Genomic DNA, 57,308 nt, shown 5'->3' on the forward strand with positions numbered 1-57,308 from the left:
CGATCACTTCAAGGTTGGGCAATTGCGCGGCGCGGATGTACACGTCTTCGGCATCCGCAATGGCGATACCGAATTTGTTTTCTTTGAGGCCGGTGGAAATGTACGGGTGAGTGCCTGCATCGACATCCGGGTTAACGCGCAGCGAGATCGGCGCACGCACGCCCATTTCGGCAGCAACAATTTGCAAACGTTCAAGCTCGTCGGTGGACTCGACATTGAAGCAGTGCACGCCCACTTCGAGCGCGCGGCGCATGTCATCGCGGGTCTTGCCGACACCCGAAAACACGATTTTGTCGGCCGAACCGCCCGCCGCCAGCACACGCTCCAGTTCGCCGCGGGACACGATGTCAAAACCGGCGCCCACACGCGCCAGGACATTGAGTACACCCAGGTTGGAGTTGGCTTTTACTGCAAAACACACCAAGTGCGGCATGCCCTGCAAAGCGTCGGCGAAAGCGTTGTATTGCGCCTCGATGTGCGCCCGGGAATAGACGTAAGTCGGTGTACCAAAACGCTCGGCAATGGCCGTCAGCGCGACACCTTCGGCGAATAACTCGCCGTCCCGGTAGTTAAAAGCGTCCATGGTGTTCCCTTATTGGTGCTTGTGCGCTTGCGATTGCGACGACTTCGCTTGGTCATCAGGGGACTGGCTGTCGTCTGGCAGATACAGCGGGCCTTTTTGACCACAGGCAGAAACAAGGCAAGCAACCGCAACCAGTGCAGCAATAGAAGAGATCAGGCGCTTCATGGCGAAATCCTTTGAAAAGCATTAATTGCGCCCGAGTATACCGAGCACCTACCAGCTTGCCTATGCGCCAGAGCGGTCGGGCAAAACAGCCTGTGTGGATAATCAGTGGTGCTGTGACCAGCGCTCAGTTGGGGTTTGCAATCGGTCTGGAGCGCCCGTATCTTGCGAGCTCCGAGCATGACTAGACATTACGAGGTTCCACCATGAGTTTGACTGAAGCCCGTTTCCACGATCTGGTCGATGCAACCCAGCAAAACCTGGAAGACGTTTTTGATGAGAGCGGTCTGGACGTGGACCTTGAGAACTCGGCCGGTGTACTGACGGTCGAGTTTGAGGGCGGCGCGCAACTGATTTTCAGCCGCCAGGAACCGCTAAGACAGCTCTGGCTGGCTGCACGCGCAGGTGGCTTTCACTTCGAGTACGACGAAGAATACTCACGCTGGAAATGCCACAGTTCTGATGAACTATTGAGTGAGGTGGTTCAGCGCCTGACCAGGGAACACACCGGCGTCGAGCTGGATTTTGACGAGATCTAAACGTGACTGCTCCTGCTAAACCCGCAAAACCCGCAAAACCGCTCTACAGCAACGTCAGTCCGGCAGTGCCGTCGCCTTGCATCAGCACCTGCCGGCTGGATGAACAAAAAGTCTGTCTGGGCTGCTTTCGCCATGTCGAAGACATCCGTGAGTGGCGCTCGGCTGACGACCAGCGGCGCCGGGTCATCTGTGAACAGGCCCGGCAACGCCAAGACCACATTCAGCTATAGGTGCGAGCGAGTCTCAGCGACCCCCTCTGGCTTGTGTATTTATTTTGCTGTGGTAGTGTCCGGGTTCGCCTCGCACTAACGAGGTTGGTCAAAACCCCGCCATTTTCTGGCGGGGTTTTGCTTTTTCGTGCAGAAAAAAGGAGTCTGCCAGGTCATGACCACTTCACCCGCCATCACGCTCACTCGCCTGGACGTGCAACGTCTTGAGCAACTGATCGACAAACTGGATGACACGTTGCCGGGCGTTGTTGCCCTGCAAGCCGAACTTGATCGCGCCGAAACCCTCGTGGGCCACGATGAAGTGCCCGCCGATGTCGTCACCATGAACTCGCGCGTGCACTGCCGCGAACAGAGCAGCGGCAAGGATTACCACCTGACGCTGGTTTACCCCAAGGACGCCAACGCGGACGAAGGCAAAATTTCGATCCTCGCGCCGGTGGGCAGCGCCTTGCTGGGCTTGCAAGTCGGTCAGCACATCGATTGGCCAGCACCGGGCGGTAAAACCCTGAAGATGGAACTGCTGGCTGTTGAAGACCAGCCCAAAGACGGCGGCCCTTTCCCGGCCTAAGCCTCAGACCTGCGCCAGCGCCTCGTTGAGCGCCTGCTCCAGATCCGCCTTGTAGCGCAGGTATAGATGGCTCGGGCTGTGGCTTTCGCCCAACAGCCCCGACAAATCCAGATCAGTGATGTAACAGCGGTAGCGCTCGGTTTCGCGGCGCTGCCCAATAATCTCCCGGGCCACCGCGCCATACAGCTGATCGCCATGGTCCATTTGGCTGAACTCACGCTGATTGCAATACAACGTGACCCATTGCCCACCATGAGCGCCCTTGCCGATGATCGCCTGCACCTCGTAATAGGCGCTGTTCGCCGGGCTGACCGGTGCGCGCCGGGCTTCGATGCTACGCGCACGGCCAGTGCCTGAAGGCAATATCTGGTAATACAACACCTCAAGTGCAGCAGTTGGGTTGTCCTCCTCAAGCGGTTGGCAGGCTTCACGGCGAAACAACAACGCTTGCACGAACCGTTGCAGCGGCACCAACAAGCTCAATTCGTCATGGAAAGGGACTGTTTGCTGCCACACCACATTGCACTCATCGAGCACGGTCAACTCGGCACGCCCGTCATTGAGCCGGTAAAACACCTGAATCGCGCCAGGTTTTGCTTTGGGCAGCATCAACCCAAGGTCATGCTCGCCCAACGCCATCGCATCCAGATGCACAGCCCGATAAGCCGGCACGCTCTGGCTCAAATACCCCACCAGCGCGGCGCTGTCGGCCAGCGCCACATGGCGCACTTCGCCTCTCATCAGCTCCATGACGTGAAAACGCTGCTCCACTTGCACCACATAACTCACGGCGCGCCCGCTCAAACGCAAGGCTTGCGCCGTGTTGAAGACCCCCTCCACCCGATGCGCGATAAATTGCGCACGGTTATGGCACACACAACGCACCCGCAACTCAGGCGTTTCACGGCCGTGCGGCTGGGCGTTGAGGTAATCGCTCAGGCAGTCGAACAATGCGTGCTCGCCGTCGAAGCGGCTGACGATCACTTCATTCCAGCTGTTGAGCGTGACTTGATCCAGCGTCAGCACCAGGTTTTCGCGCACCCCGGCGTAGCTCAGCGAGTCGGTACGCTCGGTGGTCATCACGATGTTCATTTCCCGGTGGTGCTTGAGCGGGTCAATCCCGACGTTAACCACGATCAGCACCTGCGCCGGGATGCTGGGCCGCAGCAATTGCGTTTCATCGACCGCTGCCAGTGGTAAGACGATCAGCTGCTGCAAGCAGCCCAACAGATTAAACAGCTCATATTCAGTAACATCCGTACTGCCCGGGTTCAACGCCAAGCGGGTGCTGCTGTCGATCACCCCATTGCGATGGCACCAGGCAAGCAATTCCAGCAGCGCAGGGCTGCGCCGGATGGCGGGCGTATGTTCCCACTCATGCACCGCCAGATTGCCGCGATACACCCCCCAATGGTGCTCACCGGGTTCTTTTTTATTGGGGGAGTGCACCAGCGTCAGCAGGTCTTGCGCCAGGTTGGGCGCGATACCCGGATTGATGTGATCAACCTTGCCCGCCTTACGCTCAAACGCGGCATACAACCGGCGGCCCAACACATTCAAGTCACGCTTATTGGTCAAGCCTGCCGCCTGTTCATCACGGGCAAACTGGCTTAAAAACCGATAGCTGTAATTCAACTCATGCACCAACGCCCGGCGCTCGTGAATGGCCTGCTCGGCCTTCCACAGGGGACGACTGTCGAGCCACGCCAATTGGCGCTGATCCCAGCCCCATTCTTTGGTCAATCGCGCCAGTAACTGGCGCTGCCACTGTGTGCCGCGCTGGGCGATGCTGGCGGTCAGCTTACGGTTCACTTTCAAGTACAGGCTGCGGCGCACCAGCTCCAGCCGATCCACATCGCCACGCGCCTTGAGGTACTGCTCAATGCGCCGGTACACCACCACGTAGGGGTCCAGCTCATCGAGGTCTAACTGATTGGCGTACACCGATTGTTTGAAACGCAGGCTCAGGCACTCAACCTTCGGGTGTTCGCTGGCATACACCTCAATCAGCAGCAGCTTGAGCACCGACTTGTAGGGTGACTCAATGCCTTTGAACAACTGCCACAAGCCAGCACCGACGAATTCCCCCGGCGGAATGCGCGCCAAATGCCCAAGATCGACGGCCTCATCGGCTCGAATAAAGCGCTTGGAGAGCAGCGTGTGAGTGAATTGCGCGTAGTGTGATTCTTCACACGCGGGCACCCACCACCACATTGGCGTACGGCCCGCGAGCCAGATGGCGGTGCGATAAAACTCATCCAGCAGCAAGTAATGCTGCGTCGTACCGCAGTCATCCGTGCTTAAGCGGGCATCACGCTCACCGAGCGCAAAGCGTTGCCCGTCAATCAAAAAGAAATGGGCATCCGCCCCCAGCCCCGCCGCCCATGCCTCCAGCAATTGGCATTTTTTACGCAACTCATCGAGCGCCGACTCGCCAAGGTCCGGCCCATGACAGACCCACACATCCATATCACTCTGATCGGTCTGGGCCAGCGTGCCGAGGCTGCCCATCAAAAACAGGCCATGAATCGGCAACGCCGTCGTGGGCGTGCGCGCTTTATATGAAAAGGAGCGGGTCAGGCGCTGGGCTTCGGCGAGGCTGAGTGTGTCTGGCTCATAACCGGCCACCCCGGCAGGGGTGCTACCGGATACATAACCGGGCAATAAGGGATGGTTCACATGGAAAAAAAGAGGCAGCAGGCTTAAAACCGTTTGCTGACGCGGGGTCAAACCTTCCAGTGCGCGCAGCAGTCGACCCTGATTGACGCGCAGAAACCTCTCGCGCAAATGAGTGAGTGTCTGCCGATCTATACCTTCATTCAGATTGATCTGAATTTCCTGGGTGCGCGTCATATCGAACTCAAACCGGCTCGCCAGGCGAGAAAGAGGAGGGAGGCAACGTAGGAAGGAGTCTACAGCGAGAGGGCGAAAAACCTTAGGAGGAAAGCTCTTTTGGCGTCAGATTTTTTGCTTACTCAGAAGGTATGCCCGCGGAATCATTCATGAGCAGAGCGATTCCGTGGGCGATCAGTGGCGTCAGGCAAGCTCTGCCAGTCGAACGGCAACAAAAGGCTTGGAGGTCAGAATGGACAACAGCGTTTGTACATGCTCGACAGCATCACGCCCCAGACTGGTGAGGTAACCGCCGTCAGCTTGAGTGATGAGGTCTTTTTCGTGGAGGCGTTTGGCGGCTGCAATCAGGTTCTTGTCAGCATCTTGATGGACTTTCAGACCCTCTTGAGTGCTGTTCAGATCAAACAGTGCAAGGACTTCCAGTTCGGCAACCAATTCAGGGGTAAACGACATAAGGACTCCAGACTATGCAGGAAGAGACGACAACGGCTCTAAGGTGAGCTTAGTTGGGCGGTCTGTCCAGTGGCAGTTCTCGCCATGATGGACCCGCGGGGGCAGTGAGAGCCTAGACGTAACCTGTAGTCGTTGCACGGACACGCCGGCTGCGATAGCGCGCCCAAGCCGCACTTGAGCCTGCTCTGTGAACCGCTCTGCCACTTCCAACGGTTTGATTTACAACCGCTTTGCCGCCGATTGCAGCCTGCGTGCCCGTGCAGCAACGAGCGAGCCAGATGAAAAATGACATTTCAGTTATATAAACATTCTTAAATAGTATTTTTAAGAATAATCGCGCCTCACTACTATTGCCTTCACGCCAGCACCCCCTCGGCACCCCCTATTTTCAGGAGCACCACCATGAGCGCATCTCTGCGTAGCGTTGACGGCCAGGACGAAGCCACCATTCTGCGGGAAATCCAGAGCGCGCTACGAGACCTGCGCTTCGGTGCCGTTGAAATCACAGTGCACAACGCACAAGTGGTTCAGATCGAACGTAAAGAAAAATTCCGCCTGCAAAACCCCGGTCAAAAAAATAGCTGAACCCCGTAGCGCTCATTTGAGCCACCCATAACAACTAAAAACACACGCAGTTTTGGAGCCTCACCTATGTCCCTACGCCGTTACGCTTTGGCCGCGCTGGCCAGTGCCATTTTTGCTGGCTCCGCTGTGGCCAAAGACTACGAGTTGTTGAACGTCTCCTACGATCCAACCCGTGAGCTGTATCAGGATTACAACGCCGAATTCTCCAACTTCTGGAAGCAAAGTCATCCGGGCGACACCGTCAAAATTCAGCAATCACACGGTGGTTCGGGCAAGCAAGCGCGTGGCGTGATTGATGGCCTGCGTGCTGATGTTGTGACCCTGGCGCTGGCCGGTGACATCGACGAAATCGCCAAACTGAACAAAGGCTCGCTCCCGGAAAACTGGCAAACCCGCCTGCCGGATGCCAGCACCCCGTACACCTCAACCATCGTGTTCCTGGTGCGCAAGGGCAACCCCAAAGGCATCAAGGACTGGGGCGACCTGACCAAAGACGGCGTATCGGTGATTACCCCGAACCCCAAAACCAGCGGCGGCGCGCGCTGGAACTTCCTCGCAGCCTACGCTTATGGCCTCAAGGCTAACGGTGGCGACGAAGCCAAGGCCAAAGCCTACGTACAAACCCTGTTCAAACACGTCCCGGTGCTGGACACCGGCGCACGCGGCTCGACCATTACCTTCGTCAACAACGGTCAGGGTGACGTGCTGCTCGCATGGGAAAACGAAGCGTTCCTGGCCCTGAAAGAAGACGGCGGCGCTGACAAGTTCGACATTGTCGTGCCTTCACTGTCGATTCTGGCGGAGCCTCCTGTGGCCGTGGTCGACAAAAACGCCGACAAGAAGGGCAATGCCGAGATCGCTAAAGCGTACCTCGAACACCTGTACAGCCCGGCCGGACAAGAAATTGCTGCCAAAAATTTCTACCGCCCGCGTGATGAAAAGGTCGCGGCCAAATACGCACAACAGTTTCCCAAGCTGGAGCTTGTCACTATCGACAAAGACTTCGGCGGCTGGAAGACTGCTCAACCGAAATTCTTCAATGACGGTGGCGTGTTCGACCAGATCTACCAGGCGCAATAACCTGTGGGGCGGGGCCATTTGGCATCGCTGAAAGCTAGAACATTAAGCCCGCAATTGGTTTGCGGGCTTCGTGCGTTAAACAAGGACTTTTATGTCGCGTCGTATCTCCCCCGTCATACCCGGCTTCGGGCTGACACTGGGCTACACCTTGGTGTACCTCAGCCTGATTGTGCTGATCCCGCTGGCCGCCATGTTCGTACATGCCGCGCAACTGACCTGGGACCAGTTTTGGGCCATCATCAGCGCACCTCGCGTGCTGGCCGCGCTCAAATTGAGCTTCGGCACCGCCTTTGTCGCGGCGCTGATCAACGGCATCATCGGCACCGTGCTGGCCTGGGTCCTGGTGCGTTACACCTTCCCCGGGCGCAAAGTGATCGACGCGATGATCGACCTTCCTTTCGCCTTGCCGACCGCCGTGGCCGGGATTGCTTTGACGGCGCTCTACGCCCCCAATGGCTGGATCGGCCAGTTTGCTGCCGACCTGGGCTTTAAAATCGCCTACACCCCGATGGGTATCACCCTGGCGCTGACCTTCGTCACGCTGCCGTTTGTGGTGCGCACCGTGCAACCGGTACTGGCCGACATCCCGCGTGAAATCGAAGAAGCCGCCGCCTGCCTCGGCGCCAAGCCGCTGCAAGTGTTCCGCTACATTCTGGTGCCCGCCCTGCTACCTGCCTGGTTGACCGGTTTTGCGCTGGCCTTTGCCCGTGGCGTCGGCGAGTACGGCTCGGTGATTTTCATTGCGGGCAACATGCCGATGAAAACAGAAATCCTGCCGTTGCTGATCATGGTCAAACTCGACCAATACGACTACACCGGCGCCACCGCCATTGGCGTGATGATGCTGGTGGTTTCCTTCATTTTGCTGCTGCTGATCAACCTGATTCAGCGCCGCATCGAAAAACCGTGAAGGAGGCCTGACCATGTCCAACTCCATTTCGAGCACGTCCTCGGTCGCCAACGCGGCGCGCCGTGGCAGCCCGCGCTCACGCCGCCTGTTGATCGGCTTCGGCTGGTTGTTTTTCACCGTGTTCCTGCTGCTGCCATTGCTGATCGTGGTGTCCCAGGGCCTGAAACTGGGCTTCGGGGCGTTCTTCGACGCGATCCTTGAACCCGATGCCCTGTCGGCCTTGAAGCTGACCATCATCGCCGTGGTCATCTCGGTGCCGCTCAACGTGGTGTTCGGCGTCAGCGCGGCCTGGTGCGTGAGCAAATACAGCTTTCGCGGCAAAAGCATCCTCGTGACCCTGATCGACCTGCCATTTTCGGTGTCACCGGTGATTGCAGGTCTGGTCTACGTGTTGATGTTTGGCGCGCAGGGTTTTATCGGCCCGTGGCTGCAAGACCACGACATTCAGATCGTATTTGCGTTACCGGGCATCGTACTCGCCACCATCTTCGTCACCGTGCCTTTCGTGGCCCGTGAACTGATCCCGCTGATGCAAGAGCAGGGCACCCAGGAAGAAGAGGCCGCACGCCTGCTGGGCGCCAACGGCTGGCAGATGTTCTGGCACGTCACCGTGCCCAACATCAAATGGGGCCTGATCTACGGCGTAGTGCTGTGTACGGCGCGGGCGATGGGTGAATTCGGTGCAGTTTCGGTGGTGTCCGGGCACATTCGCGGGGTGACCAACACCCTGCCGCTGCACGTCGAGATCCTCTACAACGAATACAACCACGTCGCCGCCTTTGCTGTGGCCACCCTGTTGCTGATCCTGGCGCTCTTCATCCTGCTGCTCAAGCAGTGGAGCGAATCCCGTATTAACCGCCTGCGCGCCAGCGCCGCGGAGGAATAAACCATGTCGATCGAAGTCCGTAACGTCAGCAAGAACTTCAATGCCTTCAAGGCGCTGAACAGCATCAACCTGGACATCCAGAGCGGCGAGCTGGTGGCCCTGCTTGGCCCTTCGGGCTGTGGCAAAACCACCTTGCTGCGCATCATCGCCGGCCTCGAAACCCCGGACGAAGGCAACATCGTGTTCCACGGCGAAGACGTCTCCGGGCATGACGTGCGCGATCGCAACGTCGGTTTTGTGTTCCAGCATTACGCGCTGTTTCGCCACATGACGGTGTTTGACAACGTTGCGTTCGGCCTGCGCATGAAGCCGAAAAAAGAACGTCCAAGCGAAACCCGCATCGCCGAAAAAGTCCACGAACTGCTGAACATGGTGCAACTGGACTGGCTGTCGGATCGCTACCCCGAGCAGCTTTCGGGCGGGCAGCGCCAGCGTATTGCCCTGGCTCGCGCCTTGGCCGTAGAGCCTAAAGTGCTGCTGCTGGACGAACCGTTCGGCGCCCTCGATGCCAAGGTCCGTAAAGAGCTGCGCCGCTGGTTGGCGCGCCTGCACGAAGACATCAACCTGACCTCTGTGTTCGTGACCCACGACCAGGAAGAGGCGATGGAAGTGGCCGACCGCATCGTGGTGATGAACAAGGGCGTGATCGAGCAAATCGGCTCACCGGGGGAGGTGTACGAAAACCCGGCCAGCGATTTTGTGTACCACTTCCTGGGCGACTCTAATCGCCTGCACATTGGTGAAGACCAACATGTGCTGTTCCGTCCGCATGAGGTGTCGTTGTCGCGTCATGAGATAGAGGACCATCACGCCGCGCAGGTACGCGACATTCGCCCATTGGGCGCGACCACCCGGGTGACATTGAAAGTTGAGGGTCAGAGCGAGCTGATCGAAGTGGAGGTGGTTAAAGACCACGACAGCCTCACCGACCTGGCACGGGGCGAGACGTTGTTCTTCAAGCCCAAGGTGTGGCAAAAACACGCCAGCGTGTAATCGTCGACAGTGACAAACAGGCCTGACGTCTTACGACGCTCAGGCCTTTTTATTGAACAACTCGCCGGTGAACAGACTTAAGTCACTGTTTAAACCTGCGCACTTATAACCCTTTGCGATTACGCCTGCCCCCCCTGTCAATGTTGACAGTAGGCAACGCGACGCTCCGTTAATACGCTGTGGGCATGGCGCTGTTTGAAGTGCACCGATTCATTGACTGTCGCAAAGGCACACACCTGATGAACACTGATCGAGATGATGATTCAACTGTTCTTCTACCGGCTACCGGCAACGTACAGGCCGAGATAAGCCTGGACGGCACCACTTACGCCTTTACTTCGGATTCAGTCACGCACTTCTATAACCCCAGCACCTCGCACTTCGGTATGTCTGGGGTATGTAACGAGTCCGATAGCGCCATTTTGCTGTGGATAAAAAAGGGCATACCGAATGGCGCTTATGCCTTGGGCCAAGCGAATCAGGATGTCTACATGAGCATTCGTTATCCGCTGGCACAAACAAGAGCCACCGAGGGTCAAGTCGATATCACGGTGGATGTCACGCCTGAACGGCACCATTTCCAGGCGACCTTCGATTTTGTTGCGGGCCAACAAGATCAATTCAGAGTGACGAAAGGGACGCTTGATATTTCAAGGGACTTCGAGCCGGCCACATGATTGATCGTGCCCGCGCAGAGGAAATAAACCATGTCCGAGCACATCGTTTTAATTCCAAAAACACCTGCCACTCACGCCCATGAGGGGGACTTTGAATGGGCGTTCGATGAGGAGAACATTCGCGCAACAGCCAACACTTTCTATTTGAGTGACTGGGGCACGGGAGAAGAACCGCTGTGGGTATTCTCCGGTTCAATAGGCGAAGTCGTTACCGATAACTATGTCGGCTTCTTATTTATGATCCCGTTTCTAAACGAAGATCCTCTAGAGCGTATGTACCTATTGGAAGATGGGTTGCAAGCGCAATACGCATACTCAATCCCGCCGCCGCCGCAATACCACACCATTCGCCGCCACGAGGCAGATGAAGCCACATTGAGCGTAAAACTTGACCCTGGCGCAGGTACGGCACAAGCCACCTTCGACGCAACGTTCACGATCGACGGCATTCAGCAAAGCGCAACAGGTCGGTTTAGTCTCTTGCGCAACTATTTGGCATCAGAGCCAGGCCGCCACACTCACGCCTCATGAGGGTGATGCGGTGTCTTTGCAACACCGCATCACTGTGCTCAATGGGCGCAGGAACTAAGGCTTTTTCAGCTTCGGGTTCGGGTAAAACTGCACCGCCTGCACTTTAGGGTCCGGGGCTTTTTTCAGCGCTGAAACATTCACCCGCGTGCCCAGTTCTTTGGGTATCGACAACCCTTGCTCATTCAACGTGTCCGAGTAGCCACACGCCACGCACTCGCGGTGCGGCACCTCGTCTTCATTCCACATCATCAGCTTGTCAGGCTCGCTGCACGCCGGGCAGACAGCCCCGGCGATAAAGCGTTTTTTGGTCACGTTCACCGGTGCATCACTCATGCTGCCGCGCCTTCGGTCAGGCCGCTGTGACGCAGCAATGCGTCAATCGACGGCTCACGGCCACGGAAGTCCTTGAACAGCTCCATGGGTGCCTTTGAGCCACCACGGGCCAGAATCGCCTGACGGAATGCCTTGCCGGTGTGCGGGTTGAACACGCCTTCTTCTTCAAAACGCGAGAACGCGTCAGCCGACAGCACCTCGGCCCACTTGTAGCTGTAGTAACCGGCCGCGTAACCCCCGGCAAAGATGTGCGCGAAGCTGTTAGGGAAGCGGTTGTAGGCCGGCGGACGCATCACCGACACTTCGTCGCGAATGCCTTCAAGCACCTGCGCCACAGTGCGGCCGTCTCCGTGGGTGGCGTGCAGTTCGAAGTCGAACAGCGAAAACTCCAGTTGGCGAACCATCATCAGCCCGGACTGGAAGTTTTTGGCGGCGAGCATTTTTTGCAGCAGGTCTTGTGGCAACGCTTTGCCGGTTTCGTAATGACCGGAAATCAGCGCCAGGCCTTCAGGCTCCCAGCACCAGTTTTCCATGAACTGGCTCGGCAACTCGACCGCGTCCCACGCCACGCCATTGATGCCCGACACGCCCGCGTGTTCGATTTCGGTGAGCATATGGTGCAAGCCGTGCCCGAATTCGTGGAACAGGGTGGTCACTTCGTCGTGCGTCAGCAGTGCAGGTTTACCGGAGACTGCAGGCGTGAAGTTGCACACCAGGTTGGCCACCGGGCTTTGCAGCACACCCGCCGCCGTGCGACGACGGTCGCGGGCGCCGTCCATCCACGCACCGCCACGCTTGTTGGCGCGGGCGTACAAGTCAAAGAAGAAGCGCCCGATGTGCTGGCCGTTTTCTTTGATTTCGAACAGCCGTACATCCGGGTGCCAGGTATCGAAACCCTTGGTTTCAACAATGTCGATGCCGTACAACGTATGCACGATGTCGAACAGGCCTTTGAGCACGGTGTCGATGGGGAAGTAAGCGCGCAGGGCCTCTTGCGACACGCTGTAACGCTGCTCGCGCAGTTTCTCGCCATAAAAGCCGCTGTCCCAGCTTTTAAGCTGCGGGCAGCCTTGTTCGGCGGCATAGGCTTGCAACTGCTCAAGGTCGCGCTCGGCGAAGGGCTTGCTGCGCTTGGCCAGATCGCGCAGGAAGGTCAGGACCTGATCCGGCGTCTCGGCCATTTTGGTGGCCAGGCTCAGTTCGGCAAAGCTGCCGAAGCCCAGCAATTGAGCCAGTTCCTGACGCAGGTCGAGGATTTGTTCCATCACCGGGCCGTTATCGAACTGACCGGCATTCGGGCCTTGGTCCGACGCACGGGTGCAATACGCCGCGTAGACTTCTTCGCGCAGGGCGCGGTCCTCGGCGTAGGTCATCACCGGGTAGTAGCTAGGGAATTCGAGGGTAATCAGCCAGCCGTCGAGGCCTTTGGCCTGGGCTGCTGCGGCCATTTGCGCCTTGGCCGACTCTGTCAGGCCAGCCAGTGCGGCTTCGTCCGTAATGTGCTTGGTCCATGCTTGGGTGGCGTCGAGCAATTGGTTGGAGAACGTACTGCCTAGCTCGGAAAGTTTGCTCTGCACCTCGGCGTAGCGTTTTTGCTTCTCGGCGGGCAGGTCGATGCCCGACAGACGGAAGTCGCGCAGCGAGTGCTCAAGAATGGTTTTTTGCGCTTGATCAAACTCGGCCACCTGCGGGCTGTGCGCCAACGCGTCGAAAGCCTGGAACAGCGCACGGTTCTGGCCCATTTCTGTGGAATAGGCGCTCAATGCAGGCAAACACGCCTCGTAGGCGGCACGCAGTTCAGCGTTGTTACACACTGCGTTGAGGTGGCTGACCGGGCTCCAGGCGGCGCCCAGGCGGTCGTTCAGCTCATCCATCGCCAACACCAGGCCTTCCCAGGTCGGGTTGTGGCCTTGTTGTTTAAGAATTGCTTCAATGCCGGCGCGGTTGTCGGCGAGGATCTGCTCGATGGCCGGCTGTACGTGCTCAGGACGGATCGCCGAGAACGGCGGCAGGTCGTAGGGCTGCAATAGAGGGTTGTTCTCGCTCACGTTTGGCACCTTGGCTGGAAGAAACATTGGGCCATCTTAATTACAATCGACGCTCTGCGCAGCACTCTGCCCCGCTATTACTGCTAAAGAAGGAAGCTATTTGTGTCCATCCGTCCGTTCCAGCAGCACACACCTTCATTGGGCGAGCGCGCCTTCGTCGACCGTTCGGCCGTGGTCATCGGCGATGTCGAGATCGGTGCCGACAGCTCCGTCTGGCCGTTGACCGTAATCCGTGGCGACATGCACCGCATCCGCATCGGGGCGCGCACCAGCGTGCAGGACGGCTGCGTGTTGCACATTACCCACGCCGGGCCGTTCAACCCCCAGGGTTTCCCCTTGCTGATTGGTGACGATGTGACCATCGCGCACAAAGTCATGCTGCATGGCTGTACCGTGGGCAGCCGCATTTTGATCGGCATGGGCAGCATCGTGATGGACGGCGCCGTGATTGAAGACAACGTGATTGTCGGCGCGGGCAGCCTGGTACCACCGGGCAAGCGTCTGGCCAGTGGCTTTCTGTATGTCGGCAGCCCGGTCAGGCAGGTGCGCGAACTGAGCGAAAAAGAGCAAGCCTTCTTCATCTACAGCGCGGGTAACTACGTAAAACTCAAAGACCAGCACTTGGCCGAAGGCTACCACCTGGCGCTTTAAGCCCACTTTTTAGGAGCCTTGCATGCATTATCAAAACGTATTGTTCGACCTCGACGGCACCCTGACTGACCCGCGCGAAGGCATCACCCGCTCGATCCAGTATGGCCTGAGCAAAATGGGGATCGACGAACCTGACCTGACCCAACTCGAACACTTCATCGGCCCGCCATTGCTGCAACAGTTCATGGCCACCTATGGTTTTAGCGAGGCACAAGCGTGGGAAGCGATGGGGTTCTACCGCGAGCGTTTCGCGGTGACCGGGCTGTATGAAAACGAAGTGTTCGAGGGCGTCACGCCGTTGCTGCAAGAGCTGGTGGCGCAGGGTCGGCAGCTCTTTATCGCGACCTCGAAGCCGCACGTCTATGCCCGTGAAATCGCCCGTCACTTTGACTTCGCACGGCACTTCAAGGTGATTTACGGCAGCGAGCTGGACGGCACCCGCACCAACAAGGTCGAGCTGATTGCTCACCTGATGCACGAACAGGGGCTGGATCCGACGCAAACCTTGATGATCGGCGACCGCAAACACGACCTGATCGGTGCGCGGGACAACGGCCTGGATGCCGCCGCCGTGGGCTATGGGTTTGGCAGCTTTGAAGAGCTGAACGTGTTCGCCCCCAAATACCACTTCGAGACGCTGGCGCAGTTGCACCAAGCCTTCAAGTGACACAACACCCCGCAGGCTGCGATCTTTTGATCTTTAACAATCGCAGCCTGCGGGGGGTTAGCCCATCCGTGCTTCAATTTCGCGCTGTAAATCCTCGCGCCAGCCCAGCAAAAAACCCAACTCCACCACAACAAACAGCGGCCCGATGATCAGTCCGGTGACATCATCGATAAACGCCGGTTTGCGCCCTTCGTAGTAGTGCCCGACAAACTGAATCACCCACCCCAGCACAAACAGACCCATCCCCCAGCCCAACCAGACGCCGGTGCTCAACGCCGCCAGTGTGTGCCCCAGCCATACCGACAATCCCAACAGCAGCGTCATCAATACCCCCAGACAAAGCTCAAGGCGCAGGTAAAACACCGCACTGGCGACCATCAGCAACACCGCAGGCGAAATACCCGCCCACTGCGGGCGCGACAACAGCACTGCCACAGCCATCACTATTAGCGGGATACCCACAAAGTGGCTGGCAATATTGCGTTTATCGCGGTGGTAAGCCGCGTATTGGCTCAGGTGCTCGACCAGACTTTTCATGGAGAAAACTCTTTGGGGGAATGAGCGCAGTGTAATACGCCCGCGCAGAAGCTGGCGCAGGCTGCGACCTGTTGATCGTGAAAGATCGCAGCCTGCGAAACAGGTCTATCAGCACGCAATAAACGCCAGCGGCAAATTCTGGATCTGCTCACGCACCGGCCGCTGATAAGGCCCTTCGCAGGTCAATTCATGCAGCAGCTCTTCGCGCAGTTGATGAAACTCAAAACTGCTGCGTTGACGCGGATGTGGCAACGCAATGTTCACGACCTGCTTGATCCGCCCCGGACGCGGCTCCAGCACACGGCCCGCCAAAAAAATCGCCTCTTCCACGTCGTGAGTCACCAGCACCGTGGTGATGTTGGCCCGCGCACGGATCGCCAGCAGTTCGTCCTGCATGTGTTGGCGGGTCAGGGCGTCCAGCGCGCCAAAGGGCTCGTCCAACAGCAACATACGCGGGCTGGCCACCAAGCCGCGAGCAATCGCCACCCGTTGCGCCATGCCGCCCGACAACTGATACACAAAGGCACGTTCGTGGACGCCTACCCAAAAGCCTCGGTGCTGCGTTCGGTGCTGGCGCCAGCGTCAGGCGGCGACACCGTGTGGGCCAACACCGCCACGGCGTACGCCAAGTTACCCACAGACCTGCAACAACTGGCTGACAAGCTGTGGGAGGTGCACAGCAACGAATACGACTACGCCAGCGCCAAACCCGATGTCTCGGCCGAAAAGCTTGAACGTTACCGTAAGGTCTTTACCTCAACCGTGTATGAAACCGAGCACCCAGTGGTGCGCGTTCACCCGGTCAGTGGTGAAAAGAGCTTGGTGCTGGGGCATTTTGTGAAGCGCATCAAAGGCTATTCGCCAGCCGATTCGGCGCACCTGTTCAACCTGCTGCAAAGCCACGTCACCCGCCTGGAAAACACCGTGCGCTGGCGCTGGATACAGGAGACGTTGCGATCTGGGACAACCGCTCGACGCAGCATTACGCCCTTGACGACTACGGCGTTCAAGACCGCATCGTGCGCCGCGTAACATTGCAAGGCGATGTACCGGTGAGCGTGCAGGGCCAGCGTAGCCAGACCACCAAAGGCGCGTAACACCTGGCCCGCGCAATCATCTTGCGCGCACGGCACAGAGGGTCGGTGAGGGGGATGAATGCGATTGTTTGCAGGTCAGTCACTGCGCGTACCGCCAACCGCTGACAAGGCATAACACCTGCGAAAACAAGCCCGCCCATTGCGGGCGGGCTTGTTTCAATCAGCGCACCAAGTGCAGGAACTGCATGTGGCGCTCGTACTGGTCGAGGATGTCGTTGATGATTTGCTCTTTGGTGTAGCCGGTCAGGTCGTAGTCCTGGCTACCTTCACTCAAGTGCACTTCAGCGCGGTAGTAACGGCGATTACGCAGTTGCTCTTTTTTGCCAAACCCGCCACGGGCGAAGGACGGCGTGAAATAGCCACGCATCTGCACCTGATAGATGAACGGGTGCTCTTCACCGTGACCGATCTCCAGGCTCACGTTGTCATTGGCCGGGTCCGGCTGGGTGACAACGTTAAGGCCTTTTTCACGGAACACCGCGCTCACTTCTTCAATCGCCGGGCGCACGGTGGTGTCCATGAAGCGGTACACCTCATCACGCGACGGGAAGTGCACGGCCTGGCTGAGGCGTTGTCGCCAACCGCCACGCCCACGACGCGAGTGCGAGACCGGCGCCAGGGAATGCATTTGCGCGATTTGCTTCTGCGATTCCAGATAGAACGCTTTGTGCAGGCCCCACATCATCAGCAACAAAATCAGCGAGAACGGCAACGATGTCAGCACCACCGCCGACTTGAGCGCATCAATGCTGCCCGAAAATAACAGCGCACTGGTGATCAGCGCCGTCATTGCACCCCAGAACACCCGCAGCCATTTCGGGCCGTCTTCGTCAGCGTTATTGCCTCGCGCCGAGAGGGTAGACAGCACCACGGTGCCGGAGTCGGCCGAGGTGACGAAGAACACAAAACTGATGAACACCGTCACGGCGATCACGGTTTTGCTCCACGGGTAGGTTTCCAACAGCAGGTACAAGGTGCGCGATGGGTCGTCGATGGCCGACTGACCGAGGGCAACCATGCCGTGGTTGAGCACTTGGTCGATGGCGCTGTTACCGAAAATCGACATCCACGCCAGGGTAAAGCCCAGCGGGATCAGCAGCACGCCGAACACGAACTCACGGATGGTGCGGCCCCGGGAAATACGCGCAATGAACAAACCTACAAACGGCGACCATGCGATCCACCAGGCCCAGTAAAACACGGTCCAGCCACCCAGCCAGTCGCTCGGTTTGTCGTAGGCGTACACATCGAAACTCTTGGTCGGCAATGCGCCCAGGTAGTCACCGATGTTTTGCACCAGGGTGTTGAGCAAATGTTGGGTCGGCCCTGCGAACAATACAAACAGCAGCAGCGCACAGGCCAGCAGCATGTTGATGTCCGACATCACCCGCACGCCTTTGTCGACCCCGGCGATGGCCACCAGAATGGCCGCGCCCATCATCAACGTGATCAGACCCACCTGCACCCATTGGGTATGCGGCATGCCGAACAGATAGTCGAGGCCGGAGTTGAGGTGCAACACCCCAAAGCCCATGTCGGCACCCAGACCGAACACGGTCGCGATGATGCCGAAGCCGTCTACCGCGTAGCCGATAGGGCCATTGATTCGTTTACCGATCAGCGGGTACAGCGCCGAACGCAGCGCCAGCGGCAGGTTGTGGCGATACGCGAAGTACGCCAGCGCCATGCCGACAAACGCAAACACGCCCCAGCCATGCAAACCCCAGTGCAAGAACAGCAACTGCATGCCCTGGCGCGCGGCCTCGGCATTACCGGCCGGGCCTTGTGGCGGGTTGAGCATGTGGGTCAGCGGTTCGGACACACAAAAGAAAAACAGCGTGATGCTGATCCCGGCGGCGAACAGCATCCCCGCCCAGGACAGGTAACTGAACTCAGGTTCGTCGTGGTCGGCACCGAGCTTGATCTTGCCGTAGCCGGACAAGGCGGTGACGACCACGAAGATCAGATACAGGGTCATCGCTAGCATGTAATACCAGCCGACCGTATTGGCTGCCCAATTTTGCGCAGCCAGCAGCCATTCACCGGCCTCTGCGGGCATGCAAATCACTACCACGCCAAAGATCAGAATAAAGATCGCTGCGAAGTAAAACACGGGCGGGTTCATGCGGATCGTGGACGTCTCAGACGTCATGGGTACACTCATTGGATGTGCACCTTATAGAGGTAAAACGCGGGCAAAAAGAGCGGATTCGGCAAAGGTTAGCCTCCTGTTATGAGCGGGCAGCGGACCACCGTTTTAAGTTGAACGAGTATTCAAGTTAAACATGGATGGCCTTTTAGAACTAATCGCTGCCCACGGCTTCACGTCTAATACGTTAGCTCATGGCAAGGTATGACACATGGCCATGATCAACGTTCAGCCGTTGCTACAAGGGGCTATCAGCGCCATGAGACCGCTGGGAGAAGCGGCCGGATTTGAGCGTTGAAAATAATTCAAAAAAAATCCTCACGCCAAGAAGCTGATCAAAAAACAGTCAATTCTGAAGCGTTTGATCATGAATAGGTGCCGGTAGAAACCCGACGATCGACGCCACTATTTGAGGATGTTGACTCGTCTCGGTACCGACACCCACACAAGAGCGATAACAAACGCATAAAGCACAACGCCCACCACACTGAAAAATGTATCGAGCACATACCCAGCGATTATTAAAATACCCAGCAACGAAGCCAGCACCAGCCAGCTATTAAACATGATAAATACCGCTATTTTTAAACGGTATGAGGACGTGGACAACTGAGTGGAAATCAGCACTCCCACACCGGCCATAAACACCGCAACAAGCCCGACACCTAGCATTATTGCAACGTAAATAACTGCCGCAGGAACACCCGTCGTCTCTAATAAATTCGAAGGATTCTCGGATATATCACTGCTGGCCAAGTGCAAACTAAAGCAGCCCAATATAAAAAAAACTATAGACGCCCACAAAAACTTAGAACGATTCATCGAACACCGCGAGCTTTTTTCATCTAATTGCAGTCTGGCCTGTTAGCTGATTTACGACATATGGCCTATCACCGCTGGATTTTTTGTCTACCTGCTGCACACATTTGGTCAGCAGCAGCTAAAGCCTTTAATTCGACTTTTGAATAAACGCTCCAACCGTTGCGTGTACAAACGCTTCAAAAGTAGCAATACAGTCAAATTTGAATAGTTTCGAATTCTAGACGCCAGCGACATAGCAACCGGATTTGGCCTGCCCGGGGGAAACGATGCCCAGAATCTAGATTTTGGGCCGACGGTGAATAGTGCCCTCCAGAATTAAATTCAGGGTAAGCCGTAACATAGATAGCAGGCAATGTTGTGCTCATTTAATAACCGTATATATATTCACCTAAGATTATTAAATCTAGATTCAAATACGAAATACAACCATGAGGAAGGAGCCCAACTTTATGTCAGACGCATCCCGATTTTAATAATCTACTCAAACTTATGCGCCGTAGGGCCTGCGCCCCCGTTTAAAAAACAGACAAATCCAGCGGCCGAATCGCCCCCATCCAGATCGCATGTTCGGTGTGATCCAGCAGGTCATTTCCAGTATCGGGGTGCAGAAAAACCACTAATCCACGCCGATTAAGCGCCAGCCACGGTAAGACCACGCCGATCAGTTCAGGGCCAAACGCAAGTTGGCAGCTCCAGTCCGGGTGCGGGCCAACCGGGCGTTGGTGGACCCGGCCCATCTGCACGTTAAATAGCTGGGTCGCTTCTTCGGCCAAAGCGCGTGCCTGATCGAGGGTCGATGCATCGAAATATAGGTGAGCGTGGTAACCCTTGATGCGCTGCATAAAACCTCCAAGCGCCGTAACCGCAGGCTGCGTCCAGCGCCATAGCCGTCGTAATGATCGGACGCCACCTGCGCTGGCGGCTACCGGTTTAGTTGGCCAACAATTTGCGCAAGTGCGCCAACGCAGGTGCGGTGTCCGGGCGCACCCCGCGCCACAGGTAAAACGCCTCTGCCGCCTGCTCTGCCAACATGCCCAGCCCGTCCATGACCGTGCCCGCGCCGTGCGCGCTGGCCCACACACAGAACGGTGTTGGCTCTTTGCCATACATCATGTCGTAGCACAGGGTTTTGCCAGGCTCGATCAAGCTGCTGGCAATGGGCGGCAACTCACCTGCCAGGCTGGCCGAAGTGGCATTGATGATCACGTCCACCGACTCAGCCAACCAGTCATAACCACTGGCCGAGACCGGTCCCAGGTCGCTGAACAGTTCAGCCAGCACTTCCGCTTTTTCGACGGTACGGTTGGCAATGATGAGCGAGGCCGGTTGTTCGGCCAGCAATGGCTCCAGCGCACCCCGCACTGCGCCACCCGCGCCCAATATCAGAATACGTTTGCCTTTGAGGCTAAAGCCCGCGTTGACCGTCAGGTCGCGCACCAAGCCTGCGCCGTCGGTGTTGTCGCCCAACACGTTGCCATCGGCCAGCTTGCTCAAGGTATTCACCGCACCGGCCCGCTGCGCGCGCGCGGTCAGTTGCGTGGCCAGGCGGTAGGCCTCTTCCTTGAATGGCACCGTGATATTGGCGCCACGCCCATCTTTGAAAAACGCGGTGGCGCAGCCTGTGAAGTCATCCAGCGGTGCGAGCAGGGTGTCGTACTGCATGGCCTGACCGGTTTGCTCGGCAAATAAGCGGTGCAGCACCGGCGATTTGCTATGGGCGATCGGGTTACCAAAAACGACGTAACGGTCCATCAGGCAAGTTCCTCGGGCAATGTCAGGCGTTGGCCAACCAATCGCGGTCTTGCAGGAAGTAATCGGTGAGACGCGCTTCGGGGCTGCCCGGCTCGGCCTTCCAGTCGTAGCCCCAGCGCACTTGAGGTGGCAACGACATCAGGATCGATTCGGTACGGCCACCGGACTGCAAGCCAAACAAGGTGCCACGGTCGTAGACCAGGTTGAACTCCACGTAGCGGCCGCGGCGGAACTCCTGGAATTCGCGCTGCTGGGCGGTGTATTCGTCGTTTTTGCGGCGCTGAATGATCGGCAGGTAGGCATCGATGTAGGCATCGCCGATGGCACGAATGAAAGCGAAGCAGGTGTCGAAATCCCACTCGTTCAAGTCATCAAAGAACAGGCCGCCGATGCCGCGCGGCTCGTTGCGGTGCTTGATGTGAAAGTAGGTGTCGCACCAGGCTTTGTAGCGCGGGTAGACATCGGCACCGAACGGCGCGCAAGCCTGCTCGGCAATGCGGTGCCAGTGCACGCAGTCTTCTTCAACGGCGTAGTAGGGCGTCAGATCGAAGCCACCGCCAAACCACCAGACCGGCTCTTCGCCTTCTTTTTCAGCGATGAAAAAACGCACGTTGGCGTGGGACGTTGGCACATGCGGGTTGTGCGGATGGATCACCAACGACACGCCCAGCGCTTCGAAACCACGGCCTGCCAGCTCAGGGCGGTGAGCGCTGGCCGAGGGGGGCAAGCCGCTGCCAAAGACGTGGGAAAAGTTGACGCCACCTTTTTCGATCACATGACCGTTTTCAATCACACGGGTCCGACCGCCACCGCCTGCCGGACGCTGCCAGGCGTCTTCCACGAAGCGGGTGCCGCCGTCTTCGGTTTGCAGCGCGTTGCAAATGCGGTCTTGAAGGTCGAGCAAGTAGGCTTTTACAGCCTCGGTGCGGGTAGTCATGACATCACCTTGAATAGGTCAAAGCTACGCGGCACTTCGTCAGAGCGGGGCCGGCGGCAAAGGGCGGCTAGCATAACACCGCCCCCGGCCTCATCGCAGTTGACGAAGATCACGCTTAAGCGTTGGATGTAGCCTTCGTGAAATCAGCGAGGACAGTGCAGATGGCTAAACGTATTCAGTTTCGGGCCCACGGCGGCCCAGAAGTGCTTGAGTTTGTTGACTACTCACCCGCCGAGCCGGGCCCGCAACAGGTGCGGGTGCGCAACCAGGCCATCGGTCTTAATTTCATCGATACCTATTACCGTGGCGGCCTCTACCCGCTGCCTGAACTGCCGTCCGGGCTGGGCAACGAGGGCGCAGGCGTTGTCGACGCGGTCGGCAGCGACGTGCACAACGTCAAAGTAGGCGACCGCGTGGCCTATGGCACCGGCCCGCTGGGGGCGTACAGCGAATTGCACGTGCTGCCCGCCGCAAATGTGGTCAAGCTGCCCGACGATATTTCGTTTGAGCAAGCAGCGGCCGTGATGCTCAAGGGCCTGACGGTGCAGTACCTGCTGCGTCAGACCTATGAACTTAAAGGCGGCGAAACCATTCTGTTCCACGCGGCTGCCGGGGGTGTCGGTTCAATTGCCTGCCAATGGGCCAAGGCGCTGGGTGTGAAGTTGATCGGGACCGTCAGCTCGCCAGAAAAAGCCGCACTGGCCAAAAAGCTTGGCGCGTGGGAAACCATCGATTACAGCCATGAAGATGTCGCTCAACGCGTGCTGGAACTGACCGACGGCAAGAAATGCCCGGTGGTGTATGACGGCGTGGGCAAAGACACTTGGCTTACGTCATTGGACTGCTTGTCGCTGCGTGGGCTGATGGTCAGCTTTGGCAATGCCTCCGGTGCAGTGACGGGTGTGAACTTGGGGATCTTGGCGCAGAAAGGCTCGTTGTACGTCACGCGCCCGACACTGGCGTCCTACGCCAACAGCCCACAAAACCTGCAAACGATGGCGGACGAGCTGTTCGACATGATCCGCAATGGTCATATCACCGTGGACATCAGCCAGCGCTTTGCCTTGAAAGACGCAGCCAAGGCGCAGACCGAACTGTCAGCCCGTCGCACCACCGGGTCGACCATATTGGTGCCCTGAGGGACCAAACCGCGTAGGAGCGAGCTTACTCGCTCCGACGTTTGTGTAAGGATTTACGCCGGGCGAACCACTTTGCCCGTCGCCAAATCACGAATCACGCTCGGGTTTTTACGCCCGCCCAGGTTGCCACCCAAAACGTGGTCGATTTGCCCACGGAAATACTGCTCCACCTTGAGTCGCGTGCGTGCCGCCGGCAGCCCGGCCGGGTTGGCAGACGTCGACACAATCGGCCCTACCAGCGAGCACAGCTCCCGCACCAGCGGGTGATCGCTCACACGCAAGGCCACCGAATCGTGAATGCCGGTGATCCACTCGGGCAACAACCCTTGGTGCGGCACCAACCAGGTGTTGGGCCCCGGCCACGTGCTGGCCATCCGGTCGAGCCAGTCCTGCGGGAAATCTTCAAACAAAAAGTCGAATTGGTGAATGTTGTCGGCCACCAAAATCAGGCCTTTTTCCACCGGCCGCGATTTGATTGCCAGCAACCGCTCGACGGCCTCTTCATCCCATGGGTCACAACCCAATCCCCAAACAGCTTCGGTGGGGTAGGCAATTACCGCGCCCGCGCGAATGGCTGTTGCGGCTTGCTGTACGCGCCAGGTGCTGATCATTGAATGTCTCCAGATGTGTGCTGTGCGCAAGTGTACTTAGCTGGCGCGAGCAAACCAACGCCCGGCCTCCAGCACCACGTGGCCCTCCAGTTCCAGTTCGGTCAGGGCCGCCAGCAGCGCGGGCAATTCCCAGCCACTGGCACTGGCCAGCCCTTCGCTGGTGTAAGGCGATGCCTGCAACAATTGCACGAGTGGATGACAGCTTGGCGTAAACATTCCACTTGTCGATAAGGGCATGGAGCGCCAGCCGTGCAACCCTTCCAAAATGTGTTCGATTGTTTCAACCAGCGTAGCCCCATCGCGGATCAATTGATGGCAACCACGCGCACCGGGGTGGTGGATCGAGCCAGGTATGGCGTACACCTCACGCCCTTGTTCGGCCGCCAGCCTGGCCGTGATCAGCGAGCCGCTGGCCACACTGGCTTCCACCACCAGCACGCCGAGTGATAAACCGCTGATGATGCGGTTGCGCCGCGGGAAATTGCCCGGTAGCGGTCCGGCGTCCAGCGGGAACTCAGAAACCACTGCGCTGCCGCTGGCAATCATTGCGTCGGCCAGCGCGTGATGGCGCTGTGGATAAAGTTTTTGCAACCCGGTGCCCAACACGCCAATTGTTTGCCCGCCGATGTCCAGTGCAGCCTGATGCGCCGCGCCATCTATGCCCAACGCCAAGCCACTGGTGATCACAAAACCGGCACCCGCCAATGCGCGAGAAAAGGCCGTGGCGGTGTCCAGAGCGGGCCGTGAAGCGCGTCGGCTACCGACCATCGCCAACTGCGGTTTTTCCAGAATAGATGGCTCGCCCGCCACGAATAACAGCGGCGGCGCATCGCTGAGTTCAGACAATAACGCCGGATAATCGCACTGATCATGCAGCAGCACATGGTGCTTGCAGCCCTCAAGCCAGCGCAATGCAGCGCTTGCACCGTCGCGAACCGCGGCGCTGCGCCGAGCCTCGGCGCACACCGCTGGCAGCCCCAAAGCACGCCACGCACTGGCCGGCGCGCTGAGCGCCGAACTGGCCGAACCAAAGGCACTGAAAAGCGTGGCGTAACGCCGGGGGCCAAGCTCGGGCAAGCCATGCAAGCGCAGTCGGGCTTCGAGCTCAGCAGGGGAAATACGGGAACAATCAGACAGCGACATAGGATCATCCTTGATCTGTTTCAGCAGCGTTACGCAATGTACAAGCTGTGGATAACTCTGTTGACAAGTTGTTGGGCAATCGCCGCAATCGCGACGATTGAGCCTGCTCATTCACTTGAAAAACAGCGTGCACACCCCACCTTAGTTGAACGATTCAGCCAGGCAGGGAAGGGGCCAATGGCCACTTGGCAGAATCGCCAGGAAGTGGGCAATTAAACTCAGGCCCTGTAAGCATCCGACTCACATCTAACGCAGGCGGGGCCTGAGTTTCTGGACCCAAAGGCAAGGGCATAACGTCGCCACACATGTCACATCTGCTGACACAGCAAGGGCCATGAGGTGGTTTCAAAGTGCTGCAAGCAGCGGCCAGCATGGCGTGCACCCCATGCAGCCCGGCAGCTAGTCGTTTCATCCGCGGGTGAATCCCTTTATTATGCTTGCTCGCGTGAAACGCCTGAACCCGAGCGGGTTCTCTCTGGAAGAGACGTTTTGCACAGGTTGCCCGAGTCCCCAGGACCCACCTGACAACCGTTATCAATCTTTCATACAGTGCAGCAATTACGCCTATGGCCATCCTTAACATCCTCGAATTCCCAGACTCGCGACTGCGCACCATCGCCAAGCCCGTGGAGGTTGTGGACGACGAAGTGCGTCAGTTGATCGATGACATGTTTGAAACCATGTACGAAGCACCGGGCATTGGCCTGGCCGCCACCCAGGTCAATGTGCACAAGCGCATCGTGGTCATGGACCTGAGCGAAGATCGCAGCGCGCCAATGGTGTTCATCAACCCGCAATTCGAAACCCTGACCGACGAGATGGACCAGTACCAAGAAGGTTGCCTGTCGGTACCGGGGTTCTATGAAAACGTCGATCGCCCGCAGCGCGTCAAAATCAATGCGCTGGACCGCGACGGCAAACCGTTCGAAATGATCGCTGAAGGCCTGCTGGCCGTGTGCATCCAGCACGAATGCGATCACCTCAACGGCAAGCTGTTTGTCGATTACCTGTCTAATCTCAAGCGTGACCGGATCAAGAAGAAGCTGGAAAAGCTGCACCGCCAGAACACTTGATCCCACTTGTCCAACGAGTGAAGCGGTTCTTGTAGCCGCTGCCGAGGCACGATGGCTGCGTTCGGGCGCAAAGCGGCCGTTAACATCCAGGCACCACCGATATGCCAGATGTACCGTGTCGCCGGGTTTTGCGACTGCTCTGCAGCCGTTCGTAACCCTCGCGTCTGGGCAGCGGCTACAGGTATCTCGCAGGATTATTCCCGCGCTCCCCCCATTCCAAGTGAGAAACCCATGACTGAGCCACTGCGCATCGTCTTTGCTGGCACCCCAGAATTTGCCGCTGAACACCTCAAGGCGCTGCTAAACACGCCTTACGAGATCGTCGCGGTTTACACCCAACCGGACCGTCCGGCCGGGCGCGGGCAAAAGCTGATGCCAAGCCCGGTCAAACAACTCGCGCTGGAACACAACATTCCCGTGATGCAGCCGCCGACTCTGCGAGCACCTGAGGCGCAAGCCGAACTGGCCGCGCTCAAACCGGACTTGATGGTGGTCGTGGCCTACGGATTGATCCTGCCGCAAGTGGTACTGGATATTCCGCGCCTGGGCTGCATCAACAGCCACGCTTCCTTGCTGCCACGCTGGCGGGGCGCGGCACCGATCCAGCGCGCCATCGAAGCGGGCGACGGTGAAAGCGGCGTGACCGTGATGCGCATGGAAGCCGGGCTCGACACCGGGCCAATGCTGCTCAAGGTAAAAACCCCGATCACCTCTGAAGACACCGGCGGCAGCCTGCACGACCGTCTGGCCGAGCTAGGCCCGCCTGCGGTGATTGAAGCCATCGCCGGGCTGGCGGCCGGTACGTTGCAGGGCGAAGTACAAGATGACAGCCTCGCGACTTACGCCCACAAGCTGAACAAGGACGAAGCCCGTATCGACTGGAACCGCCCGGCCAGCGAACTGGAGCGTCAGATTCGTGCGTTCAACCCGTGGCCCATTTGCCACACCACGTTGAAGGGCGAAGCCATGAAAGTGCTCGCCGCCAGCCTGTTGCCTTTCGACGCTGTCGGTAAGCCTGGCGAAATCCTTGAAGCTAGAAAAACAGGCCTGATCGTTGGTTGCGGCGATGGCGCACTCGCGCTGACCCGCCTGCAATTACCTGGTGGCAAGGCGCTGAACTTCAGCGAGTTTTTCAACAGCCGTCGTGAGAAATTCGCCACCGGCACCCTCCTCGGCGCAACGGAAACCGCTCAATGAACCCGCGTCTGGCCGCCGCCAAGGCACTGACCGCCGTGCTCAACGGCAAAGCCTCGCTTAACAGCTCACTGCCGTTGCAACTGGACAAGGTCGAGGCCCGCGATCGCGGCCTCACCCAGGACCTCGCCTTCGGCACGGCACGCTGGCAACCGCGTTTGTCGGCGCTGGCCAACAAATTACTGCAAAAACCGTTCAAGGCCGCCGATGCGGACGTTGAGGCGCTGCTGCTGGTCGGTCTGTACCAACTGCTCTACACCCGTATTCCTGCCCACGCCGCCATCGGCGAAACCGTAGGCTGCGCCGACAAACTGAAAAAACCGTGGGCCAAAGCGCTGCTCAACGCCGTGTTGCGCAATGCGCAGCGTGAAAGCGAAACCTTGCTGACCGAGCTGGAACACGATCCGGTGGTGCGCACGGCGCATCCGCGCTGGCTGCAAAAATCGCTGAAAGCCTTCTGGCCTGAGCAGTGGGAAGCCATCTGCGCGGCCAACAACGCCCATCCGCCGATGATTCTGCGGGTTAATCGCCGTCATCACAGCCGCGATGCATACCTGCAATTGCTGATCGAGGCCGACATTGAAGCGCAACCCTGCACCTTCAGCCAGGACGGCATCGTGCTGGCCGAAGCCTGCGACGTGCGCAACCTGCCAGGCTTTGCCGAAGGCTGGATCAGCGTGCAGGACGAAGCCGCGCAATTGGCGGCCGACCTGCTCGACCTCGCACCCGGCCAGCGCGTGCTCGACGCCTGCTGCGCGCCGGGCGGTAAAACCTGCCACATCCTTGAAGTCGAGCCCAAACTGGCTGGCGTGGTGGCAGTAGACCTGGAAGCCAAGCGCCTGGTGCGTGTGCGCGAAAACCTGGAGCGTCTGGGCCTGAGTGCCGAATTGATCGCAGCCGACGGCCGCGATACCGCTACCTGGTGGGACGGAAAGCCGTTCCAGCGCATCTTGCTCGACGCGCCTTGCTCGGCGACAGGCGTTATCCGACGCCATCCAGACATAAAACTGACACGCCAACCTGACGACATCGCCGCTTTGGCGACCCTGCAAGGCGAGTTGCTCGACGCAATGTGGCCGACGCTGGACGTCGGTGGCATCCTGCTCTACGCCACGTGCTCGACGTTGCCGACCGAAAACACCGAAGTGATTGAAGCTTTCCTGGCCCGTACACCGGGTGCGCGTGAGCTGGACATTGCCGGGCAGTTCGGCCTCAAGCAGCCGCACGGGCGCCAGTTGCTGGCCCAGCAAGGCGGGCATGATGGCTTCTATTACGCCAAGTTGATCAAGATCGCCGCCGCGCGCGGCTAATCGAGAACAGGAAATGACGGCATGAAAATCATCATCCTCGGCGCGGGTCAGGTCGGCGGCACATTGGCAGAGCATCTGGCCAGCGAAGCCAACGACATCACCGTGGTCGATACCGACGGCGAACGCCTGCGTGACCTCGGCGACCGTCTCGACATTCGTACCATTCAGGGCCGCGCCTCGTTGCCCAATGTGCTGCGTCAGGCCGGTGCCGACGATGCCGACATGCTGGTGGCGGTGACCAACAGCGACGAGACCAACATGGTCGCCTGCCAAGTGGCGTACTCGCTGTTTCACACCCCGACCAAAATTGCCCGGGTGCGTGAATCGGCCTACTTAAGCCGGGGCAACGAGCTGTTCGACAACGACGCAATTCCGGTCGACGTGTTGATCAGCCCCGAGCAAGTGGTGACCAACTACATCAAGCGCCTGATCGAACACCCCGGTGCCTTGCAGGTGATCGACTTCGCCGAAGGCAAAGCGCAGTTGGTGGCGGTCAAGGCGTACTACGGCGGCCCGTTGATTGGTCAGCAACTGCGCCAGTTGCGCGAACACATGCCGAATGTGGACACGCGTGTTGCTGCCATTTTCCGACGTGATCGCCCGATTACCCCACGGGGTGACACGGTGATCGAGGCTGACGACGAAGTCTTTTTCATCGCCGCACGCGCCAACATTCGCGCCGTGATGAGTGAAATGCGCCGGTTGGATGAAAGCTACAAACGCATCGTGATCGCTGGTGGCGGGCAAATCGGCGAGCGGCTGGCCGAAGCCATTGAAAGCCGTTATCAGGTCAAGATCATCGAGATGAGCGCCGCACGCTGCCGCTACCTGTCGGACACCCTCGACAGCACCGTGGTGCTGCAAGGCAGCGCGTCGGACCGCGATTTGATGCTGGAAGAAAACATCGCCGACGCCGACCTGTTTCTGGCCCTGACCAACGACGACGAAGCCAACATCATGTCCTCGCTGCTGGCCAAGCGTCTGGGGGCCAAGAAGGTGATGACCATCATCAACAACCCGGCCTACGTTGACTTGATTCAGGGCGGCGAGATCGACATCGCCATCAGCCCGCAGTTGGCCACCATCGGCACCTTGCTGGCTCACGTGCGGCGCGGCGATATCGTCAGCGTGCACTCATTGCGTCGGGGTGCGGCCGAAGCCATTGAGGCGATTGCCCACGGCGACTCGAAGTCGAGCAAGGTGATTGGCCGCCGTATCGGCGAGATTCACCTGCCACCGGGCACCACCATTGGCGCGATCATTCGTGACGAAGAAGTGCTGATTGCCCACGACGCCACCGTCATCAATGCGGGCGACCATGTGATCTTGTTCCTGGTGGATAAAAAGCATATTCGCGACGTTGAGAAGCTGTTCCATGTAGGACTGAGCTTTTTCTAAGGAGCCGGACGGATGCTGGAATCACTGGAAAAAATGCTGGCCAAGGGTGTGGATAACTCACTGCTGCGCTTTGGCTTGGGCAAGGGGTATCTCGACCTTGGGGATAACCTCAAGGCGGCAGAGCATCTGCAACGCTGCGTAGGTTTTGATCCCAAGTACTCGGCGGCCTGGAAGTTATTGGGCAAGGCGTATTTGGCGGCCGGGGATCGAGCGGCGGCGCGCACCGCTTGGGAGCAGGGCACTGCGGCCGCGCAGGCCCATGGCGACAAACAGGCCGAAAAAGAAATGAGTGTGTTTTTGAAGAAGCTGGATAAACAGCAGCCCTGACGCGGCCCGCTCGGCGTTAACGCAGGCTGCGATGTTCTGATCTGGAAAGATCGCAGCCTGCGCGGTTATCAGTACCAGCGCGCCTCGCCTGGCGGGCGCTTCTTGAAGCGCTTCATGCTCCACATGTACTGGCTGGGGTAAGCCCGCACGTATTTCTCCACCACCTTGCTCATGGCCGCGCACGAAGTGGCCGTGTCGGTGCTGTACATTTCTTCAGGCGCAGCTTGCAGAATCACCTTGAAGCCCGAGCCATCCGGCAGGCGCAGCGCGTGCAGGAACACCCCGACCGCTTTACCGCCTGCCAGCATGTTGGGTACAAATTTGCTGGTCAGGGCCATGGTGCCAAGGAACGGTACAAAAATACCCGCCGACTCGGCTGGCTCCGGGTCTGCCGGAATACCCACCTGCCCCCCTTTGCGCACCTCTTTGATGACACTCAGGATGCCTTCTTTGGTCGATGCCGCGACGCGGTTGCCCAACTGAACACGCTGCTTTTGCAGCAACTCGTCTACCGCTTTGAGTTTTGGCGGACGATAGAAAATGATCGGTTTGCACTGGCTGCAATAGAAGTGGTTGAGCACTTCCCAATTGCCCAAATGGCTGGTGATGCCCACCACGCCTTTGCCGCTGGCCAACGCGTCCTTGAGCACGTCCAGCCCTTCGACTTCACGCACCAGATCAATGGAGCGCTGGGCCGGCCAGATCCACGCGCAGGCGCTTTCGGTCAGGCTTTTGCCGATGTCCTTGAGGCTTTGGCCGACCAGTTGCTCGCGGGCAACCGGGTCCATTTCAGGGAAGCATTTGGCCAGATTGATGCGCACCACATCGCGTGAGCGATTCGGCAGTTTCCACATCAGCCAGCCAATGGCCGAGCCCACGCGTTGCACCGCGCCCCACGGGAGCATGGCAAATAACCGCAAAGCCCCGACCAGCAGGGCGCCTTTAAACTTTTCCACAGGGTTTTCCCATTCAAAACAAACGGCTTTGTAGTCGCAGGCGAAGTACGAGGTGGCGATCAGTTGCCCAACAACCTCGCTATTGAAGGCCCTTATGGCCTTATCGCAGCCTTTGGCAGCGACTACAGTCAGTGCAATTGGCCCGTATTCTAACCGCCGTTGGCCAGCTGCGCGTAGCGGTCACAGGTGGTGGCGTGGTCCATGACCATGCCGCTGGCCTGCATGAACGCGTAACAAATAGTCGGGCCGACGAAGGTAAATCCGGCTTTTTTCAGGCCCTTGCTCATGGCTTCAGCCTGGGGTGTAACCGCCGGGAATTCATGGCGTTCAGTGAAGTGATTGATCTTCGGCTGGCCGCCCACGAACGACCACAAAAACTCCACCGGGTTGTCCAGCGCCAGCCAGGCGTGGGCATTGCGCCTGGCGCCCACCACTTTCAGGCGGTTGCGGATAATCCCCGGATCTTGCAGCAAGACCTCTATCTCGGCGTCCGTCATGGCGGCCAAACGCTGCACATCAAAGCCAAACATGACCTTGCGATAGTGCTCGCGTTTTTTTAAAACCGTGATCCATGACAAACCGGCCTGGAACCCTTCGAGCAATAACAACTCGAACAACCCGTGCGCATCGCGCAACGGCACGCCCCACTCTTGATCATGATATGCCGCGTACAAAGGGTCATCCGAACACCAGAAACAACGTGCCATACAGGCTCCAAGAGGTAGAGGCGCGACCTAATCGGGTATACTCCCGCTCTTTAAATCGCAGCCCAAGAAACAGGTGAATTTGTGAGCCAGCCTACGCCAGCAGTGCGTACCTTCCAAGACTTGATCCTCGCCCTCCAGCAATACTGGGCCGAGCAAGGTTGTGTGGTGCTTCAGCCCTACGATATGGAAGTGGGCGCCGGCACATTCCATACCGCTACTTTTTTGCGCTCTCTGGGCCCAGAAACGTGGAACGCCGCTTATGTGCAGCCCAGTCGTCGCCCGACTGACGGCCGCTACGGCGAAAACCCGAACCGCTTGCAGCACTACTACCAGTTCCAGGTGGTATTGAAGCCAAATCCGCCTAATTTCCAGGAGCTGTACCTGGGCTCGCTGAAGCACATCGGCCTCGACCCGCTGGTGCACGACATCCGTTTCGTTGAAGACAACTGGGAATCGCCAACACTGGGCGCCTGGGGTCTGGGCTGGGAAATCTGGCTCAACGGCATGGAAGTCACTCAGTTCACCTACTTCCAGCAAGTGGGCGGCATCGAGTGCTACCCGGTGACGGGCGAAATCACTTACGGCCTTGAGCGCCTGGCGATGTACCTGCAAGGCGTCGATTCTGTCTACGACCTGGTCTGGACTGACGGCCCGTTCGGCAAAGTGACCTACGGCGACGTGTTCCACCAGAACGAAGTCGAGCAATCGACCTACAACTTCGAACACGCCAACGTCGACAAACTGTTCGAGCTGTTCGATTTCTACGAAAGCGAAGCCAAGCGCCTGATCGAACTCGACCAGCCACTGCCATTGCCGAGCTACGAAATGGTGCTCAAGGCGTCCCACACCTTCAACCTGCTGGATGCGCGCCGGGCTATTTCGGTAACAGCCCGTCAGCAGTACATCTTGCGTGTGCGTACCCTGGCCCGTGCCGTAGCGCAGGCGTATCTCGAAGCACGCGCCAAGCTGGGCTTCCCGATGGCACCCCCTGATTTGCGTGATGAAGTGTTGGCTAAGTTGGAGGCTGCACAATGAGTGCTCAAGATTTTCTGGTTGAACTGGGCACTGAAGAACTGCCGCCAAAAGCCCTCAATACCCTGGCTGAAGCGTTCCTCGCCGGGATTGAAAAAGGCCTGCAAAGCGCTGGCCTGAACTTCACTGCCAAAAAAGTCTACGCCGCGCCGCGTCGTCTGGCCGTGCTGCTGACCCAGCTCGACACCCAGCAGCCGGATCGCAGCATCAACATCGACGGCCCGCCCCGTCAGGCGGCGTTCGACGCTGAGGGCAACCCGACTCAAGCCGCCCTTGGTTTTGCCAAGAAGTGTGGCGTTGACCTGAGCGAAATCGATCAGAGCGGTCCGAAACTGCGTTTCAGCCAGGTCATTGTCGGCAAGCCGACCGCCAGCCTGCTGCCGACCATCGTTGAAGACTCGCTCAATGATTTGCCGATCCCCAAGCGCATGCGCTGGGGCGCCCGTAAAGAAGAGTTCGTACGTCCAACCCAATGGCTGGTCATGCTGCTGGGCGACGACGTGGTCGATTGCACGATTCTTGCGCAAAAAGCCGGTCGTGATTCGCGCGGTCACCGCTTCCATCACCCCGAAAACGTACGCATCAGCGCGCCAGCCAACTACCTCGAAGACTTGCGCAAAGCCTACGTGCTGGCCGACTTTTACGAGCGTCGTGAATTGATTTCCAAGCGCGTGGCCGAACTGGCGACGATGCAGGAAGGGACAGCCATCGTGCCGCCAAGCCTGCTCGACGAAGTTACGTCGCTGGTTGAATGGCCGGTGCCGCTGGTGTGCTCGTTCGAAGAGCGCTTCCTCGATGTACCGCAAGAAGCCCTGATCACCACCATGCAGGACAACCAGAAGTACTTCTGCCTGCTGGACGTGGACGGCAAGTTGCTGCCGCGCTTTATCACCGTGGCCAACATCGAGAGCAAAGACGCGCAGCAAATCATCTCGGGTAACGAGAAAGTGGTGCGCCCGCGTCTGACCGATGCCGAGTTCTTCTTCAAGCAAGACAAGAAGCAGACACTCGAAAGCTTCAACCTGCGCCTGCAAAACGTGGTGTTCCAGGCCCAACTGGGCAGCGTGTTCGACAAAGCCGAGCGCGTGTCCAAACTCGCCGCATTCATTGCCCCGCGCATCGGTGGCGACGCACAGCGCGCAGCCCGTGCAGGCTTGCTGTCCAAGTGCGACCTGGCGACCGAAATGGTCGGCGAGTTCCCGGAGATGCAAGGCATTGCCGGTTACTACTACGCCCTCAACGACGGCGAGCCTGAAGACGTCGCACTGGCGCTTAACGAGCAGTACATGCCGCGCGGTGCAGGCGCTGAATTGCCGGGCACCCTGACCGGTGCGGCGGTGGCCATTGCTGACAAACTCGACACCCTGGTCGGTATTTTCGGCATCGGCATGCTGCCCACCGGCAGCAAAGACCCGTACGCACTGCGCCGTGCAGCGCTGGGTATCTTGCGCATCCTGATCGACAAAAAACTCGACCTCGACCTGACTGAAGCCGTGAATTTCGCGGTGACCGCCTTCGGCGCCAAGATCAAGTCGGCCGGGCTGGCGGATCAAGTGCTGGAGTTCATCTTCGACCGTCTGCGTGCGCGTTATGAAGACGAAGGCGTGGACGTGGCCACTTACCTGTCGGTGCGTGCGTTGCAGCCAACCTCGGCGCTGGACTTCGATCAGCGCGTGCAAGCCGTTCAAGCCTTCCGTCAATTGCCGGAAGCCGCAGCCCTGGCCGCCGTCAACAAGCGCGTGTCGAACCTGCTGAGCAAGGTAGACGGCAAGGTCTCGACCCACGTCGAAGCCAAGTTCTTCGACAACGCCAGCGAGTTCTCGCTGTACTCGGCCATTCAAAAGGCTGACGAAGCGGTACAGCCGATGGCCGCTGCCCGTCAGTACAACGAAGCGCTCACCCGCCTGGCCGCCTTGCGCGAACCGGTGGATGCCTTCTTTGAAGCGGTGATGATCAACGCCGAAGATGCCAACGTGCGGGCTAACCGCTACGCATTGCTGGCGCGTTTACGCGGTCTGTTCCTCGGCGTAGCCGACATTTCGCTGCTGGGCTAAGGGGCTGCCGTGAAACTGCTGATTCTTGATCGGGACGGCGTGATCAATCACGACTCCGACGCTTACATCAAGTCTGTCGAGGAGTGGTTGCCACTCCCCGGTGCGATCGAGGCCATCGCGCAGTTGAGCAAGGCCGGCTGGACGGTGGCGATTGCCACCAACCAGTCCGGTATTGCGCGCGGCTACTACGACATCGCCACGCTGGACGCCATGCACGCCCGTTTGCGGGCATTGGTGGCGCAGCAGGGTGGCGAGGTCGGCCTGATAGTGTATTGCCCGCACGGCCCTGATGAAGGCTGCGCCTGTCGCAAACCCAAACCGGGCATGTTGCGCACGATTGCCGAGCATTACGGTGCTGATTTACGTGAATGTTGGTTTGTGGGTGACAGTTTGGGTGACTTGCAGGCCGCAGAGGCCGTCGGTTCACAGCCTGTTTTGGTAAAAACCGGAAAAGGCGAAAAAACGTTCGAAAAAAATCTACCGGCTACTACCCTGATTTTTGACGATCTGGCGGCAGTTGCCGCACAACTTATCCACACATAAGGCATTTTTGAACACCTGCTGACATCCGTTGCCCAGGCCTGTTCACGAATGCGTTATCCGCAACGGTAAAAGCCTCTATGTCGATCTTGCAGGCCATCAGAACTTTTTTCTTTTACCTGCTGCTGGGCACCAGTTCGCTGCTGTGGTGCTCGCTGAGCTTTTTTGTCGCCCCTTTTCTGCCGTTTCGTGCGCGTTATCGCTTTATCAACGTGTACTGGTGCCGCTGCGCACTGTGGCTGACGCGGGTGTTTTTGAACATTCACGTTGAAGTGAAGGGCGCCGAGAATGTTCCGAAGCGTCCGTGCGTGATTCTGGCCAACCACCAAAGTACCTGGGAGACGTTTTTTCTCTCGGCCTACTTTCAGCCGTTGAGCCAGGTGCTCAAGCGCGAACTGCTGTATGTGCCGTTCTTTGGCTGGGCGATGGCCATGCTGCGCCCGATTGCCATCGACCGTGACAACCCGAAAGCGGCGCTCAAGCACATCGCCAAGAAGGGTGACGAGCTGCTCAAGGACAACATTTGGGTGCTGATCTTTCCCGAAGGCACCCGTGTGCCGTTTGGCACGGTGGGCAAGTTTTCGCGCGGGGGCACCGCATTGGCGGTCAATGCTGAGCTGCCGGTCTTGCCGATTGCGCACAACGCAGGCAAATACTGGCCTAAAACCGGCTGGGCGAAAAAGCCTGGCACGATTGAAGTGGTGATTGGCGCGCCGATGTACGCCAACGGCACGGGCCCACGGGCGATTGCCGAGCTCAATGAGCGGGTGCAAGCCTGGAACGAACAGACGCAGCGCGACATGGGTTCACTGCCACCGGTTGCAGCGCCAGCGGATGTCGCACTGGGTTAGTGCGAATTGTGGATAACGTGTGCACAAGTTTTGGATTTCTTGCAAAAAACAGTCGTAACCCAATGATTTAAATACTTATTTCTCGGTATGACTTTTTAGCGGAAAACGTGCATAAGTTTTTCTAAGCAGAAAAAAACCGGCTAATTAGCCGGTTTTTTTGTGCCCGTATCCTCTGTAGGCGCGGGCTGAGGGGAGAGCGCAATAGCGCGCAGTCTCAAACCTTATCGATATCCACATTGCGGGTTTCTTTGAGGCACAGCACTCCCACCACCAGGCTGACACCGGTGATCACCACCGGGTACCACAGCCCGTAAAAGATGTCCCCGGTGTACACCACCAGCGCAAACGACACGGTCGGCAAGAAGCCACCAAACCAGCCATTACCGATGTGATACGGCAGTGACATGGAGGTGTAGCGAATACGGGTAGGGAACAGCTCCACCATCACCGCCGCCAGCGGGCCGTAGGTCATGGTCGCGATCAGGGTCAGCAGCACCATCACCAGCACCACCATCGGTTGGTTCACGGCACTCGGATCCGCCTTGGCCGGATAGCCTGCGTCGGTAATCGCCGCGCGCATTGCCGCTTCGTCAAAGCCGGTGATTTTTTGCTCACCCACTGACACTTCAACCAGGGTGCCGGGCGCTGCCGCCACCGAGGTGTAGGGCAACCCTTGCTTGACCAGGAAGGTTTTGACTTTATCGCAGGGGCTGTCAAAGCGCGCCTTGCCGACGGGGTCAAACTGGAAGGTGCAGGTGGACGGGTCGGCCATTACCACGATTGGCGATTGGCGACTCGCGGTGTCGATTTGCGGGTTGGCGTAATAGCTCAGTGCTTTGAATAACGGGAAGTACAGCACGGTGGCCAGCAGCAAGCCCAGCATCAGAATCGGTTTACGCCCCACACGGTCTGACAGCCAGCCAAAGAAGATAAAGAACGGTGCACCAATCACCACGCTGATAATCAAGAGGGTATTGGCCTGCGCCGGGTCCATCTTGAGCATCTGCGTCAGGAAGAACAGCACGTAGAATTGCGCGGTGTAGAAGGTCACCGCTTGCCCCGCGTTGATGCCAAACAGCGCGATCAGCACGATCTTGAGGTTTTCCCATTTACCGAACGACTCGCGGATCGGCGATTTACTGCCTTTGCCTTCGGCCTTCATTTTCACGAAGGCGGGCGACTCGTGCATGCTCAAGCGGATCCAGGTCGAGATGCCCAGCAGCACGATGGAGAGCAGGAACGGCAGGCGCCAGCCCCACACTTCAAACTGGTCGCCGGTCAGGTAACGGCAGCCCAGCACCACCAACAACGACAGCAACAAGCCCAAGGTGGCGGTGGATTGAATCCAGCTGGTGTTAAAACCGCGTTTGCCGGGCGCCGCGTGTTCTGCGACGTAGGTGGCGGCGCCACCATATTCACCGCCCAGCGCCAGCCCCTGAAGCATGCGCAACAGCACCAGCATGATCGGTGCGGCAATGCCGATGCTGGTGTAGGTCGGCAGCAAGCCCACAGCAAAGGTCGATAAGCCCATCAGAATGATGGTCATCAGGAAGGTGTATTTTCGCCCGATCATGTCGCCTAACCGGCCAAACACCAGTGCCCCGAACGGCCTGACCAAAAAACCCGCCGCAAAGGCCATCAAGGCAAAAATGAACGCGGTGGTGTCGTTAACCCCGGCAAAGAACTGTTTGCTCAGGACGGTGGCCAGGGCGCCATACAAGAAAAAGTCATACCACTCGAAAACAGTCCCGAGGGATGACGCAAAAATGATTTTTCGTTCTTCACGGCCTGTCGGCGCTTTCGCGACGCTGGCGGTTTGTGCGATGGAGTCTGACATTTTCAATGCCCTCGGCCCTTGGGGCCACAGTGATTATTGTTGTTGTCCACTGTCGGTTCCGGATGACTGCGACCGAAACCACGACCGCCTTCAGGCGACCGGTGTTGCTGCTGCGCGAAACCGTTCTACGGGTGTTTCTGCTGTCTGAATCGGGGTGTCGAGGATCAATTGCGCGGCTTTTTCGCCAATCATCAAGGTGGGTGAACAGGTATTGCCTGACACGATATCCGGCATGATCGAGGCGTCGGCCACCCGTAAACCCGGCACGCCATGGACGCGCAACTCAGCATCGACCACCGCCTGAGTGTCCTGGCCCATACGGCAGGTGCCCACCGGGTGGAAAATCGTCGTACCTATACGAGCGGCGGCTTCGTACAGCTGTTGCTCGGTTTGCAGGTCTTTGCCTGGCAGGTACTCCTCGGGGCTGAAGCCTTGCAGGGCAGGGCTGGCCACAATGTTACGGGTCAGGCGGATGGCATCTGCCGCGACGTTTAAATCGTCAGGGTGGCTCAGGTAATTAGGGTCGATCAGCGGCGCATCGTCCGGGTTGGCTGAACGAATATCCACGCGGCCCCGGCTCTTGGGCCGCAGGTTACACACCGATGCGGTAAACGCAGGAAAGCGGTGCAAAGGCTCGCCAAAGCGTTCCAGCGACAAGGGCTGCACGTGGTACTGCAAATTGGCGGACGGTTGCGCGGGGTCTGACTTTACAAACGCTCCCAATTGGCTGGGCGCCATCGCCAGCGGACCGCTGCGGTCGTAGGCATAACGCAGGCCCATGCCGAGCTTACCCCACAGGCTATTGGCCACTTGGTTGAGGGTTCGCGCGTTGCTCAATTTGAAGATCAGACGCAGTTGCAGGTGATCTTGCAGGTTGCCGCCCACACCCGGCAGTTCGTGCTCGACCTTGATGCCCAGGCTTTCCAGCAGTGGGCGCGGGCCAATCCCCGAACGCTGCAAAATGCCAGGCGAACCAATGGCACCGGCGCACAGGATGATTTCACGTTGGGCTTGAATATCATGCTCGCAGCCTTGCCAGCGGGCGCGTACATGGGTAGCGCGACCTGCGGTCAGTAGCACTTTGTTGACCTGCACATCGGTCAGAACGGTCAGATTTGGACGTTTGAGGATAGGCCGTAAAAAGGCTTTGGAGGCATTCCAGCGCACACCTGCGCGCTGATTGACCTGAAAGTACCCACAGCCCTGATTGTCGCCGGTGTTGAAATCGTCCACCGTGGGAATGCCGCTTTGCGCCGCGGCGTCCCGGAACGCATCGAGAATGGGCCATGAATAGCGCTGTTGCTCGACACGCCACTCACCGTCACCGCCATGCAAGTGCGCGTTGCCATCGCAGTGTTTTTCACTGCGCTTGAACAGGGGCAGTACGTCTTTCCAGGCCCAGCCCGGATTGCCCTGCTCAGCCCAGCGATCGTAATCACCCGCCTGCCCGCGCATGTAGATCATGCCGTTGATCGACGAGCTGCCACCCAACACCTTGCCGCGCGGATAGCTCAAGCGGCGCCCTTGCAACCCGGCCTGCGCCTCGGTTTTGAAGCACCAGTCGGTGCGCGGGTTGCCAATGCAATACAGATAACCCACCGGAATATGAATCCAGGGGTAGTTGTCTTGCCCGCCCGCTTCGAGCAGCAGCACCTTGTGGGCAGGATTGGCCGACAGCCGGTTCGCCAGCACAGAACCCGCAGGGCCCGCGCCCACGATGATGTAGTCGTATACCTGAGTGGCTGATGGCATGAAGCACCTCGCGCCTGTCTTTATTTTTATTGTCCTACACCATCGTATTGATTAATTTCGAGATGAAAACGCGCGATTTTGCCCACGGCCTGTGCGTTTTTGCACAGTTGGCCCATACGCCGCACTCGGGGATGACCATGTTCGACTGGAATGACCTGCGCTACTTTCTGGAGTTACACCGCAGCGGGCGCTTGCTGACCGCCGCCAAACGCATGAACACCACCCACAGCACGGTGGCGCGGCACATTGACAGCATCGAGCGGCACTTGGGGGCCGCATTGTTTGTGCAGCATGCACAGGGGTATGAACTGACACCCGCCGGGCAGGCGCTGCTCAAACATGCCGAAGCGATGGAAAACGTTGCCCTGCTGGCCCAGGAAGAAATCACCCAGGCCATGACGCCGCTGGGCAAGATCCGTCTGGGCGTCACCGAAGGCATTGGCATCATGTTCATCACCTCACGCCTGCGCGGTTTGTTTGAGCGCTATCCGGGGCTGGAAGTGGAATTGGTCGCGGTACCAAGGTTTGTCAGCATCCTCAACCGTGAGGCCGAAATCAGTATTCATCTGGAGCGGCCCAACGCCGACATGTTGATCACGCGCAAACTCACCGATTACACCCTCGCGCTTTACGCCAGTCCCGCCTATCTGGAGCAGGCTCCGCCGCTCAACCACCGCGATGATCTGGCGCATCACCACTGGATTGGCTACGTCGATGATCTGTTGTTCAGCCAGGAGTTGTTATTTCTCAACACCTTCTGTCGCACGCCGACCGTGACATTTCGCAGCACCAGCGTGATTGCCCAGCAGCAAGCAGCGCGTGCCGGATTAGGCATCGCAGTGCTGCCCAATTACATGGCCCGCCACGACAGCGAACTGGTGCGGGTTTTGCCGCAAGAGTCCGTGCAACGCAGCTACTGGATTAGCACTCGGCGCGAGTTGCACAAGTCGGTGAGGTTACGCGTGGTGTGGGATTTTTTGCTGGAGTTATGCACAGCCGAACAAACCATCCTGCTCGCACCGTGAACCCTTAACCGCTGCCGAAGGCGGCGTCCGATGACCTGGTCGTCGTAATCTTTGGGGTTTCGGGTAAAAACGCGAAACAGCCCACAGCTTGCGGTTAATTCCGGCAGAGGCCTGATGCCTGTTCTACAGTCACGCCCTTCAATCGGGTCTTCGCTATAGAAGCCCACGCTCTTATAACGATAAAAAGTGAGCTTTTATGAACAAGGACGTTCGTCGTGGCAGCGCCGCGCCTATGCTGTGCGCCAGCCTGCTGGTACTGCTTTCAACCCCCGCCCGCGCGCAGTATCAAGAACAGGGTACGCTCGGCGATGTCGCCAGTTGGCGCTCGGCCGAGTACCAACAGGATTGGGGCCTCAAGCGTCTGTCAGCCGATGCCGCTTACGCCGCAGGCATCACCGGCGCCGGGGTCAAGATTGGGGTGATGGACTCCGGTTTTGACGCCAGCCATCCCGAAGCCGCACGTTTTCATGCCGTGACAGCCAGCGGTCAATCCGCAGACGGCACACCGTTTTCAGTCAGCGGCCAGCTCAACCCGCGTAACGATTCCCACGGCACTCACGTCACGGGCACCATTGCCGCCGCCCGCGATGGCGTCGGCATGCACGGTGTCGCCTTTAATGCCGATCTGTATGTGGCCAATACCAATCAAAACGACAGCTTTCTGTTTGGCCCCAAGCCTGACGCCCTGTATTTCAAGGCCGCTTATAACGCGCTCGCCGATGCCGGGGTACGCGCCATCAACAACAGTTGGGGCAGCCAGCCCAAAGACGTGAACTACCAAACCCTCGACGGCTTGCACGCCGCCTATGCACAGCACTACAACCAGAACACATGGCTGGATGCTGCGGCCGATGTGTCGCGCCGTGGCGTGATTAACGTGTTCAGTGCCGGTAACAGTGGGGTGGCCAATGCCAGCGTGCGCTCCGCACTGCCGTATTTTCAGCCCGACCTGGAAGGGCACTGGCTGGCCGTGTCGGGGCTGGATAAAAACAATCAGCAAAAATATAACCAATGCGGCATCGCCAAATATTGGTGCATTGCCACGCCCGGCGCGCTGATCAACAGCACCATTCCCGGTGACGGCTACGGGGTTAAATCCGGTACGTCGATGTCTGCCCCGCATGCCACTGGCGCATTGGCGTTGGTCATGGAGCGCTATCCGTATCTAAATAATCAGCAAGCCCTGGAAGTGCTATTAACGACCTCGACGCAACTGGACGGTTCGATCACCGACACGCCCACAACCCGCGTGGGCTGGGGGGTGCCCGATCTGGACCGGGCAATGAAAGGGCCGGGCCAGTTACTCGGCACCTTCGATGTGCAATTGGCGCCCGGGCAACAGGATGTATGGAGTAACAACCTGTCAGATACCGCCTTGGCGGCGCGCCAGAAAGAAGACGCTGCTGAGCACCAAGCCTGGCAACAAACCCTGATCGACAAGGGCTGGACTCATGGCCTGGCGAGCAACGCCAGTCAGCAAGAGCACACCGATTATGCGATTGGCATGGCCCGCGATGCGGCTGGCGCACAACGTGAATATCAGGGCAGCTTGATCAAGTCCGGCGCAGGCAGCCTGACGTTGAATGGCGCTAACACGTATCGCGGCGCCACCACCGTCAATGGCGGCAGGCTCAACGTCAACGGTTCGCTGGCCTCGAGGGTGACGGTTAACAACAGCGGTTCACTCGGCGGAACGGGCCGTGTTGGCGGATTGATTGCCAACGCGGGGGCTACCGTGGCTCCGGGCAACTCGATTGGCACCCTGCAGGTCGACGGCAATGTGACGTTCGAACAAGGTTCAACCTATGCCGTGGAGTTATCCACAGCCCACAGTGACCGCCTGCTCGTGAGTGGCGAAACCGTGCTCAATGGCGGTGTTGTGACGCTGGCGCTGGAAAACAACCCTGACGTCCTGACCCAGCCACAAGTACGCAGCATGCTCGGCCGTCAGTATCAAATCCTGCAAGCCGCAGGCGGGGTGCAAGGGCAATTCGCCAGCGTTGTACCTAATTACCTGTTCATCGGCGCCAGCCTCGATTACTCGGCCACGGCCGTGCAACTGGACATCGAGCGCAACGCCACCCCCTTTGCCCACGTCGCGGCGACGCCCAATCAGCGGGCCGTGGCGATGGCCAGTGAACAACTCGGTGCTGGCAATGCGGTGTATGAGAGCGTGCTGAGCGCGCCTTCCATCGCAGTGGCGCAAAGCGCGTTTCAACAGTTATCCGGTGAAATTTACCCGGCGCTGGGCACGATGCTGATCAACGACAGCCGCCAATTGCGAGACGCGGTAGGCGAACGCCTCAACCCGGCAGGCACCCGCAACGCGCCGCCAACAGCGCCTAACGTGTGGATCAAAGCGCTTGGGGCATGGGGCAAAACCGATAGCCGCCACGACACGGCTGATTACACCACCTCGATTGGCGGCCTGCTGGCGGGCGTTGATGGGGCACTCGACGACAACACCCAATTGGGTGTGCTGGGCGGTTACAGCGACAGCTCGCTGAACATGGGCGCGGGTACGCATTCGCGGGCCACGGTGGACAGTTACCACGTGGGCACCTACCTCGGCCATACGCTGGGCGCCGTGCGCTTGAGCGGCGCAGCCACCTACAGCTGGCATCGCGCCGAGGTGAAGCGCGACTTGCACTACAACGACAACAGCGCCAAACAAAAAACCAAACGCGACGCACAAACCGTGCAGCTGTTTACCGAAGCGGCTTATCGCATGAACGTACCCGCACTGAGCCTGGAACCGTTCGTCAATCTGGCGTACATCCATTTGAACAGTGACGGCTTTACCGAAAAAGGTGACGCCGCCGCGCTCAAAGCCAGCCAGGACCAGCGCGATGCCGTGCTTAGCACCGTGGGCCTGCGGGCGCTGAAAACCGTGCATATCGCCGCCCAGCCGCTGGAGCTGGCGGGCAGTGTGGGCTGGCAGCATGCCCTCAGCTCGGTCGATTCAGACGCGCATCTGCGTTTCGCTTCGGGTGGCCCCTCCTTTGCGATTGAAAGCTCGCCTCTGGTGCGCAACGCCGCACGGGTGGGAGCGCATGCGAGCCTGGCGATCAATCGCGATCTGCGGATCAATCTGGATTACAGCGGCCAACTGGCCACTCAGGAGAAAAGCCACGGAGTGGGCTTGAGCCTGAATTGGCAGTTCTGATGCCCCAACGTTCATCCCTCCCTGTGCCTCAAGGCGCAGGGCTAATCAGCAATCCACCAAGGAAGGTTACCGGCATGGAATCACTACGTGGGCAGCGTCTGCCTGTGCAAAAAAAACGCGCACTACCGTTTAGCAAGCGTGCGCTTTCAGTGAGCCTGGGGCTGGCGACCCTGAGCCTGCTAGGCCAGGCGCAAGCCGCACCTTATATAGAAGCAGGGCGGGGCGGGCAGCCTGACAGCTGGCGCAGCCCTGAATTCAAGGCTGACTGGGGGTTGGGCGCCATCAACGCGCAAGACGCTTACGCGGCAGGTTACAGCGGTAAAGGCGTCAAGCTCGGGATCTTCGACCAGCCGGTGTACGCCCAACACCCCGAATTCAGTAGCCCGAACAAAGTGGTCACCGTGGTGACTACAGGGATTCGCGAATACACCGACCCGTACATTGCGGTCAAAGCCGGTGACGCGTTTATTTACGATGGCAGCCCGTCCGCTGGCTCCAATGGCAAACTGGGCTCGCACGGCACCCACGTCGGCGGCATTGCCGCCGGTGACCGAGACGGCGGCCCCATGCACGGTGTGGCGTATGGCGCGCAGATCATCATGGCGGACAACGGCGACCCCGGCCCCGAAGACGGCATCATTCGCGGCAATGACGGTGCGGTGTACAAGGCCGGGTGGGATGCACTGGCGGCCAGCGGAGCACGGATCATCAACAACAGCTGGGGCATTGGCATCACCGATAAATTCAACCTCGGTGGCAGCAATCCGGCTTACCCGCATTTCACGGTGAACGATGCGCAAGCTCAGTTCGATCAAATCCTGCCATTGCTCGACACCAAAGCCGGGGGCGCTTACCGCGGCGCTATCGAATCCGCACGCAGCGGTATCGTGACAATTTTTGCCGCCGGCAATGACTACAACCTGAACAACCCCGACGCGATTGCAGGGCTGGCGCACTTTGTACCGGACATCGCGCCAAACTGGATCACCGTCGCCAGCTTGCAGCAAAACCCGGACAGCAACAGTACAACGCCTTACACCCTGAGCAAGTTCTCATCCCGTTGCGGGTATGCGGCGAGTTTTTGTGTGTCAGCACCGGGTAGCACTATTTACAGCGCAATCATTGAAGGCACCACGCTGGAAAACATGACCGTCGGTTATGGCAACAAAAGCGGCACCTCAATGGCGGCGCCCCATGTGGCGGGCAGTGCGGCCGTGTTGATGGAGCGCTTCCCCTACATGACCGGTGCGCAGATCGCAGGTGTGCTGAAGTCCACAGCGACTGACCTGGGCGCGCCGGGCATCGACGAGTTGTATGGCTGGGGCATGATCAACCTGCACAAAGCCATCGACGGCCCGAGCATGTTGATTGCCGATGCCGATATTCCACAACCCTTGCGGGTTGAAGGGGCTTATGGCAACGGCCAGTTTGTGGCGGACTTGCCCGGTGTGGGCGCCCTCATCGATGCGGGTAAACCCACAGAGCGACGTTGTAGCGACATCAGTTGTGGGCGTGATGTATGGCGCAACGATATTAGCGGGCACGGCGGCCTGACCAAACTCGGTCTCGGCACGCTGGTGTTGACCGGTGCCAACACCTACAGCGGCCCGACAGCGGTCAATCAAGGCCTGCTGGCCATCAATGGTTCGCTCAGCTCGGCCGTGACGGTGAACGCTGGCGGCACCCTGGGCGGCAGTGGTCAGGTCGCGGCGCTCACGGCAACCCACGGCGGCACTGTGGCACCGGGCAATTCCATCGGTACGCTGAACGTGGCGGGCGACATAACGTTTGAATCAGGCTCGACCTACGCCGTGGAGTTATCCCCTACCCAAAGCGACCGGATCGTGGCGGGCGGCAAAGCCACACTCAAGGGCGGCACCGTGACGCTGGCGCTGGAAAATAACCCCGCGCTGCTAAGCCGCCAGCAAACCCAAAGCCTGTTGGGACAACAGTTCGACATCCTGCAAGCGGCTGGCGGAATTGACGGCCAATTTGGCGACGTGTTGCCCAATTATCTGTTTATCGGCGGGCAACTCGATTACTCCGCCACGGCAGTGCAGTTGGGTATCGAGCGCAATGCAACCTCCTTTGCCAGCGTCGCGTTGACCGCCAATCAACGCGCCGTGGCGCAAGCGGCTGAAGGCTTAAACGCAGGCAACGCCGTCTACGAAGGCGTTTTGCTGTCACCTTCGGTGGCCAGTGCGCGTCAGGCCTATCAGCAATTAAGTGGTGAAATACATCCCGCGATTGCTACGCAATTGATCAACGACACCCGTCATCTTCGCGATGCCGTGGGTGACCGTCTTCGCCAGCACGACTTATACAGCGCCAGCCCAGAAGTAGCAGGGCAAAACAACGTGTGGGTCAAAGCCCTCGGTGCGTGGGGTAAAACCAACGCAGGTTCAGCCAACGCCAACTACACCACCTCTTTGGGCGGGATGTTGGTGGGCGCCGACGGTTTGATAAGCGATGCGACACGCCTGGGTGTGTTCACCGGTTATAGCCACAGCGGCCTGAACATGGGGGACGGCACGCATTCAACAGCCTCCACCGACAGCTATCACTTGGGTGCGTATCTGGGGCATGAAATTGACGCGCTGCGCCTGAGCGTTGGGGGTTCTTACAGCTGGAACCGCATCGATGTAAAACGCGAGGTGCAATTCGCCGACATCGATGCCAAACACAAAACCAAACGCGACGCCCAAACCGCGCAAGTGTTTACCGAAGCCGCGTATCGCGTTGAGTTGCAAACGCTGGCGCTGGAACCCTTCGCCAACCTGACGTACGTGCATGTGGGCAGCGACAGCTTCCATGAAAAGGGTGGGGCAGCGGCACTGCAAGGTCGTCGTGACAATCGCGAAGCGCTGCTCTCGACCTTGGGCTTACGGGCCGCAAAAACCCTCACATTAGGCCGTGATCAACAGCTGGAGGTGGCGGGGAGTTTAGGGTGGCAGCACAACCTGAACGCCGTGCATTCGGATCAGGATTTGAGCTTTGTAGCGGGCAGCACCGCGTTTAGCGTGCAAAGCGTTTCATTGGCACGCGATGCAGCCGTGGTGGGCGCTCGGGTGGGCATGGCGCTGGGCAAAGCTACGCGCCTGGAGCTGGATTACAACGGGCAATTAAGCAACAAAGAAAAGGCGCATGGCATGGGTTTGAATCTGAGCTGGCAGTTCTGATCGCCTGTATTGATCGCGCATAAAAAAGGCCAACGCTGAGCGTTGGCCTTTTTATTGCGCATTACACCCGCATCAGAAGTCCAGGTTGGACACTGCCAGTGCGTTGCTCTCGATGAACTCACGACGAGGTTCAACAGCGTCGCCCATCAAGGTGTTGAAGATCTGATCAGCACCGATCGCGTCTTCAATGGTGACTTTCAGCATGCGACGCACGCTTGGGTCCATGGTGGTTTCCCAAAGTTGATCCGGGTTCATTTCACCCAGACCTTTGTAGCGCTGGATGGTGTGGCGCTTGGTGCTTTCGGCCATCAACCAGTCCAGTGCTTCTTTGAACTCAGTCACGGCCTTTTTACGCTCACCGCGCTGAATGTACGCGCCCTCGTCCAACAGAGTGCTCAGTTGAGCGCCCAGTGTCACAACGGTTTTGTAATCGTTGCTGCCGAAGAAGTCGCGGTTGAAGGTGATGAAGGTCGAGTGGCCGTGGGAGATCAATTCGACCTCTGGCAACCAGACGTTACGCTCACGGTCTTCACGCAGGCTGGCTTTGTACACCAGGCCCGATTTCTCGACCAGACGCAGACGGGCTTCGTACTTGCTCATCCACTCTTGCATGGCCGCGTGGTCGCCCAATTGCTCAAGGGTCACGGCTGGCAGGTAGATGAAGTGCTCGGTCAGCTCTTGCGGGTACAGGCGCGACAACCGCTTGAGGGTTTTCATCACCATGCGGAAGTCGTAAACCAGACGTTCCAACGCCTCACCGGAGATGCCCGGGGCTTCTTCGTTCAAATGCAGGCTGGCGTCTTCAAGCGCCGACTGGGTCATGTACTCTTCCATGGCCTCGTCGTCTTTGATGTATTGCTCTTGCTTGCCCTTTTTCACTTTGTACAACGGCGGCTGAGCGATGTAGATGTAGCCACGCTCGATCAGCTCTGGCAACTGACGGAAGAAGAAGGTCAGCAGCAGGGTACGGATGTGCGAACCGTCGACGTCAGCATCGGTCATGATGATGATGTTGTGATAACGCAGCTTGTCGATGTTGTATTCGTCGCGGCCAATGCCGCAGCCCAGCGCAGTGATCAAGGTGCCGACTTCTTGCGAAGAGATCATCTTGTCGAAACGCGCTTTTTCAACGTTAAGGATCTTGCCTTTCAACGGCAGGATCGCTTGGGTACGGCGGTTACGTCCCTGCTTGGCGGAGCCGCCAGCAGAGTCACCTTCCACCAGGTACAGTTCGGACAGTGCCGGGTCTTTTTCCTGGCAGTCAGCCAGCTTGCCTGGCAAACCGGCGATATCCAACGCGCCTTTACGGCGAGTCATCTCACGGGCTTTACGGGCAGCTTCACGGGCACGGGCCGCGTCAATCATCTTGCCGACAATCAGCTTGGCTTCGTTCGGGTGCTCCAACAGGAAGTCGGAGAAGAACTTGCCCATTTCCTGTTCCACTGCGGTCTTCACTTCAGAAGACACCAGCTTGTCTTTAGTCTGAGAGCTGAACTTAGGGTCCGGCACTTTTACCGAGATGATTGCGGTCAAGCCTTCACGCGCGTCATCACCGGTGGTGGCAACTTTGTGCTTTTTGGCCAGGCCTTCAGCTTCGATGTAGGTGTTGAGGTTACGCGTCAGTGCCGAGCGGAAACCCACCAAGTGGGTGCCGCCATCGCGCTGCGGAATGTTGTTGGTGAAGCACAACAGGTTCTCGTTGAAGCTGTCGTTCCACTGCAAGGCGATTTCAACGCCAATGCCGTCTTCACGCTGAACATTGAAGTGGAAGACTTCGTTGACCGGGGTCTTGTTGGTGTTCAGGTAATCCACGAATGCGCGCAGACCGCCTTCGTACTTGAACAGCTCTTCCTTGCCGCTGCGCTCATCCTTGAGGACGATGCCTACACCGGAGTTGAGGAAGGACAGCTCACGAATCCGCTTGGCCAGGATGTCCCAGCTGAAGTGGATGTTCTTGAACGTCTCTGCCGATGGCTTGAAGTGGATCTGGGTCCCCGTGGTTTCGCTTTCGCCCACGATTGCCATCGGTGCCTGCGGAACACCGTGTACGTAAGTCTGTTCCCAGATTTTGCCGCTACGGCGCACTGTCAGAACCAACAGCTCAGACAGGGCGTTAACCACCGAAACACCTACACCGTGCAGACCGCCGGATACTTTGTAGGAGTTGTCATCGAACTTACCGCCGGCGTGCAGCACGGTCATGATGACCTCGGCTGCGGAAACGCCTTCTTCTTTATGCACGTCTACCGGGATGCCACGACCGTTATCGCGCACGGTGATGGATTCATCCGGGTGGATGGTGATGGTGATGTCGTCGCAATGGCCAGCCAGCGCTTCGTCGATGGAGTTGTCGACTACTTCGAACACCATGTGGTGCAGACCGCTGCCATCGTCGGTGTCACCAATGTACATACCGGGACGTTTGCGTACGGCATCAAGGCCTTTCAGCACTTTAATGCTCGTTGAGTCGTACGTGTTTTCTTCGCTCAATGCCTTCACTCCCGATGGTCGTGGGTCTGGGTGATACAGCCCTGTTCCACGTGGAACAGCGCAACTGGCGTTTCCGTCTGCCAGCCTTCCCTCAATAATTCGTGATCTACACAGGTGATAAACACCTGGCAGCGTAAGTCTTCCAACAAGCGACACAGTGCTTGGCGATGCTGCTCGTCCAGTTCGGACGGCAGGTCATCCACCAGATAAATACATTGGCCACGGCGTGCCTGACTGACCAAATGCCCCTGGGCAATGCGCAACGCACACACCACTAACTTCTGCTGGCCGCGCGACAGAATCTCTGCGGCGTTGTGTGCGCCCAGCTTGAGGCGTAAATCAGCACGTTGTGGCCCAGCCTGGGTGTGTCCCATTTGCTGGTCCCGGTGGACGGACGCGGCGAGCACAGCGCTCAGCTCTCGGTCTTTGTCCCAACCACGGTAATAGCTCAGCGTTAACCCTTCGAGCTCAAGCAATTCGCTCAGGGTCTGCTCAAAGACTGGTTTCAAGGCTTTGATATAGGCGCGGCGGTATTCATCAATTTCAGCACTGGCCAGGCACAGTTCCCGGTCCCAGGCCGCTTGTGAAACGGCGTCGAGTGTACCATGCCGCAGCCATGAGTTCCGCTGCCGCAGGGCCTTCTGTAGCCGCTGCCAGGTCGACATGAAGCGTGGCTCGACGTGGAACACCCCCCAGTCGAGAAACTGCCTACGGATCTTTGGGGCACCTTCCAATAGACGGAAGCTGTCCGGGTTGATCAATTGCAGTGGCAGTATCTCGGCCAATTGCGCGGCACTGCGCGCATTCTGGCCGTCGATACGGATCTGAAACTCTCCTTGACGGTCCCGCGAAATACCCAACGCACTGTGTCCGCCTTCTGCCAACTCGACCTGACCGAACACGGTGCAAGCCTGTTGTTCATGCTGAATCACAGGATTGAGTCGCACACTGCGAAACGAACGCGCCAAACCCAACAGGTGGATTGCTTCCAGCACGCTGGTTTTTCCGCTGCCGTTATCGCCGTACAGGATATTAATGCGGGGGGAGGGAGAGAAGGTCACCGGGTGCAGGTTACGCACCGCGGTGACTGTGACACGACTGAGGGACATCTAGCGCGAGCTGTGCATAAGTTACAGGCGCATCGGCATAACAACGTAGGCCGAGTCGTCGTTGTCCGACTCTTGCACCAGTGCACTGCTGTTGGAGTCGGAAAGGATCAGACGCACTTGTTCAGTGGTCATCACGCCCAGCACGTCCAGCAGGTAGCTCACGTTGAAGCCGATTTCGAGCGAGCCACCGTTGTAGTCAACGCCCACTTCTTCTTCCGCTTCTTCCTGTTCCGGGTTGTTGGCCTGGATTTTCAATTGACCGTTAGCCAGTTGCAGGCGAATACCGCGGTATTTTTCGTTGGACAGGATGGCCGTACGGCTAAAGGCTTCGCGCAACGCCTGACGATCACCGATCACGGTTTTGTCACCACCTTTAGGTAGCACGCGCTCGTAGTCAGGGAACTTGCCGTCTACCAGCTTGGAGGTGAACGTGAACTCGCCCGTGGTGGCACGGATGTGGTGCGCGCCCAATACGATGCTGACTTCACCGTCCGGCTCGGTCAGCAGGCGTGCCAACTCAAGGATGCCCTTACGCGGCACGATGACCTGATGGCGGTCTGGCTGGCCAATATCGGCTTTCATCGAGCACATCGCCAGACGGTGACCGTCGGTGGCAACAGCGCGGATGATGCCGGCGGACACTTCCAGAAGCATGCCGTTGAGGTAATAACGCACATCCTGCTGCGCCATTGCGAAGCTGGTGCGCTCGATCAGGCGGCGAAGTTTGCTTTGCTGCAAGTTACAGGTCAGCGAGCCGGGGCCTTCTTCAACCGTCGGGAAATCGTTGGCGGGCAACGTAGACAGGGTAAATCGGCTACGACCGGCTTTAACAACCAGTTTTTGATCGTCCAGCTTGATATCGATCAGCGCATCGTTCGGCAGGCTTTTGCAGATATCCATCAGCTTGCGCGCAGGTACGGTGATTTCGCCAGGCTCGGCGATGTCTTCTAGCTGAACGCGGCCGACCAGTTCGACTTCAAGGTCGGTACCGGTCAGCGACAATTGCTGGCCTTCGACAACCAACAGCACGTTGGACAATACCGGCAAGGTCTGGCGGCGTTCAACGACGCCTGCGACCAGTTGCAGGGGTTTCAACAGGGCTTCGCGTTGAATGGTGAAATGCATGGTCTAGTCCCTTGCCTTAATAAGCTGCGCTGGTGTCATCAGGTGGTCAGTGTACGCAGCAGGTTCTTGTAGTCCTCGCGGATGTCCGCGTCGGATTCCTTGAGTTCGTTGATCTTGCGGCATGCGTGCAAGACCGTGGTGTGATCACGACCGCCAAACACGTCGCCGATTTCCGGCAAGCTGTGGTTGGTCAGTTCTTTGGACAGTGCCATGGCGACCTGACGTGGTCGCGCTACCGAGCGCGAACGGCGCTTGGACAGCAGGTCTGAAATTTTGATCTTGTAGTACTCAGCGACCGTGCGCTGAATGTTATCCACAGACACCAGTTTGTCTTGCAGCGCCAGCAAGTCTTTCAGGGATTCGCGAATCAACTCAATGGTGATGTCGCGGCCCATGAAGTGCGAGTGAGCAATGACTCGCTTGAGTGCGCCTTCAAGCTCCCGCACGTTTGAACGGATGCGTTGGGCAATAAAGAAGGCAGCGTCGTGCGGCAGATCGACTTTGGCCTGGTCGGCCTTTTTCATCAGGATCGCGACACGGGTTTCAAGTTCTGGTGGCTCGACGGCAACGGTCAGCCCCCAACCGAAACGGGATTTGAGGCGCTCTTCAAGGCCTTCGATCTCTTTAGGGTAACGGTCGCTGGTCAGAATCACTTGCTGACCGCCTTCAAGCAGGGCGTTGAAGGTGTGGAAAAACTCTTCCTGGGACCGCTCCTTGCGGGCAAAGAACTGAATGTCATCGATAAGCAAGGCATCGACCGAACGGTAGAAGCGCTTGAACTCGTTGATCGCATTGAGCTGAAGGGCTTTAACCATGTCAGCTACAAAACGCTCCGAATGCAGGTAAACCACCTTGGCATTCGGGTTCTTTTTCAGCAGGTGGTTACCTACCGCATGCATCAAGTGCGTTTTACCCAAGCCAACGCCGCCATACAGGAACAGCGGGTTGTAACCATGTTTGGGGTTATCCGCCACCTGCCACGCCGCAGCGCGGGCCAGTTGGTTGGACTTGCCCTCAACGAAGTTTTCGAAGGTAAAGGTGCGGTTCAGGTAACTGGTGTGCTTGAGCGCGCCTTCGACTTGAACGGTACGTTGCTCAGCCCGGACCGGAGCCTGTTGCGAACTGGCGCCAGCCATCGGGTCGAAGCTGGCACGCGACGGTTCTTCGCTCGCTTGCGCAGCCTGTTTAGGCGCCGGAGCAGGCGCACTGACGGTATTGGCAGGTGCACTCGGAGCAGGCGCTGGCGCCTGTTGCGAGGCGGCGGCCGCCAGCGGTGCATTGGGCGCTGCACGAGGTGCCGAGCTGCGTTTGCTGCCTATTAATAAGGACAACGCTGGCGCCATGCCATTGCTGTGCTCATTCAATAGTTCAAGTAAACGGCTCAGGTACTTCTCATTCACCCAGTCCAGGACAAAGCGGTTGGGTGCATACACGCGCAACTCGTCGCCTTCGGCTTCGACCTGTAGTGGACGGATCCAAGTGTTGAATTGCTGGGCAGGCAGCTCATCGCGCAAAAGCTCTACGCACTGCTGCCAAAGTTCCACTGACACGGATATCCCCTAAGTTGAAAGCCGGTGAGGCAAAAACAGGCGCCATTGTAGCGGTCACTCGCCCACTTATCCACATGTAGGTTGCCTGTCTATAAGGAGATATTCGGTTTTTATCCCTAAAAAAAGCGACAAATGGTCGGTGCGTAAGCTCTGTGGATAAGCGGGCCTAAGCCCATTGCACAAGTGGGGGTGAAACTCTGTGCATAAGTCGCCTGTGGATAAATAGCCCTTTCATGCACAGCTTTTCCGAAGGCGTGGCACAGGCAAAGCACGGCTTGTGGACAACCTTTCAATTCTCTATACACCTTGTTTTATATGGCCTAGCGCGAGTTATCCACAGAAGGTGGCCTCTATAAGAGTAGTAAGTTCTTTAAAAGAGCTTTAAATACTTCGTTTTTTTATTTCTATAGTTGGCAGGCAAAAGGTTTGCGTAAAAGCCTCGACATCTATTTACCAGGAAAGGCTGGTTGGAAATTGACCTATTGGCTTGCATTCTCTAGAATCGCCGGTCTCTTAAAACGGGGGCCATTCCGGCCCGTTGTGGACGAACCAGGTAGCACGACATGAAACGTACTTTCCAACCAAGCACTATCAAACGCGCCCGCACTCACGGTTTCCGTGCACGCATGGCTACTAAAAACGGCCGTGCCGTCCTGTCGCGTCGCCGCGCCAAAGGCCGTGCGCGTCTGGCAGTTTGATAATCAGACAATGGTGGTGAGTCAGGACTTCAGTCGGGAAAAGCGGTTACTCACTCCCCGACATTTCAAGGCAGTCTTTGACTCCCCCACCGGCAAGGTACCGGGGAAAAATCTCCTGCTCCTTGCGCGCAACAACGATCTGGATCACCCCCGCCTGGGGTTAGTGATCGGTAAAAAGAGCGTAAAGCTCTCCGTTGAGCGCAACCGCCTTAAGCGTTTGATGCGTGAATCGTTTCGTCTCCACCAGGATTTACTGGTTGGTTGGGATATCGTAATCGTCGCGCGCAAAGGTTTGGGTGACGTAGAGAACCCCGAATTGATTCAGCATTTCGGCAAACTCTGGAAGCGTCTGGCACGTAACACGCCAGTTCCAGCGGTTAAAACCGAAACTGTAGGGGTAGGCAGTCCTGATGCGTAAACTGGCACTCGTTCCGATCCAGTTTTATCGCTATGCCATTAGTCCTTTGATGGCCAGCCACTGCCGTTTCTACCCCAGTTGTTCCTGCTACGCGTTGGAAGCCATCGAAAATCATGGCGTTCTTCGCGGCGGCTGGCTGACCTTTCGTCGTTTAGGTCGCTGTCACCCGTGGAATCCCGGTGGTTATGACCCGGTTCCACCTATCCCTACCTCCCGTTCTTCTTCGATGGCCGAGTAATCATGGATATTAAACGCACGATCCTGATCGTCGCCCTGGCAGTCGTGTCCTACGTTATGGTTCTCAAATGGAACCAGGACTACGGTCAAGCTGCTCTGCCGACTCAGAATGTTGCCGCCAGCAGTACTACCGCGCCGGCTTTGCCCGACACGGTTCCAGGTAACAACGCTTCCAACAGTGCTGATGTCCCTAGCGCCTCTGCTGATACCAGCACGGTGACCGAAACACCGGTTGCTGCCAGCAAAGACCTGATTCATGTAAAAACCGACGTTCTGGATATTGCAATTGATCCACAGGGTGGTGACATCGCCCAGTTGCGTCTGCCGCTCTACCCGCGTCGCCAGGATCACCCGGATGTTCCGTTTCAGTTGTTCGATAACGGCAACGAACGCACCTATTTGGCACAAAGTGGCCTGACAGGCGTAGACGGTCCTGATGCACGTTCGTCGGGTCGCCCTGTTTTCAGCGCTGAGAAAAAGACTTATGAACTGGCTCCAGGCCAGGATCAAATGGTGGTTGATCTCAAATTCAGCGAAAACGGCGTCAATTACATCAAGCGCTTCACGCTTAAGCGTGGCCTTTACGATGTACAAGTCACTTATTTGATTGATAACGAGAGCGGCAAGCCGTGGAACGGCAACCTGTTCGCGCAATTGAAACGTGATGCCAGCTCCGATCCTTCTTCCAGCACCGCCACCGGTACTGCGACTTACCTGGGCGCCGCCCTGTGGACAAGTGCAGAGCCGTACAAAAAAGTGTCGATGAAAGATATCGACAAAGGCCAGCTGAAAGAAACCGTTCAAGGTGGCTGGGTTGCCTGGTTGCAACACTACTTTGTGACCGCGTGGATCCCACAGAAAGGCGATAACAACGTCGTTCAGACCCGCAAAGACAACCAGGGCAACTACATCATCGGTTTCACTGGCCCAACGTTGACCGTTGAGCCGGGCAAAACCGCTGAAACCAGTGCCACGTTGTATGCAGGGCCAAAAAGCCAGGGCGTACTCAAAGAGTTATCCCCAGGTCTGGAACTGACTGTCGACTACGGCATTCTGTGGTTCATTGCCCAGCCTATTTTCTGGCTGCTGCAACATATCCACAGCATCGTGGGTAACTGGGGCTGGTCGATCATCTTCCTGACCATGCTGATCAAAGGGATCTTCTTCCCGCTGTCGGCTGCCAGCTACAAATCGATGGCTCGCATGCGCGCTGTGGCGCCAAAACTGGCCGCTCTGAAAGAGCAGTTCGGTGATGACCGTCAGAAAATGTCGCAAGCGATGATGGAGCTGTACAAGAAAGAGAAGATCAATCCACTGGGCGGCTGCTTGCCGATTCTGGTGCAGATGCCGGTCTTCCTGTCCTTGTACTGGGTACTTCTGGAAAGTGTTGAAATGCGCCAGGCGCCGTTCATGCTCTGGATTACCGACCTGTCGATCAAAGACCCGTTCTTCATTCTGCCGATCATCATGGGCGCAACCATGTTCATCCAGCAGCGTCTGAACCCGACTCCGCCGGACCCGATGCAGGCCAAGGTGATGAAGCTGATGCCAATCATCTTCACCTTCTTCTTCCTGTGGTTCCCGGCTGGTCTGGTGCTGTACTGGGTTGTGAACAACTGCCTGTCCATCGCTCAGCAGTGGTACATCACGCGTAAAGTTGAAGCCGCTACCAAAAAAGCAGCTGAATAACTTACTCTGATGCGCACCACTCAAAACGCCCCCTAGTGGGGCGTTTTGCTATCCGTCACTTTTGTTTTGAGGCCTGTTTTATGAGTGTTCCGGCACAAACCATTGCCGCAGTAGCAACCGCCCAAGGCCGAGGTGGTGTGGGGATCGTACGTGTTTCCGGGCCACTCGCCCGGGCTGCGGCCCAAGCGTTTTGTGAGCGTGAGTTGAAACCGCGCTACGCCCATTACGGCCCTTTTTACGGAGAAAACCGTGAGGTGCTGGACGAAGGCATCGCACTTTATTTTCCTGGCCCCCACTCGTTTACTGGCGAAGACGTACTGGAACTCCAAGGCCACGGTGGCCCGATCGTGCTGGATATGTTGTTGCAGCGCTGCATCCAGTTGGGTTGCCGCCTGGCGCGTCCGGGAGAATTCAGCGAACGCGCATTTTTGAATGACAAGCTCGATCTGGCTCAAGCCGAAGCCATTGCCGACTTGATCGAAGCAAGTTCTGCACAGGCTGCGCGCAACGCATTACGTTCCTTGCAGGGCGCTTTCTCACAGCGCGTGCATAACTTGACCGAGCAACTGATCGGTTTACGCATCTATGTCGAAGCAGCGATTGATTTCCCGGAAGAAGAAATCGACTTTTTAGCAGATGGCCATGTGCTGGGCAT

At 58.1% G+C, this 57,308-nt stretch carries 52 protein-coding genes and 2 pseudogenes (2 of these 54 running past the window's edge); 31 read left to right on the top strand and 23 right to left on the bottom strand.

The window, feature by feature from the left end; all coding sequences use genetic code 11:
- Nucleotides 1-583: the 5' portion of a diaminopimelate decarboxylase gene (gene lysA / locus ACP7A4_RS08000; protein WP_426246289.1), read on the bottom strand. The gene continues 665 nt to the left of window position 1, outside the view; the window shows 583 of its 1,248 coding nt (coding positions 1-583); it begins with the start codon at nt 581-583; its stop codon lies beyond the left edge, outside the window.
- Nucleotides 584-592: 9 nt separating this feature from the next.
- Nucleotides 593-748 carry an LPS translocon maturation chaperone LptM gene (lptM, locus tag ACP7A4_RS08005; protein ID WP_048363810.1) on the bottom strand — a complete coding sequence of 52 codons (156 nt, stop codon included), beginning with the start codon at nt 746-748 and terminating at the stop codon, nt 593-595.
- A gap of 203 nt (nt 749-951) precedes the next feature.
- Between lptM and cyaY the strand changes: the two genes are divergently transcribed.
- From cyaY to rnk, 3 genes are all read left to right on the top strand, one after another.
- Entirely contained in the window at nt 952-1,284 is a 333-nt protein-coding gene (gene cyaY / locus ACP7A4_RS08010) for an iron donor protein CyaY (protein WP_426246292.1), read from the top strand.
- 2 nt (nt 1,285-1,286) lie between these two features.
- Nucleotides 1,287-1,514 (top strand): DUF1289 domain-containing protein, encoded by a 228-nt coding sequence (locus ACP7A4_RS08015; RefSeq protein ID WP_426246294.1) that lies wholly within the window; start codon nt 1,287-1,289, stop codon nt 1,512-1,514.
- 154 nt (nt 1,515-1,668) lie between these two features.
- On the top strand, nt 1,669-2,082 hold the full coding sequence (gene rnk / locus ACP7A4_RS08020; protein WP_059766014.1) for a nucleoside diphosphate kinase regulator: 414 nt from the start codon (nt 1,669-1,671) through the stop codon (nt 2,080-2,082).
- 3 nt (nt 2,083-2,085) lie between these two features.
- Here the strand turns inward: rnk and ACP7A4_RS08025 are convergent, their stop codons facing one another.
- Complete coding sequence (locus tag ACP7A4_RS08025; RefSeq protein WP_426246296.1) at nt 2,086-4,935, bottom strand: class I adenylate cyclase; 2,850 nt, start codon at nt 4,933-4,935, stop codon at nt 2,086-2,088.
- A gap of 183 nt (nt 4,936-5,118) precedes the next feature.
- Nucleotides 5,119-5,388: a TIGR02647 family protein gene (locus ACP7A4_RS08030; RefSeq protein WP_059766019.1), complete on the bottom strand. Its 270-nt coding sequence runs from the start codon at nt 5,386-5,388 to the stop codon at nt 5,119-5,121.
- Nucleotides 5,389-5,790: 402 nt separating this feature from the next.
- Between ACP7A4_RS08030 and oscA the strand changes: the two genes are divergently transcribed.
- The 7 genes from oscA to ACP7A4_RS08065 all read left to right on the top strand — a co-directional run bounded on the left by oscA (nt 5,791) and on the right by ACP7A4_RS08065 (nt 11,050).
- The gene (gene oscA, locus ACP7A4_RS08035; protein WP_047278876.1) at nt 5,791-5,973 is read left to right on the top strand and encodes a sulfur starvation response protein OscA; all 183 of its coding nucleotides are present in this window, start codon (nt 5,791-5,793) and stop codon (nt 5,971-5,973) included.
- A gap of 66 nt (nt 5,974-6,039) precedes the next feature.
- Nucleotides 6,040-7,053, top strand: a complete 1,014-nt coding sequence (locus ACP7A4_RS08040) for a sulfate ABC transporter substrate-binding protein (RefSeq protein WP_203302099.1) — start codon at nt 6,040-6,042, stop codon at nt 7,051-7,053.
- 91 nt (nt 7,054-7,144) lie between these two features.
- Complete coding sequence (cysT, locus tag ACP7A4_RS08045; RefSeq protein ID WP_048363803.1) at nt 7,145-7,963, top strand: sulfate ABC transporter permease subunit CysT; 819 nt, start codon at nt 7,145-7,147, stop codon at nt 7,961-7,963.
- A gap of 13 nt (nt 7,964-7,976) precedes the next feature.
- Nucleotides 7,977-8,849: a sulfate ABC transporter permease subunit CysW gene (cysW, locus tag ACP7A4_RS08050; protein WP_048363802.1), complete on the top strand. Its 873-nt coding sequence runs from the start codon at nt 7,977-7,979 to the stop codon at nt 8,847-8,849.
- 3 nt (nt 8,850-8,852) lie between these two features.
- Nucleotides 8,853-9,842 carry a sulfate/molybdate ABC transporter ATP-binding protein gene (locus tag ACP7A4_RS08055; protein WP_059766023.1) on the top strand — a complete coding sequence of 330 codons (990 nt, stop codon included), beginning with the start codon at nt 8,853-8,855 and terminating at the stop codon, nt 9,840-9,842.
- A 239-nt stretch (nt 9,843-10,081) separates the two neighbouring features.
- Nucleotides 10,082-10,519: a hypothetical protein gene (locus ACP7A4_RS08060; RefSeq protein WP_426246300.1), complete on the top strand. Its 438-nt coding sequence runs from the start codon at nt 10,082-10,084 to the stop codon at nt 10,517-10,519.
- A 30-nt stretch (nt 10,520-10,549) separates the two neighbouring features.
- Nucleotides 10,550-11,050, top strand: coding sequence for a hypothetical protein (locus ACP7A4_RS08065; protein WP_426246302.1), 501 nt, complete (start codon nt 10,550-10,552; stop codon nt 11,048-11,050).
- 54 nt (nt 11,051-11,104) lie between these two features.
- Here the strand turns inward: ACP7A4_RS08065 and ACP7A4_RS08070 are convergent, their stop codons facing one another.
- Nucleotides 11,105-11,383, bottom strand: coding sequence for a YheV family putative zinc ribbon protein (locus tag ACP7A4_RS08070; RefSeq protein WP_203302102.1), 279 nt, complete (start codon nt 11,381-11,383; stop codon nt 11,105-11,107).
- Complete coding sequence (gene prlC / locus ACP7A4_RS08075; RefSeq protein WP_426246304.1) at nt 11,380-13,431, bottom strand: oligopeptidase A; 2,052 nt, start codon at nt 13,429-13,431, stop codon at nt 11,380-11,382. Before prlC ends, ACP7A4_RS08070 begins: the two co-directional genes overlap by 4 nt.
- 102 nt (nt 13,432-13,533) lie before the next feature.
- Here prlC and ACP7A4_RS08080 point away from each other — a divergent pair, with 102 nt between their 5' ends.
- Both ACP7A4_RS08080 and ACP7A4_RS08085 read left to right on the top strand, forming a co-directional pair.
- Nucleotides 13,534-14,082 (top strand): gamma carbonic anhydrase family protein, encoded by a 549-nt coding sequence (locus ACP7A4_RS08080; protein WP_426246306.1) that lies wholly within the window; start codon nt 13,534-13,536, stop codon nt 14,080-14,082.
- 22 nt (nt 14,083-14,104) lie between these two features.
- On the top strand, nt 14,105-14,749 hold the full coding sequence (locus tag ACP7A4_RS08085) for an HAD family hydrolase (protein ID WP_426246308.1): 645 nt from the start codon (nt 14,105-14,107) through the stop codon (nt 14,747-14,749).
- Nucleotides 14,750-14,806: 57 nt separating this feature from the next.
- Here the strand turns inward: ACP7A4_RS08085 and ACP7A4_RS08090 are convergent, their stop codons facing one another.
- Together ACP7A4_RS08090 and ACP7A4_RS08095 are read right to left on the bottom strand one after the other, a co-directional pair.
- Nucleotides 14,807-15,286: a DUF962 domain-containing protein gene (locus ACP7A4_RS08090; protein WP_203302105.1), complete on the bottom strand. Its 480-nt coding sequence runs from the start codon at nt 15,284-15,286 to the stop codon at nt 14,807-14,809.
- Nucleotides 15,287-15,394: 108 nt separating this feature from the next.
- Nucleotides 15,395-15,814, bottom strand: a pseudogene (locus ACP7A4_RS08095) (ATP-binding cassette domain-containing protein); the annotation flags it as partial.
- On the opposite strand from ACP7A4_RS08095, the pseudogene ACP7A4_RS08100 reads away from it, so the two are divergent.
- Nucleotides 15,746-16,383: pseudogene (locus tag ACP7A4_RS08100) on the top strand (TauD/TfdA dioxygenase family protein); the annotation flags it as partial. The pseudogenes ACP7A4_RS08095 and ACP7A4_RS08100 overlap by 69 nt on opposite strands.
- Before the next feature lie 160 nt (nt 16,384-16,543).
- Here the strand turns inward: ACP7A4_RS08100 and betT are convergent.
- The 5 genes from betT to hemF form a co-directional block, all read right to left on the bottom strand.
- Complete coding sequence (gene betT / locus ACP7A4_RS08105; RefSeq protein ID WP_059766038.1) at nt 16,544-18,547, bottom strand: choline transporter BetT; 2,004 nt, start codon at nt 18,545-18,547, stop codon at nt 16,544-16,546.
- 390 nt (nt 18,548-18,937) lie between these two features.
- Complete coding sequence (locus ACP7A4_RS08110; RefSeq protein WP_059766041.1) at nt 18,938-19,354, bottom strand: hypothetical protein; 417 nt, start codon at nt 19,352-19,354, stop codon at nt 18,938-18,940.
- Between the two features lie 515 nt (nt 19,355-19,869).
- On the bottom strand, nt 19,870-20,196 hold the full coding sequence (locus ACP7A4_RS08115; RefSeq protein WP_048363793.1) for a DOPA 4,5-dioxygenase family protein: 327 nt from the start codon (nt 20,194-20,196) through the stop codon (nt 19,870-19,872).
- Between the two features lie 88 nt (nt 20,197-20,284).
- Entirely contained in the window at nt 20,285-21,106 is an 822-nt protein-coding gene (aroE, locus tag ACP7A4_RS08120) for a shikimate dehydrogenase (RefSeq protein WP_048363792.1), read from the bottom strand.
- A gap of 22 nt (nt 21,107-21,128) precedes the next feature.
- Entirely contained in the window at nt 21,129-22,043 is a 915-nt protein-coding gene (gene hemF / locus ACP7A4_RS08125; protein ID WP_048363791.1) for an oxygen-dependent coproporphyrinogen oxidase, read from the bottom strand.
- Nucleotides 22,044-22,204: 161 nt separating this feature from the next.
- Here hemF and ACP7A4_RS08130 point away from each other — a divergent pair, with 161 nt between their 5' ends.
- Entirely contained in the window at nt 22,205-23,182 is a 978-nt protein-coding gene (locus ACP7A4_RS08130; RefSeq protein WP_059766044.1) for an NADPH:quinone reductase, read from the top strand.
- Nucleotides 23,183-23,235: 53 nt separating this feature from the next.
- Here the strand turns inward: ACP7A4_RS08130 and ACP7A4_RS08135 are convergent, their stop codons facing one another.
- Entirely contained in the window at nt 23,236-23,793 is a 558-nt protein-coding gene (locus ACP7A4_RS08135) for an L-threonylcarbamoyladenylate synthase (protein WP_203302108.1), read from the bottom strand.
- A gap of 36 nt (nt 23,794-23,829) precedes the next feature.
- The gene (gene dprA / locus ACP7A4_RS08140) at nt 23,830-24,936 is read right to left on the bottom strand and encodes a DNA-processing protein DprA (RefSeq protein WP_426246313.1); all 1,107 of its coding nucleotides are present in this window, start codon (nt 24,934-24,936) and stop codon (nt 23,830-23,832) included.
- 566 nt (nt 24,937-25,502) lie between these two features.
- Here dprA and def point away from each other — a divergent pair.
- From def to ACP7A4_RS08165, 5 genes are all read left to right on the top strand, one after another.
- The gene (gene def, locus ACP7A4_RS08145; protein WP_059766052.1) at nt 25,503-26,009 is read left to right on the top strand and encodes a peptide deformylase; all 507 of its coding nucleotides are present in this window, start codon (nt 25,503-25,505) and stop codon (nt 26,007-26,009) included.
- A gap of 231 nt (nt 26,010-26,240) precedes the next feature.
- Entirely contained in the window at nt 26,241-27,206 is a 966-nt protein-coding gene (gene fmt, locus ACP7A4_RS08150; protein ID WP_426246315.1) for a methionyl-tRNA formyltransferase, read from the top strand.
- Nucleotides 27,203-28,513 carry a 16S rRNA (cytosine(967)-C(5))-methyltransferase RsmB gene (gene rsmB, locus ACP7A4_RS08155; protein WP_059766058.1) on the top strand — a complete coding sequence of 437 codons (1,311 nt, stop codon included), beginning with the start codon at nt 27,203-27,205 and terminating at the stop codon, nt 28,511-28,513. The genes fmt and rsmB overlap by 4 nt, the downstream gene beginning before the upstream one ends.
- A 21-nt stretch (nt 28,514-28,534) precedes the next feature.
- The gene (trkA, locus tag ACP7A4_RS08160; RefSeq protein WP_048363784.1) at nt 28,535-29,911 is read left to right on the top strand and encodes a Trk system potassium transporter TrkA; all 1,377 of its coding nucleotides are present in this window, start codon (nt 28,535-28,537) and stop codon (nt 29,909-29,911) included.
- A gap of 12 nt (nt 29,912-29,923) precedes the next feature.
- Nucleotides 29,924-30,238, top strand: coding sequence for a tetratricopeptide repeat protein (locus ACP7A4_RS08165; protein ID WP_203302112.1), 315 nt, complete (start codon nt 29,924-29,926; stop codon nt 30,236-30,238).
- Nucleotides 30,239-30,306: 68 nt separating this feature from the next.
- Here ACP7A4_RS08165 and ACP7A4_RS08170 read toward each other — a convergent pair whose 3' ends face one another.
- Complete coding sequence (locus ACP7A4_RS08170; RefSeq protein ID WP_048364277.1) at nt 30,307-31,194, bottom strand: lysophospholipid acyltransferase; 888 nt, start codon at nt 31,192-31,194, stop codon at nt 30,307-30,309.
- Nucleotides 31,195-31,343: 149 nt separating this feature from the next.
- Nucleotides 31,344-31,901 carry a DNA-3-methyladenine glycosylase I gene (locus tag ACP7A4_RS08175; protein ID WP_059766063.1) on the bottom strand — a complete coding sequence of 186 codons (558 nt, stop codon included), beginning with the start codon at nt 31,899-31,901 and terminating at the stop codon, nt 31,344-31,346.
- Between the two features lie 81 nt (nt 31,902-31,982).
- On the opposite strand from ACP7A4_RS08175, the gene glyQ reads away from it, so the two are divergent.
- The 4 genes from glyQ to ACP7A4_RS08195 all read left to right on the top strand — a co-directional run bounded on the left by glyQ (nt 31,983) and on the right by ACP7A4_RS08195 (nt 36,378).
- Nucleotides 31,983-32,936 carry a glycine--tRNA ligase subunit alpha gene (glyQ, locus tag ACP7A4_RS08180; RefSeq protein WP_019828634.1) on the top strand — a complete coding sequence of 318 codons (954 nt, stop codon included), beginning with the start codon at nt 31,983-31,985 and terminating at the stop codon, nt 32,934-32,936.
- Nucleotides 32,933-34,987 carry a glycine--tRNA ligase subunit beta gene (glyS, locus tag ACP7A4_RS08185; RefSeq protein WP_048402121.1) on the top strand — a complete coding sequence of 685 codons (2,055 nt, stop codon included), beginning with the start codon at nt 32,933-32,935 and terminating at the stop codon, nt 34,985-34,987. Before glyQ ends, glyS begins: the two co-directional genes overlap by 4 nt.
- 9 nt (nt 34,988-34,996) lie before the next feature.
- A complete protein-coding gene (gene gmhB / locus ACP7A4_RS08190; protein WP_059766066.1) occupies nt 34,997-35,530 on the top strand; it encodes a D-glycero-beta-D-manno-heptose 1,7-bisphosphate 7-phosphatase in 534 nt (177 codons plus the stop codon).
- A gap of 77 nt (nt 35,531-35,607) precedes the next feature.
- Nucleotides 35,608-36,378, top strand: a complete 771-nt coding sequence (locus ACP7A4_RS08195; RefSeq protein WP_426246320.1) for a lysophospholipid acyltransferase family protein — start codon at nt 35,608-35,610, stop codon at nt 36,376-36,378.
- A gap of 214 nt (nt 36,379-36,592) precedes the next feature.
- Here the strand turns inward: ACP7A4_RS08195 and ACP7A4_RS08200 are convergent, their stop codons facing one another.
- Nucleotides 36,593-38,215 (bottom strand): MFS transporter, encoded by a 1,623-nt coding sequence (locus ACP7A4_RS08200; RefSeq protein ID WP_059766070.1) that lies wholly within the window; start codon nt 38,213-38,215, stop codon nt 36,593-36,595.
- Between the two features lie 90 nt (nt 38,216-38,305).
- Nucleotides 38,306-39,967, bottom strand: coding sequence for a GMC family oxidoreductase (locus ACP7A4_RS08205; protein ID WP_426246322.1), 1,662 nt, complete (start codon nt 39,965-39,967; stop codon nt 38,306-38,308).
- A 137-nt stretch (nt 39,968-40,104) separates the two neighbouring features.
- On the opposite strand from ACP7A4_RS08205, the gene ACP7A4_RS08210 reads away from it, so the two are divergent.
- The 3 genes from ACP7A4_RS08210 to ACP7A4_RS08220 all read left to right on the top strand — a co-directional run bounded on the left by ACP7A4_RS08210 (nt 40,105) and on the right by ACP7A4_RS08220 (nt 47,337).
- On the top strand, nt 40,105-40,992 hold the full coding sequence (locus tag ACP7A4_RS08210) for a LysR family transcriptional regulator (protein WP_059766214.1): 888 nt from the start codon (nt 40,105-40,107) through the stop codon (nt 40,990-40,992).
- 232 nt (nt 40,993-41,224) lie between these two features.
- The gene (locus tag ACP7A4_RS08215; protein WP_426246400.1) at nt 41,225-44,158 is read left to right on the top strand and encodes an autotransporter domain-containing protein; all 2,934 of its coding nucleotides are present in this window, start codon (nt 41,225-41,227) and stop codon (nt 44,156-44,158) included.
- Nucleotides 44,159-44,232: 74 nt separating this feature from the next.
- Nucleotides 44,233-47,337, top strand: a complete 3,105-nt coding sequence (locus tag ACP7A4_RS08220; protein ID WP_426246324.1) for an autotransporter domain-containing protein — start codon at nt 44,233-44,235, stop codon at nt 47,335-47,337.
- 72 nt (nt 47,338-47,409) lie between these two features.
- Here ACP7A4_RS08220 and gyrB read toward each other — a convergent pair whose 3' ends face one another.
- From gyrB to dnaA, 4 genes are read right to left on the bottom strand one after another with little or no spacing between them, the layout of a single operon-like run.
- A complete protein-coding gene (gyrB, locus tag ACP7A4_RS08225; RefSeq protein ID WP_426246326.1) occupies nt 47,410-49,827 on the bottom strand; it encodes a DNA topoisomerase (ATP-hydrolyzing) subunit B in 2,418 nt (805 codons plus the stop codon).
- A 5-nt stretch (nt 49,828-49,832) separates the two neighbouring features.
- The gene (gene recF / locus ACP7A4_RS08230; RefSeq protein WP_048363775.1) at nt 49,833-50,936 is read right to left on the bottom strand and encodes a DNA replication/repair protein RecF; all 1,104 of its coding nucleotides are present in this window, start codon (nt 50,934-50,936) and stop codon (nt 49,833-49,835) included.
- A 21-nt stretch (nt 50,937-50,957) separates the two neighbouring features.
- On the bottom strand, nt 50,958-52,061 hold the full coding sequence (dnaN, locus tag ACP7A4_RS08235) for a DNA polymerase III subunit beta (protein ID WP_048363774.1): 1,104 nt from the start codon (nt 52,059-52,061) through the stop codon (nt 50,958-50,960).
- 38 nt (nt 52,062-52,099) lie between these two features.
- The gene (gene dnaA / locus ACP7A4_RS08240) at nt 52,100-53,611 is read right to left on the bottom strand and encodes a chromosomal replication initiator protein DnaA (protein WP_059766080.1); all 1,512 of its coding nucleotides are present in this window, start codon (nt 53,609-53,611) and stop codon (nt 52,100-52,102) included.
- A gap of 563 nt (nt 53,612-54,174) precedes the next feature.
- Here dnaA and rpmH point away from each other — a divergent pair.
- The 5 genes from rpmH to mnmE form a co-directional block, all read left to right on the top strand.
- Nucleotides 54,175-54,309 (top strand): 50S ribosomal protein L34, encoded by a 135-nt coding sequence (rpmH, locus tag ACP7A4_RS08245; RefSeq protein ID WP_003213577.1) that lies wholly within the window; start codon nt 54,175-54,177, stop codon nt 54,307-54,309.
- A gap of 16 nt (nt 54,310-54,325) precedes the next feature.
- Entirely contained in the window at nt 54,326-54,727 is a 402-nt protein-coding gene (gene rnpA / locus ACP7A4_RS08250; protein WP_203302153.1) for a ribonuclease P protein component, read from the top strand.
- Entirely contained in the window at nt 54,720-54,965 is a 246-nt protein-coding gene (gene yidD, locus ACP7A4_RS08255; RefSeq protein ID WP_048402126.1) for a membrane protein insertion efficiency factor YidD, read from the top strand. The genes rnpA and yidD overlap by 8 nt, the downstream gene beginning before the upstream one ends.
- A 2-nt stretch (nt 54,966-54,967) precedes the next feature.
- A complete protein-coding gene (gene yidC / locus ACP7A4_RS08260; RefSeq protein WP_048363771.1) occupies nt 54,968-56,653 on the top strand; it encodes a membrane protein insertase YidC in 1,686 nt (561 codons plus the stop codon).
- Between the two features lie 80 nt (nt 56,654-56,733).
- On the top strand, nt 56,734-57,308 hold the 5' portion of the coding sequence (gene mnmE, locus ACP7A4_RS08265; RefSeq protein ID WP_059766082.1) for a tRNA uridine-5-carboxymethylaminomethyl(34) synthesis GTPase MnmE. 793 nt of this gene lie beyond the right edge of the window; 575 of the gene's 1,368 nt are visible here — the first part of the coding sequence; it begins with the start codon at nt 56,734-56,736; its stop codon lies off the right edge, out of view.

The sequence above is a fragment of the Pseudomonas sp. TWR3-1-1 genome, assembly GCF_049896545.1.
GTDB classification, from domain to species: domain Bacteria; phylum Pseudomonadota; class Gammaproteobacteria; order Pseudomonadales; family Pseudomonadaceae; genus Aquipseudomonas; species Aquipseudomonas weihenstephanensis.

What these genes read in the sequence shown, in the direction of transcription:
- lptM (WP_048363810.1), bottom strand. Translation starts at nt 748, where the DNA reads ATGAAGCGCCTGATCTCTTCTATTGCTGCACTGGTTGCGGTTGCTTGC.
- cyaY (WP_426246292.1), top strand. Translation starts at nt 952, where the DNA reads ATGAGTTTGACTGAAGCCCGTTTCCACGATCTGGTCGATGCAACCCAG.
- rnk (WP_059766014.1), top strand. Translation starts at nt 1,669, where the DNA reads ATGACCACTTCACCCGCCATCACGCTCACTCGCCTGGACGTGCAACGT.
- ACP7A4_RS08025 (WP_426246296.1), bottom strand. Translation starts at nt 4,935, where the DNA reads ATGACGCGCACCCAGGAAATTCAGATCAATCTGAATGAAGGTATAGAT.
- ACP7A4_RS08030 (WP_059766019.1), bottom strand. Translation starts at nt 5,388, where the DNA reads ATGTCGTTTACCCCTGAATTGGTTGCCGAACTGGAAGTCCTTGCACTG.
- oscA (WP_047278876.1), top strand. Translation starts at nt 5,791, where the DNA reads ATGAGCGCATCTCTGCGTAGCGTTGACGGCCAGGACGAAGCCACCATT.
- ACP7A4_RS08040 (WP_203302099.1), top strand. Translation starts at nt 6,040, where the DNA reads ATGTCCCTACGCCGTTACGCTTTGGCCGCGCTGGCCAGTGCCATTTTT.
- cysT (WP_048363803.1), top strand. Translation starts at nt 7,145, where the DNA reads ATGTCGCGTCGTATCTCCCCCGTCATACCCGGCTTCGGGCTGACACTG.
- cysW (WP_048363802.1), top strand. Translation starts at nt 7,977, where the DNA reads ATGTCCAACTCCATTTCGAGCACGTCCTCGGTCGCCAACGCGGCGCGC.
- ACP7A4_RS08055 (WP_059766023.1), top strand. Translation starts at nt 8,853, where the DNA reads ATGTCGATCGAAGTCCGTAACGTCAGCAAGAACTTCAATGCCTTCAAG.
- ACP7A4_RS08060 (WP_426246300.1), top strand. Translation starts at nt 10,082, where the DNA reads ATGAACACTGATCGAGATGATGATTCAACTGTTCTTCTACCGGCTACC.
- ACP7A4_RS08065 (WP_426246302.1), top strand. Translation starts at nt 10,550, where the DNA reads ATGTCCGAGCACATCGTTTTAATTCCAAAAACACCTGCCACTCACGCC.
- ACP7A4_RS08070 (WP_203302102.1), bottom strand. Translation starts at nt 11,383, where the DNA reads ATGAGTGATGCACCGGTGAACGTGACCAAAAAACGCTTTATCGCCGGG.
- ACP7A4_RS08085 (WP_426246308.1), top strand. Translation starts at nt 14,105, where the DNA reads ATGCATTATCAAAACGTATTGTTCGACCTCGACGGCACCCTGACTGAC.
- ACP7A4_RS08090 (WP_203302105.1), bottom strand. Translation starts at nt 15,286, where the DNA reads ATGAAAAGTCTGGTCGAGCACCTGAGCCAATACGCGGCTTACCACCGC.
- betT (WP_059766038.1), bottom strand. Translation starts at nt 18,547, where the DNA reads ATGAGTGTACCCATGACGTCTGAGACGTCCACGATCCGCATGAACCCG.
- ACP7A4_RS08110 (WP_059766041.1), bottom strand. Translation starts at nt 19,354, where the DNA reads ATGAATCGTTCTAAGTTTTTGTGGGCGTCTATAGTTTTTTTTATATTG.
- ACP7A4_RS08115 (WP_048363793.1), bottom strand. Translation starts at nt 20,196, where the DNA reads ATGCAGCGCATCAAGGGTTACCACGCTCACCTATATTTCGATGCATCG.
- aroE (WP_048363792.1), bottom strand. Translation starts at nt 21,106, where the DNA reads ATGGACCGTTACGTCGTTTTTGGTAACCCGATCGCCCATAGCAAATCG.
- hemF (WP_048363791.1), bottom strand. Translation starts at nt 22,043, where the DNA reads ATGACTACCCGCACCGAGGCTGTAAAAGCCTACTTGCTCGACCTTCAA.
- ACP7A4_RS08130 (WP_059766044.1), top strand. Translation starts at nt 22,205, where the DNA reads ATGGCTAAACGTATTCAGTTTCGGGCCCACGGCGGCCCAGAAGTGCTT.
- ACP7A4_RS08135 (WP_203302108.1), bottom strand. Translation starts at nt 23,793, where the DNA reads ATGATCAGCACCTGGCGCGTACAGCAAGCCGCAACAGCCATTCGCGCG.
- dprA (WP_426246313.1), bottom strand. Translation starts at nt 24,936, where the DNA reads ATGTCGCTGTCTGATTGTTCCCGTATTTCCCCTGCTGAGCTCGAAGCC.
- def (WP_059766052.1), top strand. Translation starts at nt 25,503, where the DNA reads ATGGCCATCCTTAACATCCTCGAATTCCCAGACTCGCGACTGCGCACC.
- fmt (WP_426246315.1), top strand. Translation starts at nt 26,241, where the DNA reads ATGACTGAGCCACTGCGCATCGTCTTTGCTGGCACCCCAGAATTTGCC.
- rsmB (WP_059766058.1), top strand. Translation starts at nt 27,203, where the DNA reads ATGAACCCGCGTCTGGCCGCCGCCAAGGCACTGACCGCCGTGCTCAAC.
- trkA (WP_048363784.1), top strand. Translation starts at nt 28,535, where the DNA reads ATGAAAATCATCATCCTCGGCGCGGGTCAGGTCGGCGGCACATTGGCA.
- ACP7A4_RS08165 (WP_203302112.1), top strand. Translation starts at nt 29,924, where the DNA reads ATGCTGGAATCACTGGAAAAAATGCTGGCCAAGGGTGTGGATAACTCA.
- ACP7A4_RS08175 (WP_059766063.1), bottom strand. Translation starts at nt 31,901, where the DNA reads ATGGCACGTTGTTTCTGGTGTTCGGATGACCCTTTGTACGCGGCATAT.
- glyS (WP_048402121.1), top strand. Translation starts at nt 32,933, where the DNA reads ATGAGTGCTCAAGATTTTCTGGTTGAACTGGGCACTGAAGAACTGCCG.
- ACP7A4_RS08195 (WP_426246320.1), top strand. Translation starts at nt 35,608, where the DNA reads ATGTCGATCTTGCAGGCCATCAGAACTTTTTTCTTTTACCTGCTGCTG.
- ACP7A4_RS08200 (WP_059766070.1), bottom strand. Translation starts at nt 38,215, where the DNA reads ATGTCAGACTCCATCGCACAAACCGCCAGCGTCGCGAAAGCGCCGACA.
- ACP7A4_RS08205 (WP_426246322.1), bottom strand. Translation starts at nt 39,967, where the DNA reads ATGCCATCAGCCACTCAGGTATACGACTACATCATCGTGGGCGCGGGC.
- ACP7A4_RS08210 (WP_059766214.1), top strand. Translation starts at nt 40,105, where the DNA reads ATGTTCGACTGGAATGACCTGCGCTACTTTCTGGAGTTACACCGCAGC.
- ACP7A4_RS08215 (WP_426246400.1), top strand. Translation starts at nt 41,225, where the DNA reads ATGCTGTGCGCCAGCCTGCTGGTACTGCTTTCAACCCCCGCCCGCGCG.
- ACP7A4_RS08220 (WP_426246324.1), top strand. Translation starts at nt 44,233, where the DNA reads ATGGAATCACTACGTGGGCAGCGTCTGCCTGTGCAAAAAAAACGCGCA.
- recF (WP_048363775.1), bottom strand. Translation starts at nt 50,936, where the DNA reads ATGTCCCTCAGTCGTGTCACAGTCACCGCGGTGCGTAACCTGCACCCG.
- dnaN (WP_048363774.1), bottom strand. Translation starts at nt 52,061, where the DNA reads ATGCATTTCACCATTCAACGCGAAGCCCTGTTGAAACCCCTGCAACTG.
- rpmH (WP_003213577.1), top strand. Translation starts at nt 54,175, where the DNA reads ATGAAACGTACTTTCCAACCAAGCACTATCAAACGCGCCCGCACTCAC.
- yidD (WP_048402126.1), top strand. Translation starts at nt 54,720, where the DNA reads ATGCGTAAACTGGCACTCGTTCCGATCCAGTTTTATCGCTATGCCATT.
- yidC (WP_048363771.1), top strand. Translation starts at nt 54,968, where the DNA reads ATGGATATTAAACGCACGATCCTGATCGTCGCCCTGGCAGTCGTGTCC.